Raw genomic sequence first — 57,671 nt, 5'->3', positions numbered from 1 at the left:
GGGTGCCGCAGTTGGCCATCCACCTTTCGGAGGACCGCCGGGGTGTCACGCTCGATCCGCAGCGACATGTCAATGCGATCTGGGGTCTGGGTGCGCAGCCGCGCTCGTTCCTCGATTTCGTCGCCGAATATGCCGAGGTCGATCCGCAGGCGGTGCTCGGCTGGGAGCTGATGACCCACGATCTGGCACCGAGCCGGTTGGTGGGCCGCGATCGCGATCTGGTGAGCGCGCCGCGCCTGGACAACCAGGGCACCTGCTACGCCGGATTGAACGCCTTCCTCGCGGCGCTCGAGGAACCAGGTTCGGCCATTCCGGTTTTGGCGATGTTCGATCACGAGGAGGTCGGCAGTCAGTCCGATCGCGGCGCGCAGTCCGATTTGCTGCCGACGGTGCTGGAGCGCATCGTGCTCGCACGCGGTGGCGGCCGCGCCGAATACCTGGCCGCCCTGGCCGGATCCGTCTGCGCCTCCGGCGATATGGCGCACGCGACCCATCCCAATTACCCGGACCGGCACGAGCCCGCCCACCGCATCGAGGTCAACGGCGGCCCGGTACTCAAGGTCAACCAGAATCTGCGCTACGCCACCGACGCCGCAGGTGCGGGTGCCTTCGCCCTGGCCTGCGCCCAAGCCGAGGTCCCGCTGCAGCGCTACGTGCACCGCGCCGATCTCCCCTGCGGCTCCACCATCGGCCCGATGACCGCCGCCCGCACCGGCATGCCCACCGTCGACGTCGGCGCACCCCAGCTGGCAATGCACTCCGCCCGCGAAATGATGGGCGCCGAAGACGTTTCGGCCTACGCCGCGGCCCTGGCCGCCTTCCTGACCCCCGCCCCGTCGGATTACCGTCGACGGTAGTCACATGGTGGTCGGGATCGAGGGGCGAGCCGCCATGTGACTACGGTCGATTGTTGGGTGGACTGCGGTGGGTTCTGTTGTCCTGCAACGACATCTCGGGGTTTGAGCCGTCCTGGATGATGTGCCGTTCCGCGGCTTTTCCGGGCCGCGCTGGGTGCGTCGCGTGCCGTACCCGGCTTACCTCCCGCAGTCAGGTGGCTTCCGGCCCGGTCCACCGGCTGTGGTTGCGTGCTTTGTCGAGGGTAGTCAAATGGTGGTTGGGTTCGGGGTGTTGAGCGACCATTCGACTGCCCTCGACGAGGCTCGCGACCATTTGACTGCGCTCGATGGGCGGGTGCCTAGGTTGGTGTGGCGGATTTGTCCGGCGCTGTTGTGGCCGGCGGGTGGTAGGTGACGACGGCGACCACGAACACTGCCAGGGTCGCGAGGACGTAACTGCTGCCGATGATTTGTTGCCACCAGGCCCAGCCGAGTTCCAGGTCCTTCGAATGCGGCAGGAGCCACTGGGGGCCGATCATGAACAGGACGGTGAAGGCTGCGACGGAGCCGATGAACCAGCGATTGCGGGTGCCGCGTGCGATGGCGTCGGCGGCGACCAGGATGGCGGGGGCGATCCAAACCCAGTGGTGCGACCAGGAAACCGGGGAAACCAGCAGTACCGCGGCAGCGTTCACCATCAGTGCGGCGACCTGCTGTCCCGCTTCGAGCAGGCGGCGCATCCACACCGCGGCGAGGGCAATCGCGATGAGCGACAGGGTGATCCAGATCAGGGTGGCCAGGGAATCGGAGACGCCGAGGCGGAAAGCCATGCCCTTGATCGACTGATTGCCCGCGAAGTACGGCGGGCCGATGCGGCCGGTATCGGCCAGGGTGTGGAACCAGTATTCGGCCGAATCGCTTGGGAACAGCAGGAATCCGAGTCCGACCGCGACGATCGCGGAGACGATCAGCGTGCCCGCCGCCTTCCAATCCCGGCGCAGCAGGAAGTACAGCAGATATCCGGCCGGAATCAATTTCACCGAGACCGCGATGCCGATGAGCATGCCGCGCGGCCAGAACGGTTTGCGGACAAGGCAATCCATGGTGATCGCGGCCATCAGCACCAGATTGATCTGGCCGAAGCCGAAGGTCGCCCGGATCGGTTCGGACGTCTGCGCCACCGCGACCATACCGATGACCAGCGCCAGCACGGTCCGCCGCTCGAGGCTCGGGCGCAGCCGCGCGAGCACCAGCCAGAGCGTGATGCCGAGGCTGAGCACCGAGGTGGCGGTCACCAGCACCTCGGCCAGCGGCAGTGGCATCAGCGCGAGCGGTGCGAAGAACAGGGCGGCCAGCGGGGGATAGGTGAACGGCAGTCCGATCCCCTCGACCGGGGGCATCGGTCCGTACAACTCGCCGTCGTCGAGCCAGACGCGCGCACCGTTGCGATAGACCTGCAGATCGATGTATCCGTTCCACCAGTGCACCACCAGCGAGACGATGGCCGACACGGCGAACATCGCCACGGCGATCAGCAGCCAGCGCACCTGCGGGTTCGACAATGAGAATCGCGGCGAGACATCCGAGTCGAGTTCGAGCCGAGTGTTCTGCGTGGTGACGGGCTGCTCGGCCGGATCCGCAACCCCCGATCGATCGTTCACGGCCAAAGCGTAGCGGTTGCGAGCTCGCGCGATGTGTGCCGACCCGAGGCATCCGGGCCCGAAAACCGACGATCCGGACGACCGGTCGATGCGAGCGGCTGCCCATCGAGGGCCACGGCTAAACTTCATGGCGAATCCCCAGCTTCGCGCTCCGGCCCGAAAGGACCCTGGTACTCCGTGACTCCGCAGGTCGACACCGTCAGCGCAGCCGCAGCAACTCCCGACGCCCCGCAGCCGTACAAGGAGCTCGGTCTCAAAGACGACGAGTACGCGCGGATCAAGGAAATCCTCGGCCGTCGGCCGACCGACGCCGAACTGGCGATGTATTCGGTGATGTGGAGCGAGCACTGCTCCTACAAGTCCTCGAAGGTGCATCTGCGCTACTTCGGCGAGACCACCACCGACGAGATGAAGTCCGCGATGCTCGCGGGCATCGGTGAGAACGCGGGCGTCGTCGATATCGGCGAGGGCTGGGCGGTCACCTTCAAGGTGGAGAGCCACAACCACCCCTCCTATGTGGAGCCGTATCAGGGTGCGGCCACCGGTGTCGGCGGCATCGTGCGCGACATCATGGCCATGGGCGCGCGGCCCATCGCGGTGATGGACCAGCTGCGCTTTGGTGCGGCGGACGCGGCCGATACCCGGCGCGTGGTCGACGGTGTGGTGCGCGGTGTCGGCGGCTACGGCAACTCGCTCGGCCTGCCGAATGTCGGCGGCGAGACCGTTTTCGATGCCTCCTACCAAGGCAATCCGCTGGTCAACGCGCTGTGCGCCGGTGTCATGCGGGTCGAGGATCTGCATCTGGCCTTCGCCTCCGGCGCGGGCAACAAGATCATTCTGTTCGGCGCGCGCACCGGCCTCGACGGCATCGGCGGCGTCTCGGTGCTCGCCTCGGACACCTTCTCCGGTGACGAGTCCGGCACCGGCCGCAAGAAGCTGCCGAGCGTCCAGGTCGGCGACCCGTTCGCCGAGAAGGTGCTCATCGAGTGCTGTCTCGAGCTGTACGCGGCCAAGCTGGTGGTCGGCATCCAGGACCTCGGCGGCGCCGGATTGTCCTGTGCCACTTCAGAACTCGCGGCGGCGGGCGACGGCGGCATGCATATCGACTTGACCAAGGTGCCGCTGCGCGCCAAGGGTATGACCCCGGCCGAGGTGCTCTCCAGCGAATCGCAGGAGCGCATGTGCGCGGTGGTCACGCCGGAGAACGTGGACGCGTTCATGGCCGTCTGCCACAAGTGGGATGTGCTTGCCACGGTCATCGGTGAGGTCACCGAGGGCGACCGGCTGGTGATCAGCTGGCACGGCGAGACCGTTGTCGATGTGCCGCCGCGCACCGTCGCACATCAGGGCCCCGTGTACGAGCGCCCGGTCCGGCGACCGGACTTCCAGGACGCGCTCATCGCCGATACCCCGGACACGCTGCCCCGGCCGAAGACCCCGGAGGAACTGCGCGCCACCGTATTGCAGATGGTCGCCAGCCCGCAGCTGTGCAGCCGCCGGTGGATCACCGAGCAGTACGACCGCTACGTTCGCGGCAATACCGTGCTCGCCGAACATGCCGACGCGGGTGTCATCCGGATCGATGAGGAGACCGGCCGCGGCATCGCGCTGGCCACCGACGCGTCCGGCCGCTACACCAAGCTCGACCCCTACACCGGCGCGCAGCTCGCACTGGCCGAGGCCTACCGCAATGTGGCCACCACCGGCGCGACGCCGAAAGCCGTCACCAACTGCCTGAACTTCGGTTCCCCGGAGGATCCGGGCGTCATGTGGCAGTTCCAGCAGGCGGTGCGCGGTCTCGCGGACGGCTGTGTGGCCCTCGGCATTCCGGTCACCGGCGGCAATGTCAGCTTCTACAACCAGACCGGTCAGGACGCCATCCTGCCGACCCCGGTGGTCGGCGTGCTCGGCGTCATCGACGATGTGCACCGGCGCATCCCGACCGGACTCGGCCTGGAGCCGGGCGAGACGCTGATCCTGCTCGGCGAGACCGCCGACGAATTCGGCGGCTCGATCTGGTCGCAGGTCGCCCACGACCATCTCGGCGGCGTGCCGCCCAAGGTCGACTTCGCCCGCGAGCAGCTGCTCGCCGAGGTGCTGACCTCGGGTTCGCGCGACGGCATGATCAGTGCGGCGCACGACCTTTCTGAGGGCGGCCTGATCCAGACCGTAATCGAGGCCGCGCTGGCCGGCGAAACCGGTTGCCGCATTCTGCTCCCCGAGGGTTCGGATCCGTTCGTGCAGCTGTTCTCCGAATCGGCGGGCCGGGTGCTCGTCGCGGTACCGCGCTCCGAGGAGACTCGCTTCACCAAGATGTGCACCGCACGCGAATTGCCGTGGATGCGCATCGGTGTGGTCGATCAGGGCTCGGATTCCGTCGAGGTACAGGGCCAGTTCTCGATCACCCTGGACGACCTGCGCGAGGCGCATGAGGGCACGCTGCCGAAGCTGTTCGGGGCCAGTGCCGTTTGAGCGCGCCGGAGGCTGGTGAAGTCTCGGCAGTCCTACGCAGGGCTGGATTTGCGGCGTTCGCTGTCCCCTCCGTGGTCACGCTCCGCTACCGCCTCCGGGGCCTGAGCTCGCGCCGGGACGGCGTCGGCAAGCTTGTCGGCGCCGTCGAGCGTTTCTTCCACCCGAATTACGTCGGCCTCATCGTGGCCACGGTGTTCTTCGGCTGGTCGCTGACACCCTCGCTGCTGCCACGGGATTGGCTGTTCGAGGGGCTGGTCAGCGGGATCAATGCAGCCATCGGCTACGGCGTAGGCTGTCTGTTCGAATGGATTTATCGCAAGTGGTTGCGGAAACCGTTGCGCCGCAAAGTCGCTCAGTTGCCGCCTGCGGTCACGCGGGTGTGGGCGAAGCGGCCGAAATGGCTGTCCGGTGCGGTCAAGACCACGATTGTGTTCGCCTGTCTCGGCGTCGCTGTTTTCCTGCTGATCGAATCGGCCCGCTGGCAGCGCGAAATCACCGCGCTCATGGGCATGGAACCCATCACTACCTCCGGGTTCCTACGCACTGGCGGTATGAGCGCGCTGGTCGGCGCGATCGTCATCGCGGTGTTCCGGATACTGCGGCGGCTCGTCCGTTCGATCGCATTCGAGCTGATCAGGCGAGCCCACTTTCCGCGCCAATTGGCCGTGCCGACCGGAGTACTCATCGTGGTCGTCGCGATGGTGTTGCTGTTCAACGGCGTGCTCACCAAAGTCTTTTTCGACGTGGCGAATTCGGCCTTCAGCGTGCGCAATGGCAACACCTCGCCGAATGCCGTACAGCCGCAGCTGCCGGAGCGCTCCGGCAATCCGAATTCGCTGGCGGCCTGGGACACCCTCGGGTCCGAGGGCCGCTGGTTCGTCTCGTACGTGCCGAGCGCGGGCGATATCAGCCAGGTCACCGGAAAGCCCGCGCGCGAACCGATTCGGGTCTACGCCGGATTGGAATCGGCCGACGGACCGGAGGCGCAGGCGGAATTGGTCGCGGCGGAGTTGGAGCGCACAAAGGCATTCGAGCGCAAGGTGCTGGTGGTCGTCACGACAACGGGCACCGGCTGGGTCGATTCGTCCAGCGCCGAATCCATCGAGCTGATGTACAACGGCGACACCGCGATCGCCGCGACCCAGTACTCCTATCTGCCGAGCGTGCTGTCGTTCCTGTCCGATAAGGCCAAGGCCACTCAGATGGGAAAGCTGGTTTTCGACAAGATTTATGAGCACTGGTCGGCCCGGCCGCCGGACGCGCGGCCGAAACTGCTCGTCTATGGCGAGAGCCTGGGATCCCAAGGCTCCGAAGGTGCTTTCACCGGACTGGCCGACATTCGATCGAAGACCGACGGCGTGCTGTGGGTCGGACCGCCGAATTCCAACCGGCTGTGGAGTGAAGTCACCGCCCGCCGCGACCCGGGCACACCGGAGATCCTGCCGACCTACGCCGATGGACTGGTGGTGCGCTTCTCCGACAGCCGCGCCGACCTGTGGAAGCCTGGGGACAACTGGCTGCCACCCCGCATCGCCTATCTGCAGCACGCCTCCGATCCGGTGGTCTGGTGGTCGCCGGATCTGCTGTTCAGCGAACCCGATTGGTTGCGCGAATCGCGTGGTCCCGATGTTTCCTCGCGCATGGCGTGGTATCCGATCGTCACGTTCTGGCAGGTCGCCGCGGATCTGCCCAGGGCGCAGAGCGTCAGCGACGGACATGGGCACAACTACGGCAACCTGGTATTGGATGCGTGGGCCGCGATCGCGCAGCCGCCGGATTGGTCGGCTGATCTGGCGGACCGGATCCGGGATTATCTGGCGATCTCCTCGGCCCGCGAGCATCAGCTGAAATAGCGCACACATCCGGGCGGGCCCGCACCCCTCGTCGCCGGACCCGTCCAGATGCGCACCATCAGGCGACGGATTTGAACGGATCGTGCTCCGCGATCAGTTTTTCCATCCGCGCCTCGTCCAAGCGCCGACCGATGCTTGCCGATTCCTGTTGGTCGCGAACCACCTTCGCCAGGGTGAACGCACTCGATACCAGAAACAGCACGGACATGCCGAGGAAGCCACGCTGCGCGATATCCAGCGGCAGGTAGAAGATGCCGACGCCGGTCCCGAAGAAGCTGACGCCGAACGCGATCGCGGCTTGGGCGAGGAAGGCCGAAGAGGTTTTCGGCCGGGCGTTGGGATTGCTCATGCCTGTGCCTCGCTGACGCTCGGCTCCGGCATGCACAAGGCGCGCCGGCAAATGATTCGTTCGCTTCGCTCACTCATGGATACCGAGTCTGCTGATCAGGGACGCTGCGCAACCGCGTACAACTACTCGAGCGTGTTGGGTAGTTGCCGGACGTCGCGGTAAGTGACACTGCCGCTGGATGATTCGCGAATCGAGCCGATCGCCCCGGTCGAGCCTCCATGTGATCTGTGCCCCCGATACCGCGCGGCGCTGCGGGCAACCACCCGTTGACCCGAGCACACCCGCATACTGTTCGGGTGATGATCGCTACGGACCTGTCGGCGCCCGTGCCCGATCCGAACCGCCACGAACCGGGCATCGCGCCGTCGCGCTGAGTCGATGCTCGAAACCGCGACCACCCTGACGAAGCTGCGTGCGCGCTGCGTCGTGGTCGTGCGGCGTGCCGAGGACATCATCGATCTCAATTACGTCGGGCTGGTCTTCGCGACGATCTTTTTCGCCCTGTCGGTGACGCCGTCGCTGGTACCGCGCGACTGGCTGTTCCAGGGCCTGATCAGCGGCATCAATGCCGCGCTCGGCTACGGTCTCGGCTGCCTATTGGAGTGGTTGTTCCGGATCTGGGGTCGGCCTCGGCTGGCCGAGCTACTGCGCGATCGGATTTCGCCGCCGCCGACCTGGGTGCGCTATGCGGTGAAATCCGCGATCCTGCTCACCGCCGCCCTCACTGCGGCCTTCATGCTGGTGCAGTCGGCCCGCTGGCAGCGCGAGATCACCGCGCTGATGGGTATGGAGGGCACAACCACCCCCGCCTATCTGCGCACCGGACTGCTCAGTATCGCGGTGGGGACCGGGGTGGTCGCGGTGTATCGGACGCTGCGCGAGATCATCCGATTCCTGGCCCGCCAGCTCAACCGCTGGGTGCGGGTGCCGCGCGAGCTGGCGCCATCGGCCGGATTCCTGGTTCTGGTGGTGCTGACCGTCACGGTGTTCAACGGCGTCGCCTCGCGCGCCTTCTTCGCGGTGGCCAACTCGGCATTCAGCGTGCAGAACGATCACACCTCGCCGAATGCGGTTCAGCCGGTGCAGCCGGAGCGCTCGGGAAGTCCGGCCTCGCTGGCGAAATGGGATTCGCTCGGATTCGAGGGCCGCTGGTTCGTCTCGCACGGGCCGTCCGCGGCCCGGATCACCTCGACCACCGGTAAACCCGCCCGCGAACCGATTCGCGCATATGTGGGTCTCGAGTCGGCGCAGAGCGGCGAAGCGCGAGCCGCGCTTGCCGTGTCCGAATTGGAGCGCATGGGCGCCTTCGACCGCAAGGTGCTGGTGGTGGTCACCACAACCGGCACCGGATGGGTGAATTCCATGGCGGCCGGCGCCATCGAGTACATGTACGGCGGCGATTCCGCCATCGTGGCCTCACAGTATTCGTATCTGCCCAGCGTGCTGTCCTTCCTCGCGGACCGCGGCAAGGCATCGGATGCGGGTAGGCAGCTGTTCGACGCGGTCTACCAGCATTGGTCGGCGCGGCCCGAGGGGACGCGGCCGAAGCTGCTCGTGTACGGCGAGAGTCTGGGCTCGCAGGGCTCGGAGGCGGCCTTCGACGGACTCGCCGACCTGCGCTCCAAGGTCGATGGTGCGCTGTGGGTCGGGCCGCCGAATTCGAATCGACTGTGGGAGCAGTTCGTTTCGCGACGCGATCCCGGATCGCGCGAGGTCGAACCGGTGTACGCCGACGGTCTTGTGGTCCGATTCGCCTCCGACAGCGCCGATCTCGCGCGTCCGACCACCGAATGGCGCGCCCCGCGCATCGCCTATCTACAGCACGCCTCCGACCCGATCGTCTGGTGGTCCTCGGATCTGATCTTCTCCCAACCGGATTGGCTCTCCGAACCGCGCGGCTCCGATGTGTCCTCGCAGATGCGCTGGTGGCCGTTCGTCACCTTCTGGCAGGTCACCTGTGATCTGTCCAATGCGCAGGGCGTCGCAGACGGGCACGGGCACCGGTACGGCAGTCTGGTACTGGACGGCTGGATCGCCGTCGCAGCACCGCCGGATTGGACCGTGGAGCAGTCCGACAAGATCCGAGCACAGATCGAGGCTGCCGAGGATTACGAGCGCGAGATCAAATGACGTTTATCGGGCGTGTCGCGAAAACTGCTGTCGCCGTGGGTGTTCCGTTGGCATGGAGCAATTGGCTGTTGCCGCGCTTGAAGCTGGATCTGCGCGGTCGCACCGCTGCCAATGCCGGATTCGCGACCGGTTACGCAGTGGCATTTCGCGGCCGTCCGAACTGGTTGTCCGTGCGGGGGCTCTGTTACGGACTCGCCTCGGCGGGCGTGGTAGCCGCCGGTTATGGTGCGGCCGTTGCTATTCCGGCGCTGCGCAATCGTCTGGGTGGGTTCAGCGACCGGGCTCCGGATGTTCGGCTCGGTGAGTGGGTCGCGGTACATATCCCGATCGGCACGGTCTACAGCGAGGAACTCATCTTCCGGGCAACACTGAACCCGTTGCTGGACAAGGAGTTCGGGCCACGCTGCGGTGCGTTGATCGGAGCAGCCACCTTCGGCCTGTGGCACATCTATCCCGCGCGCGCTGCGGGCGACAGCGTTCCCGCCTCGATCGCCGCGACCGCAGCCGGTGGCCTCCTGTTCGACCTGCTGCGCCGCCGCACCGACAGCGCCACGGCCCCCGCTCTGCTGCACTTCGCCGTGAACGCCGGGGGTGCGCTTGCGCCGCGAATCGCCGCCCGGTTCGCTTCGACTGCTGCTCGGGGTGGCTGATTTCGGCGTCGGTTTGTGCTCGGGGTGGCTGATTTCGGCGTGGGCTTGTGCTCGGGGCAGCTGATCGGCACGCCTTCCACACACCGCAGGCAGTGCGGCTGCCGACCGAATGCGCTACAGGTGCGGGACCGGTTCCGACCGACCCGCTCCATCGGCGTTGTCGGAGCCCAGCAGTAATCTCGGCACCGTGGCAGGACGAGGAACGGTGGATCCAGCGGAAATGCGAGCGGCGGTCGAAGCGGTCAGCACCTGGCTGCGCGACGACTCGACGCCCGCCCCCGCCAGGCCTGAACTCGCGGCCGCGGTCCGCACCACCGTCCGTACCCTCGCCGCGTCCGCACCCGGCCATTCCGTCGAGGTCCGCGTCCCACCTTTCGTGGCCGTGCAGTGCATCGAGGGTCCACGGCACACCAGGGGCACACCACCGAATGTCGTCGAAACCGACCCGCGCACCTGGCTCCTACTCGCCACCGGCCTCCTCGACTTCGACGTCGCGGTGGCATCGGGCACAGTCACCGCTTCCGGCAGCCGAACTGGCGAAGTCGCCCACTGGCTGCCCATCACGCGCGCCACCACAGACTAACGATCAGCCGCACTGCCATTGCGGTGCTGAGCGCGTAGTGTGCCGTACCCGGCTTACCTTCCGCAGTCAGATACAGGCCCCCGGCTTCCGGAGTGGTCAGCTGGCTGTGGTTGCGCTCTCGAGCGTTTGTCGAGGGTAGTCAAATGGTGGTTGTGGGTGGGGGTTGGAGCAACCATTTGACTACCGCCGATGAGCTCGAACCACCATTGACTCCCCTCGATGGTGGCGGCGGTTTCATGGCAAAACGACGGAACCCCCGGAGTTTCCGGGGGTTCCATGAGTTCCAATGGCAGGGTTACGGCCGATCGAACTCGCCGTCGTCGGCGCCGGCGAGGAAGGCGTCCCATTCGGCTGGGGTGAAGATCAGCTCGGATTCTGATCATGGAGATCGCAGAGCAGGCGCAGGTCGAAGCGGCCGTGATCCGAGAAGTCATCGACGCGGTGGACAAGCGGATCTCCGCGATCGAGGGCACCTCGAAACTCGGAGTGCACAAAGCCCGCATCTACGCCGCAGTCATCTATGAGGTCTTGGCCAGCGCCCGCGAGAACTCCATTGGCTCAATGTGTCTGCTCGACGCGCCACTCCTGGACTCCATCCTGGACGGCGATGAGGTCGAGGGAACCGATGTCTTCGATCGAATACTGGAAGTCATCATTGCCAGTTGAAAGACTTCCCGCCCGAGAGGCATTCGGCAGGGGTGAGTGGATGCCCGGGACAGCCATTCTCACAACAGGTTCCGCGGTCCAACCATCCCACTGTGCCCGTGTTGTGCCCAGAGGAGACGTGAATCCCCGGTGTGGGATGCGAGGCTTCGCAAGCGCTAAGGGTAGACAGTGTCGGCGGCCTGGGTCAGGCGGTCCAGCAGCGCGGTCCTGATGGCCGGGCGGGAGCCGAAGACCAGCGTGAAGGTCGCCTCACGCAGTGAGCGCTCGGCGATGTTGCCCCGCGTGACGGCCGCACTACCGGTGGCCGTCACCAGGGCGGTGGCCACGCGGACGGCGAGTTCGGAGGCACGGGCGCGGGCCAGGTAGACATCCGACTGGCCGCTGAGCGCATCGTCGAGTTCGGTTCGGATGCGGGCGGCTTCGGCGGACGAAGCGGTGGTGTCGATGCCGAGTTGCGTGAGTTCGCCGAGGCAGCGCCGCACGATGCCGAGAGCGATCGCACCGTTGCGCCAGGCGGCCAGGATGAAGGAGGCGTTGAAGCTGCGCAGCGAAATCTGGTTGTCCACAGCGGAATCGGGCACCTGGACACCGTCGAAGGTGAGCGTCACGGTCTTGCTCGCGTCGGCGGCGATGAGCGGGAGCGGGGTGGCATGCATCGTGGCGCCCGGTTCGGCGGGCACCAGCACGCTGATCAGCGATCCCTCGTCGTCGGCATCGCGCGCCATCACGCCGAGGACGTCCACCAGACCCCACCCGGTGACGAACGGTGCGCTGCCGTCGAGCACATACCCACCGTCGACGCGACGCGCGATCAAGCCGGGTTGGTCGTTCGCGCCCGCGTAACTCACGCCCGCGCGCACCCGACCGTGCCGCAGATCCTCGGTAAGTCGTTCGCGCAGTTCGAGATTCGGTGAGGTGGCGATCCGTCGCGCGACCCCAAGATGCTGTGCCCAGACGAAGGTGGTCGTCAGACATCCGGCGACCAGGATCTCACCGGCCTGGGTGAAGGTGGCGATATCCATATCGTCGGCCATGGTCGCACCGTAGAACCCGTACTCGGCGAGTAGGTCGAAATGGGTGCCGGGAATTTCGCCGGTGCGGTCGACCGCGTCGGCCTGTGGTGCGAATACTTCATCGGCCAGATAACGCGCGTGTTCGATCCACGAATTCACAGGACCCATCTTGGTGCATGCCGCGAACTCGGTCGCAGCCGCCACGGGGCTCGCCTCAGCCGCGGGACAGATCGCGCCGATGCAGGCCCCTGTAGTCGTAGTACCGGGTGATGAAGGTGCCTAGCATCAGCCCGATCGCGAGCCCGAGCACCGCCATCCACACCCCGCGCGCCAACCCCGCCGGGAAGTTCGCGTCGAAATAGAGAATTGCGCGCACACCGACGAACACCTGGTGCATCGGCTCGAATTTCGCCAGCCAGCCCAGATATTTCGGCGTCGCCTCGATCGGTACGGTGCCGCCCGAGGAGGGCAGCCCGAGAATGATGAACAGGATCAGGTTGATCAGCAAACCCGCCGAACCGACCGCTGCGAGGATGGACAATCCGGTGATCCCGACCGCCATGATGGCCAGCGCGCTATAGAGAAACAGCGTGAGCGGATGATCGATCGGCATATCGAGCAGGTCGGCCACACCCAGGAATACGCCCGCGACGATATTCGCGGTGATCACCATCACACCCCATTTGATCAGCAGCGTATTGAACCGCGAGATCGGAGTGGCCGGAAAATGCACGTACCACGGCCCGTATTCGGTGGGCACGAATCCGAGTGCGGCATCGATCATGGTGTGGATGGTCATCGAGCCGACCAGTCCGGCGAGCAGAAGTAGCAGCGCGTAGAAGAACGCCGTCAAACCCTGTCCGGTGCCGGACGGCAGCGGACGGAACGGCGAGACGACGATGTGCACCGGATCCGCGAGCGCCACCCGCGTCGCACCCGTCAGCTCGGGCGCTGCCCCGCCGCTCGGCGGCGTCAACTGAGCATTCACCTGATCGGTCAGCTTCTTACCGACCTGCTCGTTCACCTGGGTCAGCGCCTGGGTGCCGATGGTCGTGACGATATTGGTGACGAACGCACCACTGCGCGGATTCGTCTGCAGCGTCAGCGCCGGGCGCTGGATATCACCGGGCACCACACTGCCCACACCGAGAATTCCGAGGCGCTTACTGAAATCGCTGGGGATGAGGATCGTGCCGTAGACCGCACCGGACTGCATCTTCAGCTCGGCGTCGTTGATGCCGAGCACCTGCAGATCGACCTTGTCCGCCGGAATGCCCTGCCGCAGAGCATCGGTGATCTGTGTGCCGAAATTCACCTGCTGCCCGCCGACCGTATCGCCGACATCCTGGTTCACCAATGCGATCGGGAAATCGTGCAGGTTCTTCTCCGGATCGACGACGTAATCCAGATACATCGTGGCCAGCAGCGCCATGAACAGCGTCAGTACCGCGATCGGGACCAGCCACATGCGCGCGGTCAACCGGGTATCCGACCCACGGGTGCGCGCACTGTCCGAAGTCGTCACGGCTTGGCACGGTAGCACCGTGCCGTGTGGAAAAACGGCAGCGTCGCTCGGCGATTGCTGTGCCTACCCGGTGGCGGTGATCGCGGCGCATCGTTCACCCGTAGAATGGCCATTGCCCCCAGCCCGCCCGAACAGGGAGCAAACGGTGACCAACGCCGAGATGCCGGTCGAAACTACCCCCGATCAGGTCGAGAACGAACCACGCGAAGAGTGTGGTGTGTTCGGAGTCTGGGCGCCGAGCGAGGACGTGGCCAAGCTCACGTACTACGGCTTGTATGCGCTGCAACACCGCGGCCAGGAGGCCGCGGGCATCGCCGTCTCCGACGGCTCACAAATTCTGGTCTTCAAGGATCTGGGCCTGGTCAGCCAGGTATTCGACGAGCAGACGCTGGCCGCGATGCCGGGTCATATCGCCGTCGGTCACTGTCGCTACTCCACCACCGGCTCCACCACCTGGGAGAATGCGCAGCCGATCTTCCGCACCACCTCGGTCGGCTCCGGACTTGCGTTGGGCCACAACGGAAATCTGGTCAATACCGCCGAATTGAGCGCGCGCGCACGCGAACTCGGGCTGATCGGTATGCCGCCGGTCTCCGGTGGTCGCCCCGCGCCGATCACCGCCACCTCCGACTCGGATGTGATGACCGCGCTGCTCGCACACGCCGCCGCGGATTCGAGCATCGAGCAGGCCGCGATGAAGCTGCTGCCGACGCTGAAGGGCGCGTTCTGTCTGACCTTCATGGACGAGCACACCCTCTATGCCGCGCGGGATCCGCACGGTGTTCGTCCGCTGTGCCTCGGCCGGCTCGAGCGTGGCTGGGTCGTAGCCAGTGAGACCGCCGCGCTGGATATCGTCGGCGCCGCCTTCGTCCGGGAGATCGAGCCGGGCGAACTGCTGGCGATCGACGCCGACGGCGTGCGGTCCATGCGTTTCGCCAACCCCGAACCCAAGGGCTGCGTCTTCGAATTCGTCTATCTGGCCCGGCCCGACAGCACCATCTCCGGTCGCTCAGTGCACGCCACCCGGGTGGAGATCGGTCGTCGCCTGGCCAAGGAACATCCGGTCGAGGCCGATCTGGTGATTCCGGTGCCGGAGTCCGGTACCCCCGCCGCGGTCGGTTACGCACAGGGCTCGGGTGTGCCGTACGGGCAGGGCCTGATGAAGAACGCCTACGTCGGGCGCACCTTCATCCAGCCGAGTCAGACCATCCGCCAGCTCGGCATCCGGCTCAAGCTGAATCCGCTGCGCGAGGTGATCCGCGGTAAACGGCTCATCGTGGTGGATGACTCCATCGTGCGCGGCAACACCCAGCGCGCGTTGATCCGGATGCTGCGCGAGGCCGGCGCGGTGGAGATCCACGTGCGGATCGCCTCGCCGCCGGTGAAGTGGCCGTGCTTCTACGGCATCGACTTCGCCTCGCGTGCGGAGCTGATCGCCAATGGCGCGGGCGCCGATGACAGCTACGACGACATGGTGGAGGCCGTGCGCCGTTCGATCGGCGCGGACACCCTCGGCTACATCTCCACCGAGGGCATGATCGCCGCCACCGAGCAGCCGCGCTCGAGGTTGTGCAGCGCCTGCTTCGACGGCGAATACCCGATCCCGCTGCCCACCGAGGCGGCCATCGGCAAGAACGTGCTCGAGGGCATGCTCACCGGCCAGTCCGAGGCAATGTTGTTGAGCGAGAACGCGAATGCGAGTGCGCTGAGCCGCCCCTGACAGAATTCGACGATCACGAACCCCTCGGCGGAAAGCCGGGGGGTTCGATCTTGTTCGGCCGCCTTCGACGCGACCTGTCCGCGGCTGTGCCGTGGCCTACTCGAGACGCGGCGGCGACGCTCTCGAGGCGAACCTGGTCATTCGTCCGGTGATCCGGCGTTACCCGCGCACCATTCGTAACCTCCGCTAACCCGCCCGTGATTTTTTCTTTGAAAACGCAACATCCCAGAAATGGATCCTGGGTACGGTGCCCGACATATCGGAAGTTAACCGTGCCCGCCGCTGTCCTGTGATCCAGCACACGCGGCGTGGCGCGCTCGAGAAGTGGGGCCTGATGATGAGGGTTTCGAAGAAGCCTGGGCGAGGCAACCGGACGCGACGAATCGCGGCGGTCGGGATGGCGGCGCTGGCCGTGTCCGCGATCGCGGGATGCGGTTCGGGGCGCACCGGTGGTGGTGGCGACGGGGCCGGACTGGTGGCGGGCACCACGGACAAGATCTTCTCGCTCGACCCCGCGGCCGCCTACGACAACGGTTCGCTGCTGGTCGAAACTCAGATCTATTCGTATCTGCTGAATTTCGCGCCCGGCGATGCCACCCCGAAGCCCGATGCCGCGGAGAAGTGTGACTTCAGCTCTCCGACGGTATACACCTGCAAACTGAAGTCGGGGCTGAAGTTCGCCAATGGGAACCCGTTGACCGCCAAGAGCGTCAAGTTCTCCTTCGATCGCATGCTGGGCATCAACGACCCGAACGGTCCCGCCTCGCTGCTGGGCAATCTCGAGAAGACCGAGATCGCCGACGACCTGACGGTGAACTTCACCTTGAAGGTCGCCAACGATCAGACCTTCCCCGCGATCCTGCCGACCCAGGCCGGTCCGATCGTGGACGAGAAGGTCTTCCCGGCCGACAAGGTGCTGCCGGATGAGGAAGTGGTGAAGACGAAGGGCTACTCAGGCCCGTACACGATCGCCAGCTACGACAAGAACAAGCTGGTCGAGTACAAGGCGTTCCCGGATTACAAGGGCATCCTCGGCACACCTAAGACATCGCAGGTCTCCACCAAGTACTACGCGACCTCCGACAATATGAAGCTCGATCTGCAGAGCGGTGCGCTCGATGTCGCCTACCGATCCTTCACGCCGACCGATATCGAATCGCTGCGCAAGGACAGCAAGGTCAAGGTGGAAGACGGGCCCGGCGGCGAGCTGCGCTATATCGTCTTCAATCTGAACACCATGCCGGGCGGCACCCCGGAGCAGAAGCTGGCGGTGCGCAAGGCCATCGCCTCATCGATCGACCGGCCCGCGCTGGCCGAGGGCGTCTACAAGAACACCTATCAGCCCGCGTACGGCTTTGTGCCGCAGGGTATGCCGGGTGCGGCCGAGCCGCTCAAGGACCTCTACGGGGCCAAGCCCAATAAGGATGCGGCGGCGAAATTCCTCTCCGGTGCGGGCATCGCGACACCGGTGGAGTTGAACCTGCAGTACAACCCTGACCACTACGGTTCGAGCAGCTCCGAGGAGTATGCGGCGATCAAATCGCAACTGGAGTCGACCGGACTGTTCAAGGTGAATCTGCAATCCACCGAATGGGTTACCTACCAGAAGGAACGGGCCCGCGACGGTTACCCGCTCTATCACTTCGGCTGGTTCCCGGACTACCCGGACGCCGACGACTACCTGACCCCGTTCTTCGGCCCCAACAACTTCCTGCAGTCGCACTTCGAGGACCCGAAGATCAACTCGCAGCTCACCGCGGAGACCACCGAGCAGGACAAGACCAAGCGCATCAAGCTGATCGAAGACGTGCAGAAGGATCTCGCGCAGAACTACCTGCCGACCCTGCCGCTGCTGTCCGGTAAGCAGATCGCGGTGTCGAATCCGAGCGTCAAGGGTGTGTCGGACACACTCGACGCGTCCTTCAAGTTCCGGTACACGGTGCTGAGCAAGTGACATCGGGCGAAGCCGGGCCCGAAGCTGTTGCCGCCGCTGAAAAGCAGGCACCGGTTCGGGCCCGGCGTTTCGGGCTGCCAAGGGCCGGGAAGTCGAGTGGGGATTCCCGGCAGCTGGCGTTGTTGCGGTACTTGGTGATTCGACTGTTCTTGATCCTGCCGACGGCGTGGATCCTGGTCACCGTCGTGTTCTTCCTGATGCGGGTGATCGGCGATCCGATCAGCGCCGCGATGGGCGGACGAATGACCCAGGAACAGATCGAAGTGCGCAAGGAGGCCGCCGGTTTGAACCGGCCGATCCTGACCCAGTATTGGGAGTACATCTCCGGGCTGATGCACGGGGACTTCGGTCACTCCCAGGACAATCGGCAGATCAGCGAGGTGGTGACAACCTACGGCGCGGCCACCCTGGAACTGGTGTTCTGGGCGCTGCTCGTCGCCTTCGCGGTCGGCGTGCCACTCGGCAGATACGCTGCGACACATCGTGATTCGACCGCCGACGCCGGGCTGCGGTTGTTCGCCATCCTGGCCTACGCGGCGCCGGTCTTCTTCGTCGGTCTGCTGCTGAAGCTGATCTTCGCGGTGAAGCTGGAGTGGCTGCCGGTCGCCGGTCGGGCGAGCACCCCCGTCGAGCTGCAACTGCAGCATGTCTCGCCGAAGACCAACATTATGGTGGTCGACGCAATCCTCTACGGGGACAACAGTTATCTGATCGATGTGCTGAAGCATGCGATATTGCCCGCGGTCGCACTCGGTCTGCTGACAGCGGGCATCTTCCTGCGCCTGGTGCGCGTCAATCTGATACAGACACTGCACAGCGAATTCGTGGATGCCGCACGCGCACGCGGACTTTCGGCGCGGGTGGTGACGGGGCGACATGCCGTGCGCAACGCGATGATTCCGATCATCACGGTGATGGGCATGTATATCGCGACGCTGCTCGGCGGCGCGGTGCTCACCGAGACCACCTTCGAATGGAAAGGGCTGGGTTATCAGCTCGCGGAATACCTGCATCAACGCGATTTCATCGCGGTGCAGGGGATCGTCGCGTTCCTGGCGCTGGCCGTCGCGGTCATCAGCTTCCTGGTGGATGTCATCGTCGCGCTGATCGACCCGAGAGTGAGGTTCTGATGACCGCTCCGGAATTGGCGAATGAACCACTGGTGATGCCGCCGGTGCCGACGGCGAAGCGCAGGCGGATCCCCGGATTGCGGCTGTTCACGATGACCGCCGGATTGCAGCGGGTGACGCTGATCGTCGGACTCGCACTCGTCGCGGTATTCGTATTCGTCGCGATCTTCGCACCGCTGATCGCACCGTACGGGCTTGCCCAGAACTCTTCGGACGGAGTCGCTTTCGTCGCACAGCAACCGCCGTCGGGTCAGCATTGGTTCGGCACGTCGGTGCGCAGCGAGGATGTGTTGTCCCGGGTGATCTTCGGCGCCCGTACCGCGCTGTTCGTGATCGCGATCTCGCTGGTGATGTCATTGGTCGTCGGGGTACCGCTGGGATTGGTGTCCGGGTACATCGGACGTGCGCTCGACCGGGTGCTCGTTCTGTTCATGGACGCCATCTACGCATTCCCGACCCTGCTGCTCGCGATCGTCGTGTCCATCGTGGTCGCGGGTGGGCAGTCGAGCAGCTTCGGCGGCGTGCTGTCGGCGGCCGTCGCCATCACGGCGATCTATGTGCCGCAATACTTTCGGGTGGTTCGCAATGCGACCGTCGCGGTGAAGAACGAACCGTATGTGGACGCGGCCAGGGTCACCGGTGCGTCCACCACTCGAATCATGTTCCGGCACATCCTCGCCAACGTCACCCAGTCGCTGCCGGTGATCGTCACCCTCAACGCAGGCGATGCCATCCTGACGTTGGCCGCGCTGGGCTTCCTCGGTTTCGGTATCGAACCGACCCAGGCCGCCGAATGGGGTTACGACCTCAACAAGGCGCTTTCCGATGTGTCCAATGGCATTTGGTGGACGGGCATCTTCCCCGGCACGGCCATCGTTCTGGTCGTTCTCGGCCTGACACTGGTCGGCGAAAGTCTCAACGAGGTGCTGAATCCGTTGCTGCGCACCCGTCGAGCCCTCAGCCCGGCCACCGTCGCCAGCGACACTGCACTCGAAAAAGGCGTTCCCACAACGGAACTCACCGTCGCTGAACTGGATCTGCACGAAAGCGGCGGCGCCGCCGATAAAGACAGTCCAGCAGGGGAAGGAGTATCGCAATGACGGAAGCGGTCGCCGAGACCAAACGCGCGGCGCTGTCCATCGAATCGCTGTCGGTCACCTTCGCCACCGACGCGGGTCCGGTCTACGCGGTCAGCAATGTCTCCTACGCGGTATTCCCCGGCGAGGTGCTCGCCATCGTCGGGGAATCCGGCTCCGGAAAATCGGTTAGCTCGCGCACCGCGATCGGACTGCTGCCGGATACCGCGCGAATCGATGGCCTGGTCACCCTCGGCGCGGACAAGGTCACCTCGATGAGCGAGCGGCAGCTCACCGCGCTGCGCGGCGGCGCGATCTCGATGATCTTCCAGGAGCCCGGTCGCGCACTCGACCCGCTGTTCACGGTGGGCTATCAGATCGCCGAGGCACTGCGGGCGCACAGCGATATGAGCCGCAAGGCCGCCAAGGCCAGGGCGATCGAACTGCTGCGCATGGTCGGCCTGCCCGATCCGGAGCATCGGGTGGACTACTACCCGCATCAGCTCTCCGGCGGCCAGAAGCAGCGCGTGATGATCGCGATCGCGATTTCCTGCGAGCCGAAGGTGATCATCGCCGACGAACCGACCACCGCACTCGATGTCACCGTGCAGGCCGAAATCCTGGAATTGCTGCGCGATCTGCGCGATCGCATCGGCAGCGCCATCGTGCTGATCACGCACAATATGGGCGTGGTCGCCGATATCGCCGACCGGGTGGTGGTCATGCGCGACGGCAAGGTGGTCGAGCAGGCGCCGGTGGACGAGCTGTTCGCGGCGCCGAAGCAGGATTACACCCGCAAACTCCTCGCGGCCGTTCCGCATCTGGGCACCGAGCAGTTGGAGCACGGTGCGGTCGAGGAGGTCGCCACCGGCGAGCCGGTGCTCGAGGTGACCGATCTGGTTGTGCAGTTTCCCGGACCGTTCGGCCGACCACCGTTCCGCGCCGTGGACGACGTGAGCCTGTCCATTCGGCCCGGCGAAACACTCGGCCTGGTCGGTGAATCCGGTTCCGGGAAGTCGACCATCGGCCGCTGCGTCGCGGCCTTGCAGCGGCCGACCTCCGGGGTCGTGAAGGTGCGCGGACAGAACATCGCGGAGCTGTCGCAGCGGCAGCTGCGGCCGATTCGCCGCCGCTTCGGATTCGTCTTCCAGGATCCGGCCAGCTCGCTGAATCCGCGGCTCACCGTCGGTGACTGCGTGGCGGAACCGCTGATCGTGCACAAGGCGGGCAGTTCGGCGGAGATCCGGGCGCGAGTCCGCAAACTCCTCGATGACGTGCAGTTGCCCGCGGGCACCGAACGCCGCTATCCGCACGAACTGTCCGGCGGCCAACGGCAGCGCGCCAGCCTGGCCAGAGCGCTGGTCCTCGATCCGGACCTGCTGGTGGCCGACGAGCCGACCAGTGCGCTGGACGTCTCGGTGCAGGCGGCGGTGCTGGAGCTGTTCGGTCAGCTACAGCAGGAATGCGGCTGGGCCTGCCTGTTCATCAGCCACGATCTGGCGGTCGTCGACCAACTGGCCGATCGGATCGTGGTACTGCGCAACGGCGCGGTGGTCGAGCAGGGTGATCGTGATCGCATTCTGCGCCGTCCGGAGCAGGAGTACACCCGGCGACTGGTCGCCGCGGTGCCGGTGCCGGATCCGGTGGAGCAGCGACGCAGGCGTGCGCAAACGGCGGCCCTGTTCGCGACAGAGCAGGGCGAATGAGCCGTGTCGGCGGGAAGCAGGCGGATCTGCTGCGGCATTGTTATCCGGCTCCGGTAGCGTGAGCTGGCATCTATCCGCCGATTCGGTTTGGAGCTCTCCCCGAAAATGACTGAACAGACCCCCAGTGGTGCCGGTGCTTCCTACGCCGCGGCCGGCGTGGACATCGAGGCAGGTGACCGCGCAGTCGAGTTGTTCGGGCCATTGGCGAAGAAGGCCAGCCGACCCGAGGTGCAGGGTGGGCTCGGCGGTTTCGCCGGGCTGTTCGCACTGAAGGGTGGCTACCGCGAGCCGTTGCTCGCGGCCTCCACCGACGGGGTCGGCACCAAGATCGCGGTCGCCCAGGCGATGGACAAGCACGACACGGTTGGCCTCGACCTGGTCGCCATGGTCGTGGACGATCTGGTGGTCTGCGGCGCCGAGCCGCTGTTCCTGCAGGACTACATCGCCATCGGCAAGGTCGTCCCGGAGAAGGTGGCCGAACTGGTCTCCGGTATCGCGGAGGGCTGCGTGCGTGCGGGCTGCGCACTGCTCGGCGGCGAGACCGCCGAACATCCCGGCCTGATGGATCCCGACGACTACGACTTGTCCGCGACCGGTGTCGGCGTGGTCGAGGCCGATTCGGTGCTCGGTCCGGACCGGGTGCGTCCCGGCGATGTGGTGATCGCCATGGGCTCCTCGGGTCTGCACTCCAACGGCTACAGCCTGGCCCGCAAGGTGCTGCTCGATATCGACCGGATGTCGCTGACCGGCCATGTGGAGGAGTTCGGCCGCACCCTCGGTGAGGAGTTGCTGGAGCCGACGGTCATCTACGCCAAGGACTGCCTCGCGCTGATCGCCGAAACCGATGTGCGCACCTTCGCACACGTCACCGGCGGCGGCTTGGCCGCGAATCTGGGCCGGGTGATTCCCGCTGGCATGGTTGCCGAGCTGGATCGCGGCACCTGGAATCCGGCGCCGGTATTCAAGATGATCGCCCAGCGCGGCCGGGTCGATCGGGTCGAGATGGAGAAGACCTTCAATATGGGCGTCGGCATGGTTGCCGTGGTGGCGCCCGAGGACGTCGACCGGGCCCTGGCCGTGCTGACGGCACGGCACATCGCCTGCTGGACCCTCGGCACCGTCAAGAAGGCCAAGGACGCCGACGCGGTCCGCGCTGTATTGGTCGGCGAGCACCCGCGCTTCTGAGTCTGATTTGCAGCGCCTGCGGCGCTGCGTGTTCGCGGCCCCTGGTGTGCGGTGGCCTCGCATTGGCTCGTCCAAGCGCAAGAGACTGATGACGGACTGCGTCCGGCAGCGTTCGATGGGCGCGGGTGATCCTTGCGAGCGACGTGCGAGCAGTCGCTAGCGGCGCCGTCGAGACTCGCGACTTCGTGGCATGCGCTTAGACGACTCGGCTGTGTTCGATGGCCGCGCCTGCGGCGCGGACGCGAGACGGGCCGCGAACGGCGCTCGTAAGACTCGCGCGTCGTGGTTTCGTTTGTCGCGCATGGAAATTCACAACAGCGTCCCGCATCGTCGGATGCGGGACGCTGTTGTTGTGCAAGCCTCGAATGGTTAGTCCGGTCACGCGGCATCAACGGGTGAAGGGGGAGGCCCGTCGGCCTCCCCCTTCGTCGTCTACCGAGTCAGCGGCGCCAGTCGTTGTAGTCGTCGTCCTCGTCCCAACGGGATGAGGATTCGTCCGCGTCGTGCTCATCGGACAGCACACCACCACTCCGCTGGGAGGTGGGGCTACCCGAAAGCTCGCGCTGAAGGCTCGCGAAGTCAGTCGGCGCGGAGCTGTACTTCAGCTCGCGTGCGACTTTGGTCTGCTTTGCCTTAGCCCGGCCACGGCCCATGGCTGACCCCCTCGCGTCACTGCGGGGCGGCCTGGGGTTTGTTGGCGGCCCCGTTCGAATTAATACTCTTCCTGACAGACACTTTAGCGTGTGTCAGGCGGTCGCGCTTCCAGGAGTGGGGGAAGAACTCCGGAAGTGGCGCCGTTTGCCCGGTTGTCGCCGTCGGGCCGCCCCCTCAGACGACCCCGGGAATCGCTCGGATGACCCCGACCCTGGCACCGCCGCCGAGCACCGGCGGCGCCGCGAGCTCGGCATGCGCGGTGGTCCATTCGACGCCCATGCGATGCAGAATGGCCAGCGTCAGGGGGATTCGCGCACGGTCGTGACCATCGGCGATCTTGTATGCGAAGGCCGTTCCGTCCGGTAGCGCACCCGCGTGCACACCGTCCGCGCCGATCTTGCAGACCAGGCCGGGGGTGGCCTGCATGGTCAGTAAATCGGGTGCGTTCGTGCCGGAAATCACTCGCGGATTGGCGCGAATCGCATCCGCGACGCGCCGCTGCGGCGAACCGGGCGCGGCGGTAGCCATGGCCGCGAACGCACGGGCCAGATTCACCAGCGAGACCGGAATGATCGGAAGACCGCAGCCATCGATGCCGAGGTCGGTTTCGGGTTCACCGGTGAGGTCGGTGATGGTGGCGATCACCGCCTGTTGCAGCGGATGCGCCTGGTCCAGGTAGCCCTCGGTGGGCCAGCCGTTGACGGCGCAGGTGGCGAGCATGGCCGCGTGCTTACCGGAGCAGTTCATGTACACGCGGCGGGGTTCGGGTAGCGCCTCGGCCCGTGCGCGCTCCTCCTGCGGTAGGTCGGGCGGGCATTCGAGGGACTTCTCGTCGAAGCCGAAACGGTCGAGCAGGCGCTCGACCAAGGCGACGTGATCCGGTTCGCCGTAGTGCGATGCGGTCGCGATGGCGAGCTCGGCATCGTCGAGCGGTTCGAAGCCGTTGCGCAGCAAGGTGATCGCCTGCATGGGCTTGTTGGTGGAACGCGGGAAGATCGGGACGTGCACCTCGCCGAGCGCGAGGGTCGGTTCGCCGTCGGTGCCGAGGATCACCACCGAACCGCTGTGCACGCATTCGCGGAAGCCGGAGCGGACGACCTCGACCAGTTCGACCGTCATAGCTCGGCTCCTGTCGGTTCGGCCCGCTGCTCGCGCGCGCTTGCCACATCGGACCGCTGCTCGCGGGCACGGGCGGCGTTGGCGTTGCGGCGGCCGTGACGCTCGATCTGCATCCGCACATCATCGGAGATGGTCGGTTCGGTCGCGAGCAGAATCGCGAGAAGATCGGGATCGTGGCCGGTGAACAGGTCGCGCACGGTGATGCCGTGCTCGGGTGTGTGCACGATGCGGACCTCGTCGCCCGCGCCGATCGTGCCCTCGGTGAGTACACGCAGGTAGGCGCCGGTGTCGCTCTGCAACGTGAACCGCTTGACCCAGTGGGACTCGCCGGACCAGTGCTGGAAGGTCGAGCACGGCACGCGGGGCGCACTTACTTCGAGCAGAGTGTCCCCGATGGTCCAGTGCGCACCGATCACCGCATCGCTGACCGGGAGTCCGGCGATGCGCAGATTTTCGCCGAACCAACCCGCGGGCAGTTCGCGGCCGAGTTCCTCGCCCCAGCGCCGCGCGTCTTCCTCGGCGTAGGCGTAGACGGCCTGATGTACGCCGCCGTGATTCTTGGTGTCGCACACATAATCGCCGTCGAGACCGTGGGCACGTGCGGCGACGCGATGGGGAACCGGTCGCTTGTCGATGGCCGTCCGGCCGACGCGGGTCGGCACCTCCAGTTCGGCATGGACGACGCACACGGCAAGCACCCGAGCGCTATCGGGCTGCATCAACGGCCACGCAACCGGTCGACGGCGATCCGACCCGCCTGGGGTGCGTCTTCGGCGGGAACCGAATCCGGATCGATGGCGGCGGCGGTCGGCCCCGCGACCAGTTCGGTATCGGCCGGGATGGTGCGTTTGATCAAAGCCAGTGCGATGGGACCGAATTCGTAGTGGTCGATGACGGTGCCGAGTCGGCCGACAGCACGGCCGCCCGCGGTGACGTCCTCGCCGGTGGCCGGACGTTCGTCGGCCGAGCCGTCGAGATGCAGCAGCACCAGGTGGCGCGGCGGCTTGCCGAGGTTGTGCACCCGGGCCACCGTTTCCTGGCCGCGATAGCAGCCCTTGTCCAGGTGCACCGCACCGTGTTCGGCGATGCCGCCGATCCAGCGGGCCTCGTGCGGGATGGTCCGTTCGTCGGTGTCGAGTCCGATCCGGGGGCGCAGTGCCGCGACGCGCAGTGCCTCGAAGGCCCACATGCCGGCGGGTTCGGCGCCGGCGGCGGTGAGGCGGGCCCAGCGGTCGGCGAGTTGGTCGCGTGGGATGACCAGGTCGAAGGAGTCCGCGGTGGGCCACGGCATGCGGCGCAGGAAACCGCCGTCGGGCAGCGGCACTGCTTCATAGGTGTCCGGGAGGGCGGAAATGCCGAGCGCTTCGGTCAACTCGGTGATGTGTGGGCCGAGCAGGCTCAGCACCGCGTGGTCGGCGGCCTCGACCGGTTTGGCATCGGCCCAGAAGACCATCTTCGCCAGGAACTCCAGCAGCGCCGGTCCGTGCTCGCCTTCGGTGTCTATCCACACGGTGCTGTCGAGCTCGGTCAGCACGAAGTGGTGCAGCACGCGGCCGTTGAGATCGAGGTCCAGGTTCTCGGCGGACCGACCGTCACCGAGGCTCGCGATGTGCTGGCTGCTGATGGTGTGCAACCAGGTCAGCCGCTCGGCGCCGGTGATTTTCAGGACGAAGCGATGCGACCGGTCGACGATCGCCACCCGCTCCGCGGCGGCGCGCTGTTCTCGGAAGGGATCCCCGTAATGCCAGGCGACGGCGGCGTCCGGCGTACCGGCCGCGCCCGCGACGGCGCCCGGGACAGCGAGGATGGGACTGGGTGCGACGACCACGGACACGTAAACCACTCTAAGCGCGAACCAGATTGGTTGCTGTCAGCGGCCCATCGAGTAGACGAAACGTGCGCTGCTCAGCAACCACCACGGAGCGAGTCTTACGAGCGACGTTCGCGGCCCGTCTCGCATCCGAGTGGCCGAAGCGCATGCGCCGTAGGCGCGAGTCTCGGCCGCTCGGATGCGAGACATAAGGGGGCCGCGAACACGCAGCGCCGCAGGCGCTGCAAATCCCACGCAGTCCTAGGCGCGGTCAACGAACAGCGCCTACGCTCGACCCATGGTGGATCGAGTTCTTGTAACACTCGACGGCGCCGTCCAGGATCCGGACGCGCCGTTGTTGTTTGCCGACGACATCGGCGTACTGCGCGGTGACGGTGTCTTCGAGTCGGTTTTGGTTCGTGCCGGTGACGCGTGCGCGATCGAATTTCATCTAGGCCGACTGCGTCGTTCGGCGCAGGCACTCGATCTACCCGAGCCCGAGCTGGGGAAATGGCGCGACGCGGTCGAGACGGCGACGAAGGAATGGGGGACCGACCGCGAGGGCCTGATGCGGCTGGTCCTCACCCGTGGGCGCGATACCGAGCTGTCGGCTCCGTCCAGCGTCACCTCGGGCGATCTCGCGGCCGCGGTGCCGGTGCCGACTTCCTATGTGCTGGTGCTGCCGGTGCCGGAGCGGGTGCAGAAGGCGCGCACCGATGGCGTCGCGGTGGTGTCGCTATCGCGTGGGATTTCGGTCGATCTGGCGCAGGCCGCGCCGTGGCAGCTGCTGGGTGCGAAGACACTCTCCTATGCCACCAATATGGCGGCGCTGCGGTTCGCGCAGCGGATGGGCGCCGATGACGTGATCTTCACCAGTACCGAGAACCGGGTGCTGGAGGGGCCGCGCTCGTCGGTGGTGATCGTGCGCGACAAACAGTTGATCACCCCGCCCGCGAAGAACGGCGTACTCCCGGGGGTTACCCAGCGCGCGCTGTTCGCCGAGGCCGAGAAGGCCGGGTGGAAGTGCAGCTACGACTCGTTGTTCACCGCCGACCTGTTGACCTGCGACAGCATTTGGCTGATGTCGAGCATCACGCTCGCCGCGCGGGTGAATTCACTGGACGGATTGCGCATGATGGCGCCGGACAATGCGGCCGAAATCATCGAATTGGTGGATCGAGGAGTGGAACGGGCCGGGGCCATCGGCGATTGGTGAGTTCGCCGGGCCGTGATCTTCGTCCTACTACAGCGTGTAGGAGTACTCGGCGAGCTCGGAAAATAGGTCGTTGAGGGTCGGTTGCGCCTGTGTGTCGTGGCGTACGACTCCTTGATGGACCCCTTCGCGGGCGTACTCTTACTACGTAATGTCGTAGATCGGCGGGAGGTCGGTTTTGAGCGTCCTGGACTTATCGCGTTGGCAGTTCGGCATCACGACCGTCTATCACTTCATTTTCGTGCCGCTGACGATCGGTCTGGCCCCGCTGGTGGCGGGTATGCAGACCGCTTGGGTGATTACCGGCAAAGAGCACTGGTACCGGCTGACCAAATTCTTCGGGAAGCTGTTCCTGATCAATTTCGCACTCGGTGTCGCGACCGGCATCGTGCAGGAATTCCAGTTCGGCATGAACTGGAGCGAATACTCCCGCTTCGTCGGTGACGTCTTCGGCGCACCGCTCGCGCTGGAGGCGCTCGTCGCATTCTTCCTGGAATCGACCTTCGTCGGCCTGTGGATCTTCGGTTGGACCCGGCTGCCGAAAATGGTGCACCTGGCGACGATTTGGTTTGTCGCGATCGGGGTGAATGCCTCCGCGTACTTCATCGTCGCGGCCAATTCGTTCATGCAGCATCCGGTCGGCGCCAAATACAACCCGGAGCGCGGGCGCGCCGAACTCACCAGCATCTGGACGGTGCTCACCAACAACACGACGCTGGCGGCATTTCCGCACGTGGTGGCCGGAGCATTCCTGACCTCGGGAACTTTCGTGGTCGGCATCTGCGGCTGGTGGATGGTGCGCAATGCGCGCAGCGGTGACGAGACCAAAGTCGCCGATGCGCGAACGATGTGGCGCTCCGGTGGACGCGGCGGCCTGTGGGTGATCGTCATTGCCGGTGTCGCGCTGTTCTTCACCGGTGATGTGCAGGGCAAGCTGATGTTCGAACAGCAGCCGATGAAAATGGCTTCGGCGGAATCGCTGTGCAATACCGCGACCGATCCGGACTTCTCGGTGCTGACCATCGGCACACACAACAACTGCGACAGCGTGACGCACGTGCTCGAGGTGCCCTATGTGTTGCCGTATTTGGCCAAGGGCAAGTTCAGCGACGTCACCTTGGACGGTGTCTCCGACCTGCAGCACGCGTACAACGCGAAATTCGGGCCCGGCGACTACCGGCCCAATCTGTTCGTCACCTACTGGTCCTTCCGCGCCATGATCGGCCTTTCGGCCGGTGCGATCCTGCTCTGGTTGGTCGGCCTCTGGCTGACCCGCGGTGGCCGGATCACCGATAAGCGCTGGTACTCGTGGCTGTGCCTGATCGCCATCCCGACTCCGTTCCTGGCCAATAGCGCGGGCTGGGTCTTCACCGAAATGGGTAGGCAGCCATGGGTTGTCGCGCCGAACCCGACCGGTGACCAGCGCCTGCGGCTGATGGTTCAGCAGGGCGTCTCCGACCACGTCGCGGGCACGGTCATCACCTCGCTCGTGGTGTTCACCCTGCTATACGGCGCGCTCGCGGTGGTGTGGTTCTACCTGATGCGGCGCTACACGGTCGCGGGACCCGAGCCCGCGAAGATTCCGACCGGCGGACCAGACGATACGGGCGGTCGTCATCAGGCCGAAGAACCTGCCGTCGAACAGCTTTCCTTCGCCTATTAGGAGCCGACGATGAATCTGCAACAGTTCTGGTTTCTGCTGATCGGCGTCTTGTTCACCGGCTACTTCGTGCTGGAGGGCTTCGACTTCGGGGTCGGCATGCTGATGCCGATCCTCGGCAAGGGCAGCGATACCCGAAGGCGGGTGGTGCTCAACACGATCGGGCCGGTGTGGGACGGCAACGAGGTGTGGTTGATCACTGCGGCCGGTGCGATGTTCGCCGCCTTTCCAGAGTGGTACGCGAGCCTGTTCTCCGGTTTCTACATCGCATTGCTGCTCGTGCTGATCGCGCTGATCGTGCGGGTCTGCGCCATCGAATATCGCAGCAAGATCGATGATGCGCGGTGGCGGGCCTGGTGCGATGCCGCAATCGGAATCGGTTCCTGGGTACCGGCATTGGCTTGGGGTTGGATATTCGCCAACGTCGTGCGGGGGGTGCCGCTGAACGAGAAGAAGCACATCGCGGGCTCGGTGTGGGATCTGCTCGGGCCGTACGCCTTGCTCGGCGGACTCGCGACCGGATTGCTGTTCGCGCTGCACGGTGCGGTCTTCCTGGTACTGAAGACCGGCGGCGAGGTGCGCGACGATGCGGTGAAGACGGTGCGATTGTTGCTGGCACCGACCGCGATCGTGGTCGGTGTGTTCGGGGTGTGGACGCAGTTGGCCTACGGAACCGGATGGACCTGGATTCCGTTGGCGCTGGCGGTAGTCGGGCTGCTCCTCGCGGGCGCGGCGAGTTTCGCCGATCGCGACGGGTGGGCGTTCGTCGGCACGGCGGTCACCACCGCGGCGGCCACGGTGCTGCTGTTCGGGTCGCTGTATCCGAATGTGCTGCCGTCCACCATCAGCGACATGTTCAACCTGACCATCGACAACGCTTCCTCGACGCCGTACACGCTGAAGGTGATGAGCTGGGCGGCCGTGGTCGTCACGCCGGTGGTGCTGGGCTACCAGGGTTGGACGTACTGGGTATTCCGCAAACGGATTACGGTCGAGCAGATTCCCGCGCCGGTCGGCCTGCCGTTGGAAGCCGTCAAGGACTGATCATGGCTCGCCCGCCCGTCGACCCTCGGTTGTGGAAGTACGCGCGCTCGGCCCGTCGCTATCTGGTGCTGAGTGTGGCACTGTCCGTGGTGATCACGGGATCGATCGTGGTCACGGCGGTCGCGTTGGCGAAGGTGCTGGCCGGGGTCGTCACCGATCCCGGCCGGCGCAGCTTCGGGGCGTGGACATTCGAGTTGGTGGTGCTCGTGGCCGCCATCGGCTGTCGGGTGCTCGCCACCTGGGTGCAGTCGCGGATCGCGCATCGGGCGGGGGCCGCGGTGGTTGCGGAACTGGAAACCGCGGTGCTTGCCGCCGGTGCTCAGCTGCCGCCGCGCGAACTCGAAACTCGGCGAACCGAATTGGCGGTTGTCGTGAGTACCGGGCTGACCGGGCTGCGGGCGTATCTCACCGGGTATCTGCCTGCGCTGCTCCTTGCTTGCCTGGTGCCGCCGATTGTCTTGGTGGTCATCGGGTTTCACGATCCGGTCTCCGGTCTCATCGCCGTGGTCACGCTGCCGTTGATTCCGGTGTTCATGGTGCTCATCGGTCTGCTCACGCAGGGCCGAGCGGAGGCCACCCTCGTCGCGACCACACGGCTTTCGGATCAACTGCTCGATCTCTTCGCCGGGATGCCGACATTGCGCGCGTTGGGGCGGGAGGGGAGCGCGGGGCGGACGGGTTCGATGGAACACCGGGTGCGTGCGCTCGGGGATGCGTTGCGGCAGCGCACCATGCGTGCGCTTCGGATCGCGTTCCTGTCGTCGATGGTGCTCGAGATGCTTGCCACGCTGAGCGTCGCGTTGATCGCGGTGTCCATCGGTCTGCGGCTGGTATACGGGGAGATGAGTCTCTATGCCGGGCTGGTGGCGTTGATTCTCGCTCCGGAGGTGTATCTGCCGCTGCGGATGGTGGGGGAGCGGTTTCATGCGGCGCAGGACGGAATGGCGGCCGCGGACAAGGCCTTTGCTGTTCTCGAGCCGTCTGCGCAGGTTCTGGCCGAATCGGGTGCCGATGGTCAGGCGGCTGGCGGGGACGCTGGCGCTGTCCGGTCGGTCTCCGGAACTGGTGGGGTTGGTGGTGCGGTTGGCGGAGCGGGCGTTGTTCGGTCGGCTGCGCCCGGGTGCGCAGGTGCTGTTAGGCCGGTTTCGAGCACGAATGGTGTTGATCCCGTGGCCGCCGTCGGCTCCCCTCATGGGATTATCGGCGGCGAGGGTGCTGTGGAGAGCGGGGACGACGGCAGGGATATCAGCGAACTCGGTTCAGCGGTGTCGAGTGGCAATCCCGCCGAGATGAGGCTTGAAGTCGGCAGAGATGGCTCGGGCCTCATCGAGATATGCGATCTCTCGGTACGCGCCAGGGACGGGTTTGCGCCCGCCGGGCTGACGGCGGTGTTGCGGCCGGGGTTGGTGACAGTGTTCACCGGTCCCAACGGGAGTGGGAAATCGACTGCGCTGCAAGCAATCCTGGGTTTGATCACACCGGAGTCCGGCTCGGTGAAGGTCGACGGCACCGACCTACGTGCGCTGGATCAGGAGACTTGGTGGTCGCGCCTCGCCTGGTTGCCGCAACGCCCGGTCCTGGTCCCGGGAACACTGCGCGAGAATCTCGAATTACTCGGCGCGCACATACCCGACACCACTGCCAAGGGTGCGGCACGTGTGCTCGACGAACTCGAAGCCGCCTGCATCGCAACCGGATTCGATGCAGTACTCGACGAACTTCCCGACGGCTGGAACACGATCGTCGGCGCGGGCGGCATCGGCCTCTCCCTCGGCCAGCGCCAACGCTTGGCCCTCACCAGAGTGCTCGCGGCCGACCGCCCAATCCTCCTTTTGGACGAACCAACCGCCCACCTGGACCACGCGGCCGAAGTCACCGTCCTCACTGCCCTACAGCAGCGAGCTCGCACCGGCGCAACGGTAATCGTCATAGCCCACCGCCCAACCGTCCTCGCCGTCGCGGATCACATAATCCCCATCCACTCCACCGCACCTCAGGCAGTCGTCTCATGAACCGCGCGGGAGACACTTCGGTGCCAGGGGCAACGGCTCGTCGCGGCGTAGTAGCGGATCTGCGGCGCGTGTGGGGGCTGCTCGAGTTGTCGCCGTGGCGGGTCGCCGTTGCGATCGGGTGGGGTGTGTTGGCACTGGGCAGCGGGCTCGGGCTGGCGGCATTGGCGGCGTGGTTGATCGCGCGTGCCTGGGAGATGCCTCCGGTGCTCGATCTGAGCGTTGCGGTTGTCGCGGTACGGGCGCTCGGTATATCCCGTGGGCTGTGCCGATACCTGGAACGTCTTGCGACCCACGATGTCGCGCTGCGTGCGATGACGACCGCTCGGACAACCGTCTACCGGACCCTCGCTCAATCCGATGTCTGGATGCGGCGGGATCTGCGAGGTGACACGTCGGACGGGCCGGCCGACGGCGGTGATGGTTTACGTGCCGAGAAGCTCGACGGGTCGATTCGTCGGCCCGGCCACGATGGTGCGGTCGGCTCCAGTCGTAGGCTCGGCCGGGATGTCTCGATCGCCGAATCGGATCGAGCAGCTGGCGAGGTGTCCAACGCGCCGGAGCTCGATGCCGACTATGGCGACGAAACATCGGTGCCCGGACTGGCCAGGCGGTCCAGTCGACGTCGCGCGGCGTCTGCGTTCGGCCAGGCCGATACCTCGGAGCGCCGCGGGGGTCGTCCTGTCGCCGCGGCGGATTCGACGAGCGCGGATGGTGCTGCGTCGCTGCGGCGCGGGGATCTCCTGGTTCGAATCGGCAGCGATATCGACGATCTCGGTGCCGTTGTCGTCCGTGTGTTCGTGCCGATCGCGGTCGCGATTGTGCTGGCGCTGGCCGCGATCGGACTCATGGCCACCATTTCGGTTGTGGCGGCGGCCATTCTGGCGGTATCGCTCGGCATTGCCGGAATCGTTGCACCGTGGCTCTCGGGGTGGGCCGCTCGCGAGGCCGAACGCGCGGTGCGCGCCGACCGGGCTGAATTCACCGCGCAGGCGCTCACGGTCCTCGACCACGCGGCCGAACTCCGGGTCGCGGGCAAGCTGGATGCCGCGCTGGCGGCCGCCGACCGCGCCGGACAACGTGCGGTCGCCGCCGAGGACTCCGCGGCCGCACGCAGCGCCTGGGCCGCGGCGGCGACGCCCCTCTCGATCGGCGCCAGCGTCCTCGGCGCCCTCCTGATCGGCATCGCGATCTACGGCACCAACCCGCCCGCCATGACCCCCATGGCCCTCACCATCCTGGTCCTGCTCCCCCTCTCGGCCTTCGAAGCAGTAGCCCCACTCCCCGCCGCCGCCCAAGCCCTCACCACCGCCCGCGCGGCCCTGCACCGCCTCCCTCTGCTCGAAACCACCACCCGAAACCCGATACCGCAGCAACGGTCCGACGCCGGCTCCGCCACGAACCGCCACGGAGACTCGGGACGAGATCATCTGCTGCGCGATGCCACCGGACGAGCCGATGGCAGCGGGCACGGCTCGTCGACAGAGGGCGCACCAGCGGCACCCGACCGCAGGGGTACCGATACGGACCTCCGCGACGCACGAAATCGATTGCCGGGCAACCTCCCCGAGCGTCCGGCAGGAAAGCGGATCGCCGTCGTCGGACCGAGCGGCGCGGGCAAGACCACATTGCTCATGACGTGGGCGGGGCTGTTCGGAACGCCCGTGCCCGGCGTGACGTTCTTTGCCGAGGATGCGCACATCTTCGGCACCTCCGTGCTCGAGAACCTGCGGGTCGCGCGGGGGGATCTCACGGCCGAAGCGGCCGAGAACGCTTTGTGCGCGGTCGGTCTCGGGGATTGGCTGGAATCGCTGCCGGATGGTGTGCACACGGATCTGGTCGCAGGTGCGGCCGCGGTTTCGGGCGGGCAGCGGCGGCGGATTCTGCTCGCCCGAGCGCTCATTTCGCCCGCGCGGGTGCTGCTGCTCGACGAGCCGACCGAACATCTCGAGGCCGAGGCGGGCGCGCGACTATTGCGCGAGCTACTCGATATCGGCAGCGGCCTGGTCGAACCCGACCGAACTGTGGTCGTCGTCACACATCAGCTGCCATCTGATCACCGCGCCGAAGCGGTGCTGCAAATCGATGGATCAGGCCAGGTCACGACCACTGGAGGAGTCGAGGAGCGCACCGGTTCAGCGCCCCGCGAAATTCCGTTGCCGACGCACTGACCGCTGACTAGATTCGTTTGTACACAAGGAAGGAGGTGGTTCGAAGAATGTATGTTCATAGGACTCGTGAGGTGGCTGTCCGCTAGCGCCCCCGCTGCAACGGATTTCCGTTCGCGCGAGCGCTGAGCGAATTCCAGGCAGCCACCCGGCCCCCGAGCTACCGGTCTAGTCCGACCGGGACCCATGCAGGCTTCACCGCCTGCGGGGTATGGCTCGGGGGCCGTTCCTTTTTCGGCACAATTCTCTCGGACGGTAGAGTCCGGCGACCGGGTTCGACACGAGGGGTAGCCGATGCCATCGGAGGGTCTCGCGGCGGTGGTTGGCCGCCGCATCAGGGCGGTTCGCCGCATGTTCTACGTACAGGGCAGTGATGTCGACCGCACCGAAGGCCCCATCGAATTGACCTTCGACGACGGTTCGGTGCTGCTGCTGGACGCCGGAACCGACGGCGAGGAACTCCTCGTCGCATCGACCCCGTGGCGCGACCCTTTCGCCGGCCTCACCGAACCCGAATACATCGAATACGTCGCCGAATCCGGCAAATACACCGCCTTCGACGTCGGCTCCGAACCCCCGTACTCACACCTGATCGGCTCCCACATCGCCGCCGTCTCCGAATCCCGCCTGCACGACGACCGCCTCCGCGCCGCCATCCTCGAGGTGAACGGATCCAAACTCGCCGTCGAAACCCTCGCCGACGAACTCCTCGTCACCTGGCACCCAACCTGAGGACAGACGCTACGGTGGGGCGATGACCGTTGAGCCGTTGCCCGACTGGGTAATCCCGCCTGCCGGTGGATTCACGGTCGAGGACTTCTTGGCACTGCGCGGCCTTCCCAAACGCACTCAGTTGATCGACGGTGGTCTGGTCTTCGTAGGTCCGCAGGAAAAGTGGCACAGCCGAGTTGTCTCACTTTTTTGGCGGGACCTGGATCTACAGGCTCCGCGGCACTTGCGGGCTGACCTGGGGATGGCGGTGAAGCTCGGCAAGCGTCAGATGCCGGAGACGGACGTTCTTGTCGTTACCCCAGAGGCATTCGTCCGCGAGGACCCGTCGAGGTATTACTTCGCCGAGGACCTTGTCCTGGCTGTGGAGGCTGTCTCTCCGGATTCCGAAGAACGCGACCGGGAGACGAAGCCAGCCAAGTATGCGAAGGCAGGAATCCCGAACTACTGGAGGGTCGAGCGTCGTGACGATGAAGCCGTCGTCTACGTCTACGAACTCGACCCCGCCACAGCAACTTACGGCCTGGTCGGCATCTTCCACGACCGCCTGAAGATCAACGTGCCGTTTCCGATCGACATCGACCTGACATCGATCTGGCCGCGCGACTAACCGATGTAGCGCTGCAAACGTGCCGACAGGCGAGGCTCCAGGGGACCGTCGGCGACTACCCGCTCCTCGACGTAGGCGAGATCACCGCCTTCGACGATGCCGTACAACCGTTTTGCTCCGCCGACGACGATGCCGGATTGGCTGCGGATGACGACATCGGTGGCCAATTCCCAGGAGGACTGGGTCAGTGCGGTGCCGTAGAAGAGTTCGACGATGCCGGTGCTGTGGGTCAACAGTAGTTCGATGACCTCGTCATCACCGTCGATGCCGACCCGCCAGAAGCCGCTCTCGCGCAGATCCGGTCCGCCGTAGGAGCCGTCGGATTGGATGACCCAGGAACGCGAGTCCCAGGCCAGGTAATCGCCACCGTCGTGGGAGACGATGATCTGCTGGCCGAAGCGGTAGTCGCCGCGAGCGGGATCGTTGCCCTCGCCCTCACCGCGCCACACGCCGACCATCGGCAGCAGCGCGAGCATCGACGAACTCAGATCAGGACCGAGCCGCAGATTCGCGGTGTCCTCGGGCAGCGGCAGATCCGGTAGCACCGGAATATTGCGCGCACCAGTCCATTTCGCCCGTTCGGCGGCCTCGGCCACGGCCTCGTCGCCACTGCGGCGCGGCGCCGACTCGGCCGGGCCGTTGCCGTTCAGTTGTTCACTCGCTCGCTCGGCCGGGTTGGAACCTTCGCTCGCGAGTTCACTCATGATTCGGTGAACAACCGGTAGAAGACGTACAGGCCGAACCAGCCGATCAGAACGGCCACGGCCACCAGCAGAATCTCGAAGAAGAGGACCACAACTGGATTCTAACGAGTTGCGTCCCGCCCAGCACAACGGCCCCGTTGCTTCCCAGCTACCGGGAAACGACGGGGCCGTCGGTGGCATTACTTACTTGGCGACTGCCACATCCACGGGGTGGATGCCCGCGCCTTCCGGACGAACCTCGGCCGAGCCGTTGCCCGAGGAGGACAACGCCCGCACGGTCCATGCGCCCGGCGCCGCGAAGAAGCGGAAATCACCGGTGCCCGAGGCCACGACCTCGGCGGTGAAGTCACCGTTGCCGTCGAGCAGGCGCACGAACGCGCCGCCGACGGGCTGGCCGTCGGTGCTCAGAACACGGCCGGTGATGACCGTTTCCTTCTCGACATCGACTCCGGCCGGAATGGCCTGTCCCTGGGTAGGTGCTGCGCACATGTGATTACTCTCCCAACTCGATCGGTGCACCGACGAGCGAGCCGTATTCGGTCCAGCTGCCGTCGTAGTTCTTGACATTCTGGTGACCCAGCAACTCCTGCAGCACGAACCAGGTGTGCGAGGAACGCTCACCGATGCGGCAGTAGGCGATGGTGTCCTTGGATCCGTCCAGTCCGGCCTCGCCGTAGATCTCGGTCAGCTCGGCGTCGGACTTGAAGGTGCCGTCCTCGTTCGCGGCCTTGCTCCACGGCACGTTGATGGCGCCCGGGATGTGGCCGGGACGCTGGCTCTGCTCCTGCGGCAGGTGGGCCGGCGCCAGGATTTTGCCGGAGAACTCGTCAGGGGAGCGCACGTCGACCAGGTTCTTGGTGCCGATGGCGGCGATGACCTCGTCGCGGAACGCGCGGATGGTCAGGTCGGGGGCGGCGGCCTTGTACTGGGTGGCCGGGCGGTTCACGGCGTCGCGGGACAGCGGACGACCGTCGAGCTCCCACTTCTTGCGGCCGCCGTCGAGCAGCTTGACGTTGTTGTGGCCGTACAGCTTGAAGTACCAGTAGGCGTATGCGGCGAACCAGTTGTTGTTGCCGCCGTAGAGCACGACCTCGTCGTCGTTGCCGATGCCGCGCGCCGAGAGCAGATCGGAGAACTGCTCCTGGTTCACGAAGTCGCGACGAACCTGATCCTGCAGGTCCTTCTTCCAGTCGAGCCGAACGGCACCCTCGATGTGGCCGCCGTCGTAGGCGGAGGTGTCCTCATCGACCTCGACGAAGACGACGCCGGGGGCGTTGAGGTTCTCTTCGGCCCAGTCAACGGAGACCAGGACATCGGAGCGAGCCATGTTGTTCCTTTCGGGGTGGTGACTTGCAGTGTCAGTTCGCCGGGGACGGGTTCCGGCGGAGTCGGGCGACCAGCGGATAGATCTGGCAACCCAGGCAGATCCCGAACGCCGCATTCAAGAACGCCGCGAACAGGGCGAAGCCGGCGAACACCGCGCCGACGACGGTGGAGCCGACCAGGAAACCCAGCAGGCTGACGGCACTGAAGACCAGGCCGAGTAATTGGGCGAACCGCAGCGGGGCCACCGGTTCGGTTTCGAGGGGCGGACCCACGCGCGGCGCTACGAACGCGGCGAAGATCCGGCCGTAGGGATGCCGCCGCGGCCCGTAGGCCGCGCCGATCGCGAAGACCACCGCCTGTGCGGCGATGAGCACCGCGGCGACCGGCGTCGAAACGGCTGCTGCGAGCAGGACCAGAACGAGAGCACCGGTGGTGACCCACGCGGCGAAGCGTGGCCCGCGCACATCAACTCGAGTTGGATTTGCGGCGCTCCCTGCCCCTGCGTGGTTACGCAAGCTGCCGCCTCCGGGGCTGAGGAAGCGCCGCGGGGTGGGAATTCCGTTCTCAACGGCTGTGTTTCGGGAATTTGTGGACATTGTGCGTACTCCTGCGCTGAATTTCGCTGTTGGCGGGAAAAATGCCAGTTCGCCGGGGGATCAAAAGATCACTCGCACGACGGACGCAGGTCGGCATCAGGGATTCTGACGGAGCCGACCGCTCAGCCACACAGGCAGCAACAACCACCGAGGCGACACAGATCAACTGTGCGGCGTCGGGTGAGCATCAGCTCGTGGTTGGCTTGCACGCAGAGGAGTTTACCTGGTTCTGCCGGAGAATTGGACCCGGGGTTCGTCACAGTTGCTATCAACCCTTGTCACGCCCGGTTTTTCCACCGTCAGGGGCGATTCACCGGAAGAGTTATCCCACGGTCAGCGGCTCGAGTGCGGTACGCAGGTCCGCGGACTTGGGGACCCCGGAGATCCGGAATCGTTCCCGCCCTTCGATATCGAAGACGAAGGTGGTCGGCAGCGAGAGCACGTTCAACTCTTTGGCCAGCGCGGGCTCGGCATCGATATCGACCTCGATATCCAGCGGCGGTCGCGGCGATCCGGACAATTCCTCGGTCACCCCGGCGACCACGCGACGCACCGCGTCGCACGGTCCGCACCAATCGGCGGAGAAGTGCAGCACCGCCGGGCCCGAGTTGTCGGCGCCGACCGATGCCAGCAGACCGGTGCGTGCCGATTCGTCCTGTGTCTCGGTGTCGCTCGCGCGCAGCTTGCCGTTGCGGCGCTGCAGCACCACTCCGACCGCCACCGCGGCAAGCACCACCACCAGCAGGATTGTGATTTCAATCATGGTCGCCGCAATCTGTCCAGGTCGATGGTCACGTTCTCGGCCTTGGCCTCGATGACGATCTGGCCGCCCTGTGCGGAGACCTTCGTCGGCCGTAGCCCGAACGGCAGTTCGTTCGTATCGATTGTCCGGGTGAACTGCTCGAGCACCTTGGGACGCTCGGTATCGGTGACGACCGCGGTCGTCGTGGCGTCACCCGTACCACGGTAGATGCTGGTCGCGATGATCTTCACCTGATCGCCGTCGACCACGAGGTCTGCGGTCACACTCACATTGTCACCGCCGAGCGGTGCACCCGGCTTGCTCGGCGTCTTGCCGGGCATGGTGCCGGTGAGCAGGAGCTGCCCGCCGGTGGTCATACCGGACCCGCCCGATCCGCCCGTTCCGTCGGATTTGTTCCCCGGCGCCGAATGTACTTGCAGGTCCGGGATTTTGAACAGCTTGCCGAGTTCGGTCGGCTCCAGCCGCATCTGCCCCTCGACCCGATCCACCGGCACCGCGCGCACGTTCCCGTCGGTGAGGTCGCCGAGGGAGAGGTGGGCTCCGGTCAGCGTCGCGCCGACCGAGATTTCGCCGGGGATATCGGGTCGCATGACGCGCGCGCGGATATCGACGGTCTGGTATCGGCCGTCGAGGGCCTGGGTGAGAAAGGGGAACCCATAGATGACCACGTCGGGGTCCGCGGTGAGGTCGGCGCCGACACGCAGGGCACGCGACACGCGGTACTCGGAGTAGGCGGCGGCGCCGAAATCGATGACTACCGCCAATGCCGCGAGGCACAGCAGCCCGATGATCAGCTTGCGCATGCGGGCAACACTACTTGGCGGTGCGTTTCGGGTATCGCACCTCTGTCCTGAGGTGCCACACTAACCCGGATGGCGAGGTCATCGGCGTTCACGCGCTAATCTTGCATCCGATTACCTGTGATTAGCGACGTGGCCCCGGCGGTGTGGCTGTTGTCCGGTGCTACTAGATGGGAGGAGGGCTTGTGGAGCTGCTCCTGCTGACCTCCGACCCCAACCCCGAGTCGGTTCTGCCCTCGCTGTCGCTGCTGGCGCACAATGTGCGCCCGGCGCCGACCGAGGTGGCGTCCCTGCTCGAGGCGGGGACCGCGGATGTCGCGCTGGTCGATGCGCGCACCGACCTGGCCGCGGCCCGTGGCCTGTGCCGACTGCTCGGCAGCACCGGCTCGTCGGTGCCGGTGGTCGCCGTGCTGACCGAGGGCGGGCTGGTCGCCGTCAATGCCGACTGGGGCCTGGACGACATTCTGCTGCCCGGTACCGGACCGGCCGAGCTCGACGCCCGGTTGCGCCTGCTGGTCGGCCGCAACGGCGGTGTCGCGAGCCCGGAGAACACCGGCAAGATCACCCTCGGCGAACTGGTGATCGATGAGGGCACCTATACCGCCCGGCTGCGCGGTCGCCCGCTGGATCTCACCTACAAGGAATTCGAACTCCTCAAATACCTCGCGCAGCACGCGGGCCGGGTCTTCACCCGGGCCCAGCTGCTGCAGGAGGTCTGGGGTTACGACTTCTTCGGTGGCACCCGCACGGTCGATGTGCACGTGCGCCGCCTGCGCGCCAAGCTCGGCAGCGAATACGAATCGTTGATCGGCACCGTCCGCAATGTCGGCTACAAGGCCGTCCGCCCCGCGCGTAACAGCACCAAGGGCGACCACGTCGCCTTCCCCGACGACGAATCCGCCGAGGGCACCGACGATTCCCCGCCCGTCACCGTCAATGGATCCGTTCCGTAGCCGATGGAATGGCGCGCGGTATTCGCGCGTTCGTCGCGATGACGGGATCGACGAGGGAGACGCTCATGGGTGAGACGACGCTGCGGTGGAGCACGCAGCTCGATGCCGAGGTTGCGCGGGCGGTGCGTGAACTGCTCGAGCGGACGAGTGCCGAAGACGGTGTCGCGCCGGTCTCCGAACAAGCCGTCCTCTCGCTCGGCGCGACCGATTCCGGGGCCGAACATCTAGTGGCGCTGCGTGCCGGCGTCGTCGCCGGTTACGCGAATCTCGTTGCCGCACATGGCGAACACCCCGCAATGGCCGAGGTCGCCGTCGATCCGGCTGCGCGTGGCCATGGCATCGGTGCGGAATTGGTCTCGGCCGCGCTGACAAAGGGTGGATCGGGTGCTCGGGTCTGGGCACACGGAAATCGGCCCGCCGCCCAGGCGCTCGCGGCCCGGCTCGGACTGCGCGTCGCACGGGAGTTGTGGCAGATGCGGCGGTCGCTGGCAACACCGGAGCTACCGGAGTTGGTCGTTCCGGAAGGTACCGCGCTGCGGACCTACGAAGGCGCCGCCGAGGATGCCGAACTGTTGCGTGTCAATAACGCGGCCTTCGCCTGGCATCCGGAACAGGGCGGCTGGACCGAGCGGGATATCGCCGTCCGCCGCGAAGAGTCCTGGTTCGACCCGAAGGGGCTGTTCATCGCGGTGGATCCGGCCGATCCGGACCGCATCCTCGGATTCCACTGGACCAAGGTGCATCACGAGGAGAACCCACCGGCCGGCGAGGTCTATGTGGTCGGCATCGACCCGGCTGCACAGGGCAGGGGACTCGGCCGCCTGCTCACCCTCGCGGGCCTGCGCTACCTGCACGAACGCGATCTACCGGAGGTTCTGCTCTATACCGAGGCCGACAACACCGCGGCCGTGCACACCTACGCGCGGCTCGGCTTCGCCGCGTCACATATCGATGTCGCGTATTCGGCCGCTGACTGAATAACAGGCGGCTCGTCGGGGCTGCTCGAGTAACACTGGGGCAAATGTCACATATAACGGGACCATTAGCGCCGGGCTGTTCACCCTCCGTTCACTCAGCCTGGTCCAAATGTCAACCGAGCGACCTTACGTTACATAAGGGCGGCACCGTTGCCGTCTGGTGCGCAAGTTCCCCGCGAACAGCACCACGAAACCCGCCCGGGCCGGTGAGGGACCGGGCGTGTCGAGCGCGATTCCCGGAGGAATAAGTGAACTTCAAGCGCAGCAGCGCCCTGATCGGTGTGCTGGCCGCCGTCGCCATGCCCCTGGCCGCCTGTGGCAGTGACGACAACACCTCTGCCACCGGCGATTCCGCCGCCAAGGTCGATGTCACATGTGGCGGTAAGAAGGCCCTCAAGGCCAGCGGTTCCTCGGCTCAGAAGAACGCCATGGACCGTTTCGTCGCCGCCTACGAGGCCAATTGCAGCGGCTTCACACTGAACTACACCTCCAGTGGCTCCGGCGCCGGTGTCAACGAATTCCTTGGCGGCCAAACCGATTTCGCCGGTTCCGACTCGCCGCTGAGCGATAAGAAGGGTGAGCCGGCCAAGGCGCAGGAGCGCTGTGGCGCCCCGGCATGGAACCTGCCGACCGTCTTCGGCCCGATCGCCATCACATACAACATCGACGGCGTGACCGATCTGGTGCTCGACGGCCCGACCGCCGCCAAGGTGTTCAACGGCGCCATCGCCACCTGGGATGCCCCGGAGATCAAGGCGCTGAACCCGACCGCCAAGCTGCCCTCGGACAAGATCTCGGTGATCTTCCGCAGCGACGAGTCGGGCACCACCGACAACTTCCAGCTCTACCTGGACGCCGCCTCCGACGGCGCGTGGGGCAAGGGCGCGGGCAAGACCTTCAACGGCGGTGTCGGTGAGGGTGCTAAGGGCAACGAGGGCACCTCGGCCGCCATCAAGAGCACCAAGAACTCGATCACCTACAACGAGTGGTCCTTCGCCAAGGCACAGAACCTGTCCATCGCGCAGGTCGTCACCTCGGCCTCCAAGGATCCGGTCAAGCTGACCCCGGAGTCCGCGGCCAAGGCTGTCGACAGCGTGAAGATCAAGGGCGAGGGCAACGACCTGGTGCTCGACACCTCGTCGTTCTACAAGCCGACCGCGGCAGGCGCGTACCCGATCATCCTGCCGACCTACGAGATCGTCTGCTCGAAGTACGCCGACGCCGATACGTCCAAGGCGGTCAAGGCATTCCTGACCTCGGCCGTCAACAACGGCCAGAAGGGTCTGGACACCGCGGGCTACGTCGCGATCCCGGACAAGTTCAAGACCAAGCTGACCACCGCGATCAACGCCATCAACTGATAGCCGCCACGCCATGACCGTGCACCCTGAGGTGTCCGCCGCGGACCAGTCGGACTCGACTGGTCCGCTGGCGGCTGGAGATACTGCCCCTATGTCGAGTGAACCGAGCACCGAACCGGACTCACCGAAAGGTCCGGCCGCAACACCGGCCAGGAAAGGCCACAACCAAGGGGCCGAGGTCGTCTTCCGGTCGCTTGCCACCGCAGCGGGTGCCACGGTCGTGGCGGCCATCGCACTGATCGCCCTATTCCTATTGATCCGGGCTTGGCCCTCGATCATGGCGAACGAGGCGAACTTCTTCACCACCAGCGAGTTCAACACCACCAATGTCGACCACCTGAGGTTCGGCATCCGGGACCTGCTGATGGTCACGGTGTTGAGCTCGATACTCGCGCTGGTGATAGCGGTGCCCATCGGTGTGGGCATCGCACTGTTCCTGACCCACTATTCGCCGAAGCCGATGGCACGTCCGTTCGCGATGCTCGTCGATCTGCTCGCGGCGGTGCCGTCCATCGTGTTCGGTCTGTGGGGCTTCCTGGTGCTCGCGCCGAAGCTCGAACCCGTCGAGACCTTCCTGAACAAGAATCTCGGCTGGTTCTTCCTGTTCTCCGACGGCAATGTGTCGATCTCCGGTGGCGGCACGATCTTCACCGCGGGCGTGGTGCTGGCGGTGATGATCCTGCCGATCATCACCTCGGTTTCCCGCGAAGTCTTCAACCTGACACCCCTGTCGCATATCGAGGCCGCCCAGGCGCTCGGCGCGACCAAATGGGAGATGGTCCGGATGACGGTGCTGCCCTACGGCCGCAGCGGTGTGATCGCCGGTTCCATGCTCGGCCTCGGTCGCGCGCTCGGTGAGACGATCGCCGTATTGGTGATCCTGCGCACCTCGGCACAGGCCGGTCACTGGTCGCTGTTCGACGGCGGCTACACCTTCGCCTCCAAAATCGCCGCCGCCGCATCGGAATTCAGTCAGCCACTGCCGACCGGCGCCTACATCGCGGCCGGCTTCGTGCTGTTCGCGCTGACCTTCATCGTCAATGCGCTGGCGCGGCTCGTGTCCGGTGGAAGGGTGAACGGGTAATGACCACCACGACGACTCTCGACAAGCCGGTCAAGGCGCCCACCTTCCGGCATGTGAGCGCGGCCCGCCGTCTCAAGAACAACATCGCGACCGGAGTGGTCTGGGCCTGCTTCGCCATCGCGCTCGTGCCGCTGATCTGGGTGCTGTTCATGGTGGTTTCGAAGGGCCTCGAGTCCGTCGTCTCGCCGGACTGGTGGCAGAAATCGCAGAAGGGCATCCTGCCGGACCAGACCGGTGGCGGTGTGTACCACGCGATCTACGGCACCATCGTGCAGACCGTCGTCGCCGCGATCCTGGCGGTGCCGCTCGGCATCATGGCCGCGGTTTACCTGGTCGAATACGGGCGTGGCGTGCTGGCCAAGGTCACCACCTTCATGGTCGACATCCTCGCGGGTGTCCCGTCGATCGTCGCGGCGCTGTTCATCTTCGCGCTGTGGATCGCGACCTTCGGCTTCCCGCAGAGTTCGCTGGCGGTATCGCTGGCGCTCGTACTGCTCATGCTTCCGGTGGTGATTCGCAGCACCGAGGAAATGCTGAAGCTGGTTCCCGACGAGCTGCGCGAGGCGTCCTACGCGCTCGGAATTCCCAAGTGGAAGACCATCGTTCGGATCGTGGTGCCGACCGCGGCGCCCGGCATGATCAGCGGCATCCTGCTCTCGCTCGCCCGCGTCATGGGTGAGACGGCGCCGGTGCTGGTGCTGGTCGGCTACAGCAAGTCGATCAATACCAACCTGTTCGACGGCAATATGGCGTCGTTGCCGCTGCTGATCTACCAAGAGTTGGCGAACCCGGAACCGGCCGGCCGAGCCCGGGTGTGGGGCGCGGCGTTGACGCTGATCCTGTTGATCGCCCTGTTGTACGCGGCGGCCGCGGTCGTCAACAAGCTGCTCACGCGGAACCGATAGAAGCGAACGGAAAAATGGCCAAGCGGATCGACGTCAAAGACCTGAATATCTATTACGGCAAATTCCATGCGGTTGCCGATGTCAAGCTGTCGGTACTGCCGCGCAGCGTGACCGCCTTCATCGGCCCGTCGGGTTGCGGTAAGTCCACCGTGCTGCGTTCGCTCAACCGGATGCACGAGGTGACCCCGAATGCCCGCGTCGAGGGCGCGGTGCTGCTCGACGGCGAGGACATCTACGGCTCCACCGTCGACCCGGTCGGCGTGCGTCGCACCATCGGCATGGTGTTCCAGCGCCCGAATCCGTTCCCCACCATGTCGATTCGCGACAATGTGGTGGCCGGACTGAAGCTGCAGGGTGTGCGCAACAAGAAGGAGCTCGACGAGGTCGCCGAGCGTTCGTTGCGTGGCGCCAACCTGTGGAACGAGGTCAAGGACCGGCTGGACAAGCCGGGCGGCGGCCTCTCCGGTGGTCAGCAGCAGCGTCTGTGCATCGCGCGCGCCATCGCGGTATCGCCCGATGTGCTGCTGATGGACGAGCCGTGTTCGGCGCTGGACCCGATCTCCACCCTGGCGATCGAGGACCTGATCACCGAACTGAAGAAGGAATTCACCATCGTCATCGTCACGCACAATATGCAGCAGGCCGCGCGCGTGAGTGACCAGACCGGCTTCTTCAACCTGGAGGCACAGGGCAAGCCGGGCAAGCTGATCGAGATCGACGATACCGAGAAGATCTTCTCCAACCCGGGCCAGAAGGCGACGGAGGATTACATCTCCGGTCGCTTCGGATAAGAGTCATAGCAAAAGGCCCGCACTATGGTGCGGGCCTTTTGCTATGTCGGACACCGCTATTCGTGACCGCCGGGGCGCGTGACCGAGCCCCGGCGCGACGGTGCGTGCCGTGTTTCGTTGTCCGGCAGGATATCTCGACTACAGCTCGACGTCGGGGTCCGGCGGAAGCTCACCGGTTACGAGGAAGATCACCCGGCGGCCGATCTCCACGGCGTGGTCGGCGAAGCGCTCGTAGTAGCGGCCGAGCAGCGTCACATCGACGGCCGCCGCGACGCCGTACTTCCAGTCGCGATCCATCAGCAGCGTGAACAGGTGACGGTGCAGATCGTCCATCGCCTCGTCGTCCTCGTTGAGCTGCGCGGCGCGCTCCGGATCACGGGACTCGAGCACCTCCCTGGCACCGGCACCCATATTCACCGCGATTCGGCCCATTTCCGCGAAGTAGCCGTTCACCGCCTCGGGCAGCGCGTGGTTGGGGTGCCGCCGCCGGGTCACCTTGGCGACATGCAGCGCGAGCGCGCCCATCCGGTTGACGTCCTGGACGATCTGGATCGCGCTCACTACCTGTCGCAGATCACCCGCGACCGGTGCCTGCAGCGCAAGCAGGGCAAACGCCTTCTCCTCGGCATCAGTGATCATTTCGGCGATCCGATCGCCCTCGCTGATCACCGATTCAGCCAGGGTGAGATCGGCCTGGAGCAGCGACTGGGTGGCCCGGTCCATCGCCGAACCTGCCAGACCGGCCATCTCGCCCAGCAGGTGGGCAAGGTCGGCCATTTGCTCGTTGTAGATGACACGCATGAAAAGAGACATTAATGCCAGGTGCTGACCTAGTCACCAACACAGGGTTAATGGGCGGTGCAGAACGTTAGCGAGGGCGTTGCCCCAGCTCGCGGCCGCACCTACTTGCAGGTTTCGTCGGCGGCGTTGACGTGCTCCAGGTCCGAGGGCAGTGTGACCGGTTCCGCACTCGCCACGGTGACCGAGACATTCGAGATCGGATCGCCGACCGGCGTTGGAGTGCGAATGGTCGGGTTATCGGCGCCGATCACGACCTCGACGATGCCACCGAGACTGTTCGACTGCTCCATCGTCGCCCCGGGCAGGGAACTGGCCACCGTGGCCGCCTCGGCCTCGTGGCCGGGGCCGAAGCGCACCTTGGTAGCGACCTCGGAATTCCCGCCGGAGTAATTGCCTGTGTTGTAGATCTGGAAGCCCTGATTGCCGAGCTTGGTCGCCGCCTTGTTGGCCGCGCCTGCCGTCTCCGACCCATTGGAGACCAGCAGCGATACCGAACTCGGATCGACCGCGGTCAGCTTCGGCGGCGCCGGCTGGGCTGATGGGATCGAACCGGGGGCCGGGGTCGACTTCTTCTCGCCGGGCAGCGGCTGGTCATCGATGATGGCGCGGAAGATCGCCTTGATATCCGAATCACGCGGGATCTCGTTGCCGTAGGAGGTGGTGCCCGCGGTCGGGATGGTCAGGAAGGTGACCGCGCCCGCGTCGACCTTCTGCAGCGAGCGGCCCAGGGTCAGCAGGTCGGTCGGTTGCACCTTGTCGACGAAGGTGTGGCTGGTGAATGCGGAGATGAAGCCGTTCAACTTGCCGGGATCGAAGAGCACCCGGCTCGACAGTGCGCCGCGCAGCAGCGAGGCCAGGAAGCGCTGCTGCCGGTTGATCCGGTCGTAGTCGCTGCGTTCCTCGCCGTAGACGTGCCTGGCGCGCACGTAGTTGAGCGCGGTCTCGCCGTTGATGTGCTGATGGCCCGAGTTTTCCAGCACGGTGCCCAGAATGCCGTCGATGATCGGCTTGGGCGTGCAGACATCGACGCCGCCGACCTGATCGACCATCGCCTCGAATCCGGCGAAGTCGATGCCGATGAAGTGTCCGATGCTCAGACCCGTCATCTTGCGGATCACATTGACCAGACACTTCGGTCCGGCGAGCGCGTATACGGCATTGAGCTTGTCGCCCATGGCCGCAGGGAAGACCTCGTTGGTGTACTCGGCCTTGTCGTTGTCCCAGCCGTTGCACTGCGGACGGCTGACATCGAGGTCGCGGGGGAACGAGACCACCACGACGCGCGAGCGGTTCTTGGGGATGTTCACCAGCATCACGGTGTCGGCGCGGGAACCCTCGGCATCGTCCAGTGTGCCGGCGCCGACCTGGCCGTTGACGCCCGCGCGGGTGTCGGTCCCGACCAGCAGGTAGTTCTCGTCGCCGAGCTGTGCGCCGGAGTCGAGAACGTCTTCCGGATGGTCGTCGAGTGCGGAGACCTGGGTGAAGCCATTGGCGGTCGAACGTAGATAGCTCCAGCCGCCGCCGGTGACCAACAGCGCGACCACCGCACAAATTGTCAGGGTGGCCCGGCCCGCGACCTGCAGCCGCTTATTGCGGCGCTGTCGGCTCGCGGCGAGCCGGGACAGGCCGACACGGGTCGATGCGGCCGCGGTCTTCGGGGCGTCCGGATCGGTGGTCGGCCAGCCGATGGTGCGCTTCTTCGGTCGCGGGGTCTCCTCGACCGGGGGGATGACGTCGGTGACGACCTCGGGCGGCTCTTTTCCGGAAACCGTCGATGCGCGGCGTTTCCCGGTGCGCCCGGCCGTCGGGGTGCCCGCGATGTCCTCGACGACCGGGGAGGCCCCGGAACGGCGGGCGGCGTCGGCTTTGGCGGCTGGAGTGGCCGTCGTACGGGGTCCGTCGGCCTTGCGTCCGGCTGGGGTGCTCGAGGTACGCGGTGCGTCGGTATTGCGTGCAGCCGGGGTGCCCGAGGTGCGGGGCGCATCGGTCTTGCGTCCGGCCGGGGTGCTCGACGTACGAGGCGCGTCGCCTTTGCGTCCAGCCGGCATTGCAGACGTGCGAGGCGGTGCGTCAGCCTTGCGTCCGGCCGGGGTGGCCGAGGTGCGGGGTGCGTCGGCATTGCGTCCGGCGGGCATGGCCGATGTGCGGGGCGGCGCGTCCGCTTGGCGTGCGGAGGGAGCGCTCGATTTACGCGGTGGGGTATCGGCTTGGCGTGCGGCGGACTCCGGTGGCTTCGGGGCCGCCCGGTTCGCGTGGGTGGGCGGTGCATCCGGAGTCGTTGACCGACGTCGGCGCCCGCTGCGTTCGTTGTCGACCTTTTGGACCAGGTCCTGAACCGTCAGCGGTGTCGAGCCGGAATCGGGATCGTTATGTCGGGCTCTCCGGGACGACCGTGCACCATCGCGTTCGGTGTAATCCGCCGTGGGATAGCGCTCCCACGGGGCGCGACCTCCGGGCCGTGGCGACTGCCCGTGCCGATCGTCACCCACCAACGAACCTCGCTTTTCGTCTCCGCTGCCGTTTCGGCCGCTTTCGACCCGCATGACCGATTCCGCCAATGATAACGATTCCGCCACGGCGAGCCAGCCCAGTGCGAAATCGACGGGCCGAGGTTTTGTTGCACATTTTGATATGTGCTGGTCGGAGGGTTTTTGACGATCGGTAAAAGTACGATTGCACGTACAAGTTGCTTGCCGTTCGCTCGAAACGGTCAGCCGCCGCTGTGCATCAGATCCGCGCCCGCGGGGACGGCCGGATCGTCGGGATCGTCGAGCCAGCCGTGTGGCAGCGCCACCTTGCCCGGCGAACCCTGACGGCCGCGCGGACCCTCGGCATCGCGGGGGAATGGCGCGGTCGGGTCGAGTTCGCCGATGAGGTCCTGCAATTGAGTGAGACTAGACACAGTCGCGAAGGAGCGGCGCAGGTCCGCACCGACCGGAAAACCCATCAGATACCAGGCCATATGCTTGCGCAGATCGCGCATGGCCTTGTCCTCGCCGAGGTGTTGGGCGAGCAGCGCGCCGTGCCGGTACAGCACCTCGCCGACGCGGCCGAGATTCGGCGCCTCGGGCAGTGCTTCGCCGCGCAGTGCCGCCTGCAATTCGGCGAACAGCCACGGGCGACCGAGGCAGCCGCGGCCGACAACGACTCCGTCGCAACCGGTTTCGTCCATCATGCGCACCGCGTCGGCGGCGGAGAAGATATCGCCGTTGCCGAGCACGGGAATCGTTGTGACGGCCTCCCTGAGCCGCGCGATCTTCGTCCAGTCGGCCTGGCCCGAATATCGCTGTGCGGCGGTACGGGCGTGCAGTGCGACGGCTTTGGCGCCCTCGGCCTCGGCAATGCGGCCCGCGTCCAAGTAGGTGAGGTGGTCGTCATCGATGCCGATGCGGAACTTCACCGTTACCGGAACACCGGCCGGTTCGGCGCCCGAAACCATCGCCTTGACGATCTTGCTGAACAGCGCGCGCTTGTACGGCAGCGCGGCGCCGCCACCCAGCCGAGTGACCTTCGGAACGGGGCAGCCGAGGTTGAGATCGATGTGATCGGCCCAGCCCTCGCCGACAATGATCCGCACGGCCTCGCCGAGTGTGGCTGGATCCACACCGTAGAGCTGCATCGAGCGCGGATGCTCGTCCTCGTCGAAGGACATCATGTGCAGCGTCTTCTCATTGCGCTCGACCACCGCCCGCGCGGTGATCATCTCGCACACATAGATCGACGTGGAGCTGCCGAACTCCCGGCACAGCTTCCGGAACGCCAGGTTGGTGATGCCCGCCATAGGCGCGAGCACCACCGCCGGATCGACCGGATATGGCCCGATCCGCAGCGTGCTCTTGGCTTCGGCAGTAATCGTCACGCCCACCAGTGTCTCATCAGCGGCTGGGTTGTCCTCGAGCCGTATGCGCTGACGTGCGCTGACTCACCTGCTATTCGCCGCGGAGTCTGCGGTGGTAGATCTCGCGCACGGCCGGGTCGGGTTGGGCGTAAGCCGTTGTCGCGCCGGTGAATTTCGCGACGCCCAGCTGTGCGCGGTAGGGCAGCAGTTGTGCTGATTTGATGATGGCCGCGAGTCGGCGCGGCACGGTCACCAGCGGTTTGTCCTGCTGTACCGATTTCACGATCGCCTGCGCGACATCCTCCGGATCCACTGTGGTCAGGGGCGTAATCCAGGCCGGCATATTGGCGCCGGCGGACAGTTCGGTGCGCACGATGCCCGGCAGTACCGCGCCGACGTGCACGCCGTGCTCCTTCATCTCCAGATGCAGCGCCGAGGTGAAACCGACCACCGCGTGCTTGGTCGCGCAATAGGTGGCCAGGCCCGGAAAGCCCTGTGTCCCAGCCAAAGACGCGATATTGATCAGATGTCCGCTGCCGCGGTCGATGAATCGCTGGACGGCCAGCCGCGAGCCGTGGATCACGCCATTGAGGTTGATATCGATGATCCGCTGGGTCATCGCCTCGTCCTCGTCGGCGAACAACCCGGTCGGCATGATGCCCGCGTTGTTGACCAGCACATCCAGCGGGCCGAGCTCGCTGTCCACGCTGTCGAGGAAGGCGGCGAAGGAGGCCTTGTCCGTGACGTTCAGCGGCAGGCCGACGATCTTGGCATCGGGATCGGCGCCCAACTCCGCCGCCGTCTTGGCGACCAGTTCGACATCGATATCACCGATCGCGACCGCGGCGCCCGCACCCAGGAATGCTTCCGCGGTGGCCCGTCCGATCCCGCGTGCGCCGCCGGTGATCGCGACGACCTTGCCGCCGAGCGTGGCATCGCCCTTATTCGTCATGTCCCGGGCCTCCTGTGAGCGGGTATCGGCTATTCCCCAAGTGTCGAGGTTTCCGGCCGAATCGTCGGCGGTTTGGGCCGATACGTAGCCTGTTACTCGCGGGTATCGCCCCGTGACCACCAGACTCATCGGAGAGGGCCAATGACGGAACGGATCGAAGGCGCCGGATCGGCTGCGGACCGCGACTCCGGCGTGGAGCCGGGCAAGGCGACCGAGGCGAAGGCGTCCGATACGCCGGCAGGCACGTCCGGCCAGCCGTCGGACCGGCAGCCGGGCACCCTGTCGATTCGCGTGTCCACCGTGGTCGTCGGCGCGGTAATCGGCGCATTGGTGATCGCGGTCGCCGTGCTGGGCGGCTTGCTCGTCTCGGCACGCGGTGATCTTGCCGATCGAAACGATCGGGAAACCGCGGATAAGAGGGCCGAGCAGGTGGCCACCGAATACGCGGTCGGCGCGGCCACCGTCAATTACCAGGACATCCCGTCTTGGGTGGCCAAGCTGAAGGCGAATACCGTTCCGCAGCTGGCGAATAAGTTCGATGCGACCGCGCCCAAGCTCGAACAGATTCTGGTTCCGTTGAAGTGGACCTCCACCGCCGCGCCGATTACCGCAAAGGTGATGTCGGAGCAAGGCGGTATCTACAAAGTCGATGTGTTCGTAAATGTGAGTTCGACGAATGCGCAGAGTCCGGAAGGCGCGCAGACAACGGTGACCTACAACGTCACGCTGGATAAGAACTCGGATTGGAAGATCACCGATGTGGGCGGTGTCGACGGCGCACTGCCGGTGAAGTAGCGCCGCAAGGAGTTTCGGTTGTTGAAGCGATAAGTTCGCCACTGAGCTCGTTGTTGCCGAAAATAAACGCGCCGCCGCCGGAGAAATCCCGGCGGCGGCGCGTTACGTTTGCGGGTCCAGATCAGCCGGCAGCGACTCCGGCGAGCTCGCGCTTCTTCGCCTCGCGGGCGAGCATGCGGTCGCGCTGCTCTTCGAACTTGACGACGTCCTGATTCAGCTTCTCCAAGAACAGGCCGAGCCGTTCGCGCACGGCCTCGCCGCGTGCGGTGAAATCGGTGCGTTCGAAGATGTTCCACTTCTTCAGCACGGGCTGCACCACATCTTCGAGGTGCTGGCGCAGATCGTAGATGCCGTGCTTGGCCATCAGTACGCCGTTGCGGCGGAAGTTGGGCATACCGGCGCCGGGCATCTGGAAGTTCTCCAGGATCAGCGTGATCGCCTCGAGCGCCTGGTCGGGGGACAGATCCAGGGCCGCGCCGCACATGTTGCGGTAGAAGATCATGTGCAGGTTCTCGTCTGCGGCGACGCGCTGCAGCATGCGGTCCGCGATCGGGTCTTCGCAGACCCGGCCGGTATTGCGGTGGCTGACCCGGGTGGCCAGCTCCTGGAAGGTCACGTACGCGACAGAGTGCAGGAAGCCTGCGTCGGCCTCGGTCGGCGAAGCGAATCCGTTGGTCATATGGATCATGCGCGCCTCTTCGAGCGCCACGGGATCGACGCCACGGGTCACCACGAGGTAGTCGCGCATGACGATGCCGTGGCGGTTCTCCTCGGCGGTCCAGCGACCCACCCAGGTCCCCCAGGCGCCGTCCTGCGAGAAGTTCTCGGCGATCTCGCGGTGGTAGGAGGGCAGGTTGTCTTCGGTGAGCAGGTTCGTGATCATGGCCGCCTTGGCGACTTCGTTCAGTCGGGACTGCTCAGGGTCCCAGTCCACCCCGCCGAGTGCCGCGAAGTTGCGGCCCTCGTCCCACGGGACGTAGTCGTGCGGATGCCATTCCTTTGCCAGGGAGAGGTGCCGGTTGACGTTTTCTTCGGCAACCGGCTCCAACTCCGTGAGCAGCTCGAGTTGAGTCAGATCCCTTGCCATATACAAGCCCTTCATGTGTGTGCGCTCTTGCTGGTCAGTCCCCTGGGTAGACCGTGTGCCGATGCGGCCATACCTTACGGCACCGTAGGTGTGATGCGAAACGCATCTGGCTGACAAATGAGACCTCGTGATAGAGGTCATATGCCGACGTCGGCGTTCGACAACCACACCGAGTGTAGGGGCTCGGCCCGCAGCAAGGGGTTTATCGCCACCGGCCGAGAGTCGTTAGCCCAGCGTGTCGTAACGCACAAAGCCGCTGGTGTCGCCGCCGCGATCGGTCCGCTTCGCCGTCGAAAAGTCCGCCCGAGCGCACCACCTGTGTTCTCGGCCAACGCTTCTCCGATCGCGCTGCCGATGCCACCACGCTTGCCGCTGCCGCAGAGCAGACCGCCGAGTATGTGTCCGATGTCGTCGCCGGGCTGCGTCGGTGTTGCGCGCCGCTGCTCGGGCGGATAGGTCACGATCGGAGGCGGCATCGGCGACGCTGGTGTGTTCCTGCACGCCGAGGGCTGATCCAACGCGCCGACCGGCGAAGCCGCGCCCTCGGGCTCGGCCGCCCTGGGTGGCGATCAACCGAGCAATACCTCCTTCGTGTCGGTGGCCTGGTCGACTTGTCGGCGATCTGTCCAATGGGAATCTGAGAAAATCGAATCATCGCGCGAAGTCATCGGGTCCACCTGTTGCCGGGGGATGCCCTCGGGGTGTGCGATTCCGCGGCGCACAGTATGGAAAGCCCGCCGCGGAATATGGTGTTTCATGGCCGCAGCCGATGCGCGTCGCGACTGCGCGCGGTCCGGAATATGACTCAGGCGTCCGGTATGGAAACCGGACGCCTGAGAAGGTGCCCCCAGTAGGGCTCGAACCTACGACCTGCGGATTAAAAGTCCGTAGCTCTACCAACTGAGCTATAGGGGCGCGGATGGACAGTGTAGTGGGCCGGTCGCGGATCGGGTAACCGGGGGCGGGCCGCGTCGGTTGGGGGCGTGGATCGGTTCGCTCGGGGATGTCGGGTGCCGGTGCCGAGTCGTGCTGGTGCACGGGGTAACACGATGCGTGCGGGTAGCGATGCTGCCGGTAAACAATTGGTACCCAGCTTTGTTCATTCCTACCGAGCCGAGCTACCATCCAATCATGTTGCGTACCAATGTCTTTGGATTTGCGGGGGGTGTAGGGCCAGTGCGCGGGGGGACGCAGCGAGGCGACTGGCCGGTGTCGCGCGGACGGCTCCGCGGCGACCGGGCCGCTGGTCGACTCGGGTGAACAGTGCTGCGACGCTGTCGAATTCGGAAATCCGAGGCATCACTTTGCTTGATTGCGTGAAGTTTGCTGTAACAGATATCCGGATGTTTCGGCCGCTGGAGTCTCCGGTTTGCCGCGTGTCGGATGGTGTTTCCGGGTACGGTGACGACTTGGTGAATTACGGAAGAATCGCCGACTTACCCGGCGATCCGAAATTCGGCTTATCGTTGGTGTGCCCGAACGTGTCGCGGCCGGTTCGACCGATCGCGACTTCCTACGAATCGACGCCGGGGGAGGCAGATCCGAGACGAAGTAATGCCCAGGTGCGCACCCCCTGCGGCGCACCTGGGCAGGAAAACTATACCAGCTGGTGTGTTTCAGGATTTTCGCAAGTTTTCGTACCGAAAGTTTGAAACGGGGCGAAATCCCGGTTTGAAGTATTGATAAAACTCATAACTTCGCGCCAAGGGTCCGTTCCTTTGGGGGCACCGATTGGCGACGAGTAGGCTTCGGAGGCGTTTCGAGCATGGCACGGCAGCAAGAGCGGGCCCGCCGGACACGCGCGGCGATAATCAGGTCCGCCGCCGTTGAGTTCGGGAAGAGCGGCTATGCCGCTGCATCGCTCAACCGCATTTTGGAAGGTTCACGCGCCACCAAGGGCGCCATGTACTTTCATTTCGATTCCAAGGAAGATCTCGCACGCGCGGTACTCGAGACCGCGGTCGACCGATACCGCACATCGGCCGAGCGTTGGCTTGCCAGAACGGATCTCGGTCCACTCGACGTCCTGCACGGGATGGTCGACGAGGTGGCATTGCGACTCGAGCACGACATCATCGTGCAGGCCGAATTCCGGTTGATCATCGAACCGGACTTCTATCGCGATGTGCAGACCGGCGGCGGTCGAATACTCGGCCGCGCCACCAGAGCACTCGCGGTCCGCGCCATCGATCAGGGCCAGCTGCGCGCCGATGCGGACCCGGACCGCTTCACCCGCACCATCTCTGCCGCCCTCGCCGGCCAGCGCTATCTGATCGACATCCTCGGCAGCGGGGTCGATCTACGGACCCGGTTCCAGGAGGCGCTCGAAGTCGTGGTCGAGGCGATGGCCACCCCGGAGTGGGCGGAGAAGTTCCGCAACGACGGCTGGCGGGCGCAAGCTCGACTCGAAGAGCTCGGTTTGGGAGCCTGAACAGCCGATTTGGGAAACGCGGCCGTTCTGTCATAAGCTATCCCAGCTCCCAACGGACAGCCGTTGAAGCCGGTCCGGAGAAATCCGGGGCGAGCCCCCTTCGTCTAGCGGCCTAGGACGCCGCCCTTTCAAGGCGGTAGCGCGGGTTCGAATCCCGTAGGGGGTACGGTCTTCGGATCGTTGGAAGCAACGCAAGGCCCTGTGGCGCAGTTGGTTAGCGCGCCGCCCTGTCACGGCGGAGGTCGCGGGTTCGAGTCCCGTCAGGGTCGCAAAATAAGCGCCGGAGTAATCCGGCGTTTCGCGTATGGCATTCACCACGGGTGCCTGCGGCCAGGTAGCTCAGTTGGTACGAGCGTCCGCCTGAAAAGCGGAAGGTCGCCGGTTCGATCCCGGCCCTGGCCACCAAATCCCCTCGGCATATCACCTGGTCGGGGGGATTTTTTAGGTCCGGGGCTCGGCTATCGAACTCGACCGAAGTGACGGATGTCCCGGCGCGCATCGGGGTTCGGTGCGTATGTTGGAGCGTGCAACTCAGGGGGCGAGCTTCGTCGGCTCCGGCTGACGGGCGAACTCCGAACACATCAGGCAAGTGAAGCAGGTGTCGAGCAGAACCGTAGGACTGCGATTCGAAGGAGGAAATCTCATGCGATTCGTCAAGACCGGTGTTCTCGCTGTAGCGCTGGCCGGTGCCCTCATGACCGGGGCCGGCATCGCGCACGCCGACGAAAGCATCACCGTGGACGCCAAGTTGCTTGGCTGCGCGATGCAGGCCGGGATCAGCGCATCCGACCTGACGGAGGCCAATATCGGCCGCTCTGTCACTGTCTCCGATGAGGTTGCCGCCCAGCTCCGGGCGAATGGTTGCCTCTGATCTGTCCCGCCGGTCGTCCTGGCCGTCACAAGCCAGGACGACCGGCTTTTCGACCGTGCCGCATCAGTACTCACAAGGGGACGGATCTTGGGGGTCGGGGTGGAAATCGGGGGTCTGTTGATCATGGTGGTGGGATGCTGGGGGGATGGCGGAGAAGTGGTATTACTGCTTGAAGCATCAGCGGGCCGAGAGTGGGAAGCAGTGTTGGTTCCGGGACCGGATGGGGCCGTATCCGGATCGGGCTACTGCTGAGCGGGCATTGGAGATCGTGCATGCGCGCAATGCTCGTGAGGATGCTCGGGATCGGGATTGGCGCGATGGGGAGAAGTGAGGGTGCGCCAGGGGTGGTGTGCGGCAACTGATTTCGATGTGGATCCGGGGGTGGTCGGCGGGGTGGTCGCCGCGATTCGCGAGGTAGTCGGCATGTGGCGGGTATTCGGGTGGCGGCGGGAGCGTGCGGGCGCTCAGGTGGTCTTCAGTTCGATCAAGTACGGTTCTTGGCAATCAGACGAGTGCTCCGGGTCCTGTCGTGGGTCTGCGGGCTGGAACAGGTGAGCAGGGAGGGCGACCCTTGAGGGTTACCGTTGTTGTGCCGACCTACAACGAGCGGGAGAATCTGCCGGTTGCGGTGGAGCGGCTGACGGCGCTGCCGGTGCCCGATCTGCATGTGCTCGTGGTGGATGACAATTCGCCGGACGGGACCGGTGAGATCGCCGACAAGCTGGCGGCCGAGCTGCCGAATGTAGTCGGCGTACTGCACCGCACCGAAAAGAACGGATTGGGCCGCGCGTACGTGGCCGGGATCACCCGGGCACTGGACGAGGGCGCCGATGTGGTGATCCAGATGGATGCCGACCTGTCGCATCCCGCTGAGGTCATTCCGGCGATGCTGGAGAAGCTGGATACCACCGATGCCGGTGTTGTGCTCGGGTCCCGCTACGTGCCCGGCGGGTCCACCGCCGAGGAGTGGAAGTGGTACCGCAAGGCGCTGTCCGCCTGGGCCAACTTCTACGTGAACCTGATCCTGCGTCTGAGCGTCAAGGACGCCACCGCCGGGTTCAAGGCGTGGAAGGCCGATACGTTGCGCGCCATCGACGTGGCCTCGATTCGC

The 57,671-nt window shown here is 65.6% G+C and carries 50 protein-coding genes and 4 tRNA genes (2 of these 54 running past the window's edge); 34 read left to right on the top strand and 20 right to left on the bottom strand.

Going from position 1 to position 57,671, the window contains the following annotated elements; all coding sequences use genetic code 11:
* Positions 1-857 carry the 3' portion of a M18 family aminopeptidase gene (locus ACFYOW_RS09830; protein WP_387286359.1) on the top strand. Its footprint begins 451 nt before the window's first position, so only the last 857 of its 1,308 coding nucleotides appear in the window; its start codon lies beyond the left edge, outside the window; the stop codon is at positions 855-857.
* 338 nt (positions 858-1,195) lie between these two features.
* Here ACFYOW_RS09830 and ACFYOW_RS09825 read toward each other — a convergent pair whose 3' ends face one another.
* On the bottom strand, positions 1,196-2,497 hold the full coding sequence (locus tag ACFYOW_RS09825) for a glycosyltransferase 87 family protein (RefSeq protein WP_387286357.1): 1,302 nt from the start codon (positions 2,495-2,497) through the stop codon (positions 1,196-1,198).
* Positions 2,498-2,674: 177 nt separating this feature from the next.
* On the opposite strand from ACFYOW_RS09825, the gene purL reads away from it, so the two are divergent.
* Entirely contained in the window at positions 2,675-4,969 is a 2,295-nt protein-coding gene (purL, locus tag ACFYOW_RS09820) for a phosphoribosylformylglycinamidine synthase subunit PurL (RefSeq protein WP_387286355.1), read from the top strand.
* A 71-nt stretch (positions 4,970-5,040) separates the two neighbouring features.
* Positions 5,041-6,822, top strand: coding sequence for an alpha/beta hydrolase (locus tag ACFYOW_RS09815; protein ID WP_387286353.1), 1,782 nt, complete (start codon positions 5,041-5,043; stop codon positions 6,820-6,822).
* Positions 6,823-6,880: 58 nt separating this feature from the next.
* On the opposite strand, the gene ACFYOW_RS09810 is transcribed toward ACFYOW_RS09815, so the two are convergent.
* Complete coding sequence (locus tag ACFYOW_RS09810) at positions 6,881-7,171, bottom strand: YiaA/YiaB family inner membrane protein (RefSeq protein ID WP_387286351.1); 291 nt, start codon at positions 7,169-7,171, stop codon at positions 6,881-6,883.
* A gap of 378 nt (positions 7,172-7,549) precedes the next feature.
* On the opposite strand from ACFYOW_RS09810, the gene ACFYOW_RS09805 reads away from it, so the two are divergent.
* From ACFYOW_RS09805 to ACFYOW_RS09790, 4 genes are all read left to right on the top strand, one after another.
* Entirely contained in the window at positions 7,550-9,301 is a 1,752-nt protein-coding gene (locus tag ACFYOW_RS09805) for an alpha/beta hydrolase (protein WP_387286349.1), read from the top strand.
* Positions 9,302-9,336: 35 nt separating this feature from the next.
* Positions 9,337-9,951 (top strand): CPBP family intramembrane glutamic endopeptidase, encoded by a 615-nt coding sequence (locus ACFYOW_RS09800; RefSeq protein ID WP_387286347.1) that lies wholly within the window; start codon positions 9,337-9,339, stop codon positions 9,949-9,951.
* Positions 9,952-10,171: 220 nt separating this feature from the next.
* A complete protein-coding gene (locus ACFYOW_RS09795; RefSeq protein ID WP_387287423.1) occupies positions 10,172-10,534 on the top strand; it encodes a sterol carrier family protein in 363 nt (120 codons plus the stop codon).
* 381 nt (positions 10,535-10,915) lie between these two features.
* Positions 10,916-11,200 carry a hypothetical protein gene (locus ACFYOW_RS09790; RefSeq protein WP_387286345.1) on the top strand — a complete coding sequence of 95 codons (285 nt, stop codon included), beginning with the start codon at positions 10,916-10,918 and terminating at the stop codon, positions 11,198-11,200.
* 155 nt (positions 11,201-11,355) lie between these two features.
* On the opposite strand, the gene ACFYOW_RS09785 is transcribed toward ACFYOW_RS09790, so the two are convergent.
* Together ACFYOW_RS09785 and ACFYOW_RS09780 are read right to left on the bottom strand one after the other, a co-directional pair.
* Positions 11,356-12,417 (bottom strand): acyl-CoA dehydrogenase, encoded by a 1,062-nt coding sequence (locus ACFYOW_RS09785; RefSeq protein ID WP_387286343.1) that lies wholly within the window; start codon positions 12,415-12,417, stop codon positions 11,356-11,358.
* A 10-nt stretch (positions 12,418-12,427) separates the two neighbouring features.
* Positions 12,428-13,681, bottom strand: a complete 1,254-nt coding sequence (locus ACFYOW_RS09780; RefSeq protein WP_387287421.1) for an ABC transporter permease — start codon at positions 13,679-13,681, stop codon at positions 12,428-12,430.
* 217 nt (positions 13,682-13,898) lie between these two features.
* Between ACFYOW_RS09780 and purF the strand changes: the two genes are divergently transcribed.
* The 6 genes from purF (at position 13,899) to purM (ending at position 22,509) form a co-directional block, all read left to right on the top strand.
* A complete protein-coding gene (gene purF, locus ACFYOW_RS09775; protein WP_387287419.1) occupies positions 13,899-15,458 on the top strand; it encodes an amidophosphoribosyltransferase in 1,560 nt (519 codons plus the stop codon).
* Between the two features lie 397 nt (positions 15,459-15,855).
* Entirely contained in the window at positions 15,856-17,412 is a 1,557-nt protein-coding gene (locus ACFYOW_RS09770; RefSeq protein WP_387287417.1) for an ABC transporter substrate-binding protein, read from the top strand.
* Positions 17,413-17,531: 119 nt separating this feature from the next.
* Complete coding sequence (locus tag ACFYOW_RS09765) at positions 17,532-18,542, top strand: ABC transporter permease (protein ID WP_245566998.1); 1,011 nt, start codon at positions 17,532-17,534, stop codon at positions 18,540-18,542.
* A 35-nt stretch (positions 18,543-18,577) separates the two neighbouring features.
* Positions 18,578-19,642, top strand: coding sequence for an ABC transporter permease (locus ACFYOW_RS09760; protein ID WP_387287415.1), 1,065 nt, complete (start codon positions 18,578-18,580; stop codon positions 19,640-19,642).
* Positions 19,639-21,324: an ABC transporter ATP-binding protein gene (locus tag ACFYOW_RS09755; protein ID WP_387286341.1), complete on the top strand. Its 1,686-nt coding sequence runs from the start codon at positions 19,639-19,641 to the stop codon at positions 21,322-21,324. The genes ACFYOW_RS09760 and ACFYOW_RS09755 overlap by 4 nt, the downstream gene beginning before the upstream one ends.
* Before the next feature lie 105 nt (positions 21,325-21,429).
* Entirely contained in the window at positions 21,430-22,509 is a 1,080-nt protein-coding gene (purM, locus tag ACFYOW_RS09750; RefSeq protein WP_063044470.1) for a phosphoribosylformylglycinamidine cyclo-ligase, read from the top strand.
* A 440-nt stretch (positions 22,510-22,949) separates the two neighbouring features.
* Here the strand turns inward: purM and ACFYOW_RS09745 are convergent, their stop codons facing one another.
* The 4 genes from ACFYOW_RS09745 to ACFYOW_RS09730 form a co-directional block, all read right to left on the bottom strand.
* Positions 22,950-23,162: a DUF3073 domain-containing protein gene (locus ACFYOW_RS09745; protein ID WP_364396718.1), complete on the bottom strand. Its 213-nt coding sequence runs from the start codon at positions 23,160-23,162 to the stop codon at positions 22,950-22,952.
* 175 nt (positions 23,163-23,337) lie between these two features.
* Entirely contained in the window at positions 23,338-24,282 is a 945-nt protein-coding gene (locus ACFYOW_RS09740; RefSeq protein WP_387286338.1) for an asparaginase, read from the bottom strand.
* Positions 24,279-25,001 (bottom strand): MOSC domain-containing protein, encoded by a 723-nt coding sequence (locus ACFYOW_RS09735; protein ID WP_387286336.1) that lies wholly within the window; start codon positions 24,999-25,001, stop codon positions 24,279-24,281. The genes ACFYOW_RS09740 and ACFYOW_RS09735 overlap by 4 nt, the downstream gene beginning before the upstream one ends.
* Positions 25,001-26,116, bottom strand: coding sequence for a YgfZ/GcvT domain-containing protein (locus ACFYOW_RS09730; RefSeq protein WP_387286334.1), 1,116 nt, complete (start codon positions 26,114-26,116; stop codon positions 25,001-25,003). Before ACFYOW_RS09730 ends, ACFYOW_RS09735 begins: the two co-directional genes overlap by 1 nt.
* Positions 26,117-26,390: 274 nt before the next feature.
* On the opposite strand from ACFYOW_RS09730, the gene ACFYOW_RS09725 reads away from it, so the two are divergent.
* The 7 genes from ACFYOW_RS09725 to ACFYOW_RS09695 all read left to right on the top strand — a co-directional run bounded on the left by ACFYOW_RS09725 (position 26,391) and on the right by ACFYOW_RS09695 (position 35,525).
* Positions 26,391-27,308, top strand: coding sequence for an aminodeoxychorismate lyase (locus ACFYOW_RS09725; protein WP_387286332.1), 918 nt, complete (start codon positions 26,391-26,393; stop codon positions 27,306-27,308).
* 175 nt (positions 27,309-27,483) lie between these two features.
* A complete protein-coding gene (locus tag ACFYOW_RS09720) occupies positions 27,484-28,968 on the top strand; it encodes a cytochrome ubiquinol oxidase subunit I (protein ID WP_387286331.1) in 1,485 nt (494 codons plus the stop codon).
* Between the two features lie 9 nt (positions 28,969-28,977).
* Positions 28,978-30,009 carry a cytochrome d ubiquinol oxidase subunit II gene (gene cydB / locus ACFYOW_RS09715; protein ID WP_387286329.1) on the top strand — a complete coding sequence of 344 codons (1,032 nt, stop codon included), beginning with the start codon at positions 28,978-28,980 and terminating at the stop codon, positions 30,007-30,009.
* A 2-nt stretch (positions 30,010-30,011) separates the two neighbouring features.
* Positions 30,012-32,021 carry an ABC transporter ATP-binding protein/permease gene (locus ACFYOW_RS09710; RefSeq protein WP_387286327.1) on the top strand — a complete coding sequence of 670 codons (2,010 nt, stop codon included), beginning with the start codon at positions 30,012-30,014 and terminating at the stop codon, positions 32,019-32,021.
* Between the two features lie 20 nt (positions 32,022-32,041).
* Entirely contained in the window at positions 32,042-34,189 is a 2,148-nt protein-coding gene (gene cydC / locus ACFYOW_RS09705; RefSeq protein ID WP_387286325.1) for a thiol reductant ABC exporter subunit CydC, read from the top strand.
* Between the two features lie 291 nt (positions 34,190-34,480).
* A complete protein-coding gene (locus tag ACFYOW_RS09700; protein WP_387286324.1) occupies positions 34,481-34,918 on the top strand; it encodes a hypothetical protein in 438 nt (145 codons plus the stop codon).
* A 22-nt stretch (positions 34,919-34,940) separates the two neighbouring features.
* The gene (locus tag ACFYOW_RS09695) at positions 34,941-35,525 is read left to right on the top strand and encodes a Uma2 family endonuclease (protein WP_387286322.1); all 585 of its coding nucleotides are present in this window, start codon (positions 34,941-34,943) and stop codon (positions 35,523-35,525) included.
* On the opposite strand, the gene ACFYOW_RS09690 is transcribed toward ACFYOW_RS09695, so the two are convergent.
* The 6 genes from ACFYOW_RS09690 to ACFYOW_RS09665 all read right to left on the bottom strand — a co-directional run bounded on the left by ACFYOW_RS09690 (position 35,522) and on the right by ACFYOW_RS09665 (position 39,717).
* Positions 35,522-36,229, bottom strand: coding sequence for an FABP family protein (locus ACFYOW_RS09690; RefSeq protein WP_387286320.1), 708 nt, complete (start codon positions 36,227-36,229; stop codon positions 35,522-35,524). The two genes, ACFYOW_RS09695 and ACFYOW_RS09690, sit on opposite strands and share 4 nt — an antisense overlap.
* Before the next feature lie 183 nt (positions 36,230-36,412).
* Positions 36,413-36,718 carry a DUF1416 domain-containing protein gene (locus ACFYOW_RS09685; protein ID WP_387286318.1) on the bottom strand — a complete coding sequence of 102 codons (306 nt, stop codon included), beginning with the start codon at positions 36,716-36,718 and terminating at the stop codon, positions 36,413-36,415.
* A 4-nt stretch (positions 36,719-36,722) separates the two neighbouring features.
* Positions 36,723-37,556, bottom strand: coding sequence for a sulfurtransferase (locus ACFYOW_RS09680; RefSeq protein ID WP_387286316.1), 834 nt, complete (start codon positions 37,554-37,556; stop codon positions 36,723-36,725).
* Between the two features lie 31 nt (positions 37,557-37,587).
* Positions 37,588-38,019, bottom strand: coding sequence for a DUF4395 domain-containing protein (locus tag ACFYOW_RS09675; RefSeq protein ID WP_387286314.1), 432 nt, complete (start codon positions 38,017-38,019; stop codon positions 37,588-37,590).
* Between the two features lie 454 nt (positions 38,020-38,473).
* Positions 38,474-38,914 carry a thioredoxin family protein gene (locus ACFYOW_RS09670; RefSeq protein ID WP_387286312.1) on the bottom strand — a complete coding sequence of 147 codons (441 nt, stop codon included), beginning with the start codon at positions 38,912-38,914 and terminating at the stop codon, positions 38,474-38,476.
* Positions 38,911-39,717: an LmeA family phospholipid-binding protein gene (locus tag ACFYOW_RS09665; RefSeq protein ID WP_387286310.1), complete on the bottom strand. Its 807-nt coding sequence runs from the start codon at positions 39,715-39,717 to the stop codon at positions 38,911-38,913. Before ACFYOW_RS09665 ends, ACFYOW_RS09670 begins: the two co-directional genes overlap by 4 nt.
* 182 nt (positions 39,718-39,899) lie before the next feature.
* On the opposite strand from ACFYOW_RS09665, the gene ACFYOW_RS09660 reads away from it, so the two are divergent.
* From ACFYOW_RS09660 to pstB, 6 genes are all read left to right on the top strand, one after another.
* Positions 39,900-40,667 (top strand): winged-helix domain-containing protein, encoded by a 768-nt coding sequence (locus tag ACFYOW_RS09660; RefSeq protein ID WP_387286308.1) that lies wholly within the window; start codon positions 39,900-39,902, stop codon positions 40,665-40,667.
* A 65-nt stretch (positions 40,668-40,732) separates the two neighbouring features.
* Positions 40,733-41,644, top strand: a complete 912-nt coding sequence (mshD, locus tag ACFYOW_RS09655; RefSeq protein WP_387286306.1) for a mycothiol synthase — start codon at positions 40,733-40,735, stop codon at positions 41,642-41,644.
* 248 nt (positions 41,645-41,892) lie between these two features.
* Positions 41,893-43,005 (top strand): phosphate ABC transporter substrate-binding protein PstS, encoded by a 1,113-nt coding sequence (pstS, locus tag ACFYOW_RS09650; protein ID WP_387286304.1) that lies wholly within the window; start codon positions 41,893-41,895, stop codon positions 43,003-43,005.
* Positions 43,006-43,096: 91 nt separating this feature from the next.
* A complete protein-coding gene (gene pstC / locus ACFYOW_RS09645; protein ID WP_387286302.1) occupies positions 43,097-44,089 on the top strand; it encodes a phosphate ABC transporter permease subunit PstC in 993 nt (330 codons plus the stop codon).
* Positions 44,089-44,994: a phosphate ABC transporter permease PstA gene (gene pstA, locus ACFYOW_RS09640; protein WP_063044451.1), complete on the top strand. Its 906-nt coding sequence runs from the start codon at positions 44,089-44,091 to the stop codon at positions 44,992-44,994. Before pstC ends, pstA begins: the two co-directional genes overlap by 1 nt.
* 14 nt (positions 44,995-45,008) lie before the next feature.
* Positions 45,009-45,785: a phosphate ABC transporter ATP-binding protein PstB gene (gene pstB / locus ACFYOW_RS09635; protein WP_040686399.1), complete on the top strand. Its 777-nt coding sequence runs from the start codon at positions 45,009-45,011 to the stop codon at positions 45,783-45,785.
* 138 nt (positions 45,786-45,923) lie between these two features.
* Here the strand turns inward: pstB and phoU are convergent, their stop codons facing one another.
* The 4 genes from phoU to ACFYOW_RS09615 form a co-directional block, all read right to left on the bottom strand.
* Complete coding sequence (gene phoU, locus ACFYOW_RS09630; protein ID WP_387286300.1) at positions 45,924-46,586, bottom strand: phosphate signaling complex protein PhoU; 663 nt, start codon at positions 46,584-46,586, stop codon at positions 45,924-45,926.
* 101 nt (positions 46,587-46,687) lie between these two features.
* A complete protein-coding gene (locus ACFYOW_RS09625; protein ID WP_387286298.1) occupies positions 46,688-48,634 on the bottom strand; it encodes an LCP family protein in 1,947 nt (648 codons plus the stop codon).
* 662 nt (positions 48,635-49,296) lie between these two features.
* Positions 49,297-50,445, bottom strand: a complete 1,149-nt coding sequence (dusB, locus tag ACFYOW_RS09620; RefSeq protein WP_387286296.1) for a tRNA dihydrouridine synthase DusB — start codon at positions 50,443-50,445, stop codon at positions 49,297-49,299.
* Positions 50,446-50,515: 70 nt separating this feature from the next.
* The gene (locus ACFYOW_RS09615; protein WP_387286294.1) at positions 50,516-51,376 is read right to left on the bottom strand and encodes an SDR family oxidoreductase; all 861 of its coding nucleotides are present in this window, start codon (positions 51,374-51,376) and stop codon (positions 50,516-50,518) included.
* A gap of 141 nt (positions 51,377-51,517) precedes the next feature.
* Between ACFYOW_RS09615 and ACFYOW_RS09610 the strand changes: the two genes are divergently transcribed.
* Positions 51,518-52,171, top strand: coding sequence for a hypothetical protein (locus ACFYOW_RS09610; protein ID WP_387286293.1), 654 nt, complete (start codon positions 51,518-51,520; stop codon positions 52,169-52,171).
* A 121-nt stretch (positions 52,172-52,292) separates the two neighbouring features.
* Here the strand turns inward: ACFYOW_RS09610 and ACFYOW_RS09605 are convergent, their stop codons facing one another.
* Positions 52,293-53,258: an acyl-ACP desaturase gene (locus ACFYOW_RS09605; protein WP_387286291.1), complete on the bottom strand. Its 966-nt coding sequence runs from the start codon at positions 53,256-53,258 to the stop codon at positions 52,293-52,295.
* Between the two features lie 842 nt (positions 53,259-54,100).
* Positions 54,101-54,173: transfer RNA gene (locus ACFYOW_RS09600), tRNA-Lys, on the bottom strand.
* 850 nt (positions 54,174-55,023) lie between these two features.
* Here ACFYOW_RS09600 and ACFYOW_RS09595 point away from each other — a divergent pair.
* The 7 genes from ACFYOW_RS09595 to ACFYOW_RS09565 all read left to right on the top strand — a co-directional run.
* Positions 55,024-55,689, top strand: a complete 666-nt coding sequence (locus ACFYOW_RS09595; protein WP_063044439.1) for a TetR/AcrR family transcriptional regulator — start codon at positions 55,024-55,026, stop codon at positions 55,687-55,689.
* A 93-nt stretch (positions 55,690-55,782) separates the two neighbouring features.
* A tRNA-Glu gene (locus ACFYOW_RS09590) sits at positions 55,783-55,855 on the top strand.
* A gap of 29 nt (positions 55,856-55,884) precedes the next feature.
* A tRNA-Asp gene (locus ACFYOW_RS09585) sits at positions 55,885-55,958 on the top strand.
* A gap of 59 nt (positions 55,959-56,017) precedes the next feature.
* Positions 56,018-56,094 (top strand) — tRNA-Phe (locus ACFYOW_RS09580).
* A 238-nt stretch (positions 56,095-56,332) separates the two neighbouring features.
* Positions 56,333-56,560, top strand: a complete 228-nt coding sequence (locus tag ACFYOW_RS09575; RefSeq protein ID WP_387286289.1) for a hypothetical protein — start codon at positions 56,333-56,335, stop codon at positions 56,558-56,560.
* Between the two features lie 145 nt (positions 56,561-56,705).
* The gene (locus ACFYOW_RS09570) at positions 56,706-56,891 is read left to right on the top strand and encodes a hypothetical protein (protein WP_364485851.1); all 186 of its coding nucleotides are present in this window, start codon (positions 56,706-56,708) and stop codon (positions 56,889-56,891) included.
* Between the two features lie 240 nt (positions 56,892-57,131).
* Positions 57,132-57,671: the 5' portion of a polyprenol monophosphomannose synthase gene (locus ACFYOW_RS09565; protein WP_387286287.1), read on the top strand. The gene runs 180 nt beyond the window's last position; only the first 540 of its 720 coding nucleotides appear in the window; the start codon lies at positions 57,132-57,134; its stop codon lies beyond the right edge, outside the window.

Origin of the sequence: Nocardia sp. NPDC006982 (assembly GCF_042869435.1) — a bacterium.
Classification (GTDB): domain Bacteria; phylum Actinomycetota; class Actinomycetes; order Mycobacteriales; family Mycobacteriaceae; genus Nocardia.
This window is presented reverse-complemented; position numbering and strand designations above follow the sequence as displayed.

Bases quoted from the DNA above. Each gene is read 5' to 3' on its own strand.
- ACFYOW_RS09745 (WP_364396718.1), bottom strand. From the start codon at position 23,162: ATGGGCCGTGGCCGGGCTAAGGCAAAGCAGACCAAAGTCGCACGCGAG.
- ACFYOW_RS09725 (WP_387286332.1), top strand. From the start codon at position 26,391: ATGGTGGATCGAGTTCTTGTAACACTCGACGGCGCCGTCCAGGATCCG.
- ACFYOW_RS09685 (WP_387286318.1), bottom strand. From the start codon at position 36,718: ATGTGCGCAGCACCTACCCAGGGACAGGCCATTCCGGCCGGAGTCGAT.
- pstC (WP_387286302.1), top strand. From the start codon at position 43,097: ATGTCGAGTGAACCGAGCACCGAACCGGACTCACCGAAAGGTCCGGCC.
- ACFYOW_RS09605 (WP_387286291.1), bottom strand. From the start codon at position 53,258: ATGGCAAGGGATCTGACTCAACTCGAGCTGCTCACGGAGTTGGAGCCG.
- ACFYOW_RS09570 (WP_364485851.1), top strand. From the start codon at position 56,706: ATGGCGGAGAAGTGGTATTACTGCTTGAAGCATCAGCGGGCCGAGAGT.
- pstA (WP_063044451.1), top strand. From the start codon at position 44,089: ATGACCACCACGACGACTCTCGACAAGCCGGTCAAGGCGCCCACCTTC.
- ACFYOW_RS09665 (WP_387286310.1), bottom strand. From the start codon at position 39,717: ATGCGCAAGCTGATCATCGGGCTGCTGTGCCTCGCGGCATTGGCGGTA.
- ACFYOW_RS09670 (WP_387286312.1), bottom strand. From the start codon at position 38,914: ATGATTGAAATCACAATCCTGCTGGTGGTGGTGCTTGCCGCGGTGGCG.
- pstB (WP_040686399.1), top strand. From the start codon at position 45,009: ATGGCCAAGCGGATCGACGTCAAAGACCTGAATATCTATTACGGCAAA.
- purM (WP_063044470.1), top strand. From the start codon at position 21,430: ATGACTGAACAGACCCCCAGTGGTGCCGGTGCTTCCTACGCCGCGGCC.
- ACFYOW_RS09755 (WP_387286341.1), top strand. From the start codon at position 19,639: ATGACGGAAGCGGTCGCCGAGACCAAACGCGCGGCGCTGTCCATCGAA.
- ACFYOW_RS09595 (WP_063044439.1), top strand. From the start codon at position 55,024: ATGGCACGGCAGCAAGAGCGGGCCCGCCGGACACGCGCGGCGATAATC.
- phoU (WP_387286300.1), bottom strand. From the start codon at position 46,586: ATGCGTGTCATCTACAACGAGCAAATGGCCGACCTTGCCCACCTGCTG.
- ACFYOW_RS09695 (WP_387286322.1), top strand. From the start codon at position 34,941: ATGACCGTTGAGCCGTTGCCCGACTGGGTAATCCCGCCTGCCGGTGGA.
- ACFYOW_RS09735 (WP_387286336.1), bottom strand. From the start codon at position 25,001: ATGCAGCCCGATAGCGCTCGGGTGCTTGCCGTGTGCGTCGTCCATGCC.
- ACFYOW_RS09575 (WP_387286289.1), top strand. From the start codon at position 56,333: ATGCGATTCGTCAAGACCGGTGTTCTCGCTGTAGCGCTGGCCGGTGCC.
- ACFYOW_RS09680 (WP_387286316.1), bottom strand. From the start codon at position 37,556: ATGGCTCGCTCCGATGTCCTGGTCTCCGTTGACTGGGCCGAAGAGAAC.
- ACFYOW_RS09740 (WP_387286338.1), bottom strand. From the start codon at position 24,282: ATGACGGTCGAACTGGTCGAGGTCGTCCGCTCCGGCTTCCGCGAATGC.
- ACFYOW_RS09615 (WP_387286294.1), bottom strand. From the start codon at position 51,376: ATGACGAATAAGGGCGATGCCACGCTCGGCGGCAAGGTCGTCGCGATC.
- ACFYOW_RS09625 (WP_387286298.1), bottom strand. From the start codon at position 48,634: ATGCCGGCTGGACGCAAAGGCGACGCGCCTCGTACGTCGAGCACCCCG.
- ACFYOW_RS09770 (WP_387287417.1), top strand. From the start codon at position 15,856: ATGGCGGCGCTGGCCGTGTCCGCGATCGCGGGATGCGGTTCGGGGCGC.
- cydB (WP_387286329.1), top strand. From the start codon at position 28,978: ATGAATCTGCAACAGTTCTGGTTTCTGCTGATCGGCGTCTTGTTCACC.
- ACFYOW_RS09690 (WP_387286320.1), bottom strand. From the start codon at position 36,229: ATGAGTGAACTCGCGAGCGAAGGTTCCAACCCGGCCGAGCGAGCGAGT.
- ACFYOW_RS09760 (WP_387287415.1), top strand. From the start codon at position 18,578: ATGCCGCCGGTGCCGACGGCGAAGCGCAGGCGGATCCCCGGATTGCGG.
- ACFYOW_RS09795 (WP_387287423.1), top strand. From the start codon at position 10,172: ATGCGAGCGGCGGTCGAAGCGGTCAGCACCTGGCTGCGCGACGACTCG.
- ACFYOW_RS09710 (WP_387286327.1), top strand. From the start codon at position 30,012: ATGGCTCGCCCGCCCGTCGACCCTCGGTTGTGGAAGTACGCGCGCTCG.
- ACFYOW_RS09610 (WP_387286293.1), top strand. From the start codon at position 51,518: ATGACGGAACGGATCGAAGGCGCCGGATCGGCTGCGGACCGCGACTCC.
- ACFYOW_RS09805 (WP_387286349.1), top strand. From the start codon at position 7,550: ATGCTCGAAACCGCGACCACCCTGACGAAGCTGCGTGCGCGCTGCGTC.
- mshD (WP_387286306.1), top strand. From the start codon at position 40,733: ATGGGTGAGACGACGCTGCGGTGGAGCACGCAGCTCGATGCCGAGGTT.
- ACFYOW_RS09700 (WP_387286324.1), top strand. From the start codon at position 34,481: ATGCCATCGGAGGGTCTCGCGGCGGTGGTTGGCCGCCGCATCAGGGCG.
- ACFYOW_RS09780 (WP_387287421.1), bottom strand. From the start codon at position 13,681: ATGTGGCTGGTCCCGATCGCGGTACTGACGCTGTTCATGGCGCTGCTG.
- purF (WP_387287419.1), top strand. From the start codon at position 13,899: ATGCCGGTCGAAACTACCCCCGATCAGGTCGAGAACGAACCACGCGAA.
- ACFYOW_RS09810 (WP_387286351.1), bottom strand. From the start codon at position 7,171: ATGAGCAATCCCAACGCCCGGCCGAAAACCTCTTCGGCCTTCCTCGCC.
- ACFYOW_RS09790 (WP_387286345.1), top strand. From the start codon at position 10,916: ATGGAGATCGCAGAGCAGGCGCAGGTCGAAGCGGCCGTGATCCGAGAA.